Genomic DNA, 57,671 nt, shown 5'->3' with positions numbered 1-57,671 from the left:
TTGTTTGGTTGGCAACGGGGGGCTAGTGCGCCGCAAGCCACAAGTCCATTTTAGGTCGCGGCGCGGCCCACGCGCTATACCGGCTCAGGCGGCGGCGCAACGCTTCCGCGGACAACGACCTTCGACTGCACGAGAATGACGTTGCGGCTCTGCGCGGTAGCGGCGCCTGCGCCGGAGCCGGCTGCCGAGGAGCTGGCAGGAGCGGGAATGGGAGCAGGCGAGCCTTTCGCCGCCTTCTCTCGCCGCTCGATCAGCTCGTGCAGCAGCTGAGCCGCCTGCTGGCCGATAAACTGCTTGCCCGGCTCGAGCGTCGTCAGCGGCGGAACGATGAACCGGCACGCTTCGATATTGTCACAGCCGATGACCGAGACGCGCTCTGGTACGGCGACGCCGGCTTCCTTCAGCGCCCGGATCGCGCCGAAGGCGAGCAGGTCGGAGCCCGCGAACAGCGCGGTCGGCAGCTCGCCCCACTCAAGCAGCAGGCGGGCGGCCTCATAGCCGTCCTGCTCCTGCTGATGGCCGGCGTAGACGATCCAGTCGTCCTGCACGGGGATGCTTCGGCGCTCCATCGCCTGCCGCAAGCCGCTCTCGCGGTAGCGGTACACGGGCTCGGCATAGCGCGAGCCGATATACCCGATCTGCCGGTGCCCGCAGTCGAGCAGATGATCCGCCGCGGCGGCGCCGGCCGCGGTGTTGTCTTGCCGGACGCTGGCGGAGCTTTCGCCGAGCAGCGTCAGGTCGATGCCGACGCACGGAATTTCGCTGCGGTCCAGGCTCTTGATGGCGTCCGCAATATCGTTCGCGGCGAAAATCAGGCAGCCGTCGACTTTATAATGGCGGCACCGCGCCAAATAATCTTCGCCCTGCGGCTGAAACCGTTCGTTGCTAAACAGCAGCATGTCGTAGCCGAGCACGCCGATCGCCTGCTTGAACGCGTTCAGCACTTCCGTGTAGTACCGGTGAGAGAAGTCGTAATTGACGTGATGCCCGAAGATGACGCCGATCATATGCGTGCGCTTGGAAATTAACGAACGCGCGGAAAAACTAGGCTTGAATCCGGTTTCTTCCATGATCGCAAGCACTTTGCGCCGCGTTTCTTCGCCGATGTCGCCATAATTGTTAATGCACTTCGATACCGTGGAGACCGAGACGCCGGCCATGCGGGCGATATCTTTGATCGTCATCGTCATGCCATGTAACCCCATTTCCGTATCGCATCTGCGTGAGCAGTTCTTGTGACCCATTATGCGTCCATCCGGGCTGCAAGGTCAAGCCGGGGCGGCGGAAACGAGCGGCTGTGCATCGTTTGATAAAAGTGATGCCTTTTGCTAATGAAAGCATTTACAAACGAGGGGTACATGAATTATAATGGGTTTACTAAAACGTTTTCGTAAACTTTTCGCTGAACAAAAGGGGGCTTTTGTTTTGAAAAAACCGGCTATGATTTCCGTCTCGCTACTGATCGCTTGTTCCGCTTTATCCGGCTGCGCCACAACGGGCAAAGAGGGCGCAGCGCCGTCCGCCGACCCGGGCAAACCAAAGGAACCGGTCGAAATTTCGTTTTACTTGTATTCGATGTCGCAAAAGGATTTCACCAAGTATTACGAGGAGCCGCTCAAGGCTAAATTTCCGCATGTGACGGCCAAAGCGATCGTTCCGCAAAAAGGCCAGTTCATCAGCGAGCTCGTGACGGCGGGAACCGTACCCGACGTGATCATCGGCTCCAAAAAAACGATCGAAGACACGATGATGAAATTCGAATTAGCGGAAGACATCACGCCCCTCATTCAGAAGCACCGCTATGACTTGTCGAAGCTGAACCCGAGTCTCATTGACGCGATGAAGGTGAATGCCGGCGGGAAGACGATCGGCCTGCCGCTGGACGAAAGCCGGACGGTGCTGTACTACAACAAGGACTTGTTCGACAAGTTCGGCGTCGCTTACCCGAAGGACGGCATGACTTGGGACCAGGTATATGATATTGCGAAAACGATGACGCGCACCGTCGACGGCGTGCAGTATTACGGCTACAGCGACAGGTACCACGATTTGCTGCTGTACCAAAACCCGTACGGCTATTCCACGCTCAGCGCGCAGGAAGAGAAGGCGAGCATCAACAACGACCAGTGGAAAAAGCTGCTGGACAACATGCTGCGCTTCTACACCTTGCCGGGCATCACGCTTACGAAGCAGGCGGCGGCGAGCGAGGAGCTGAAAAACTTGTTCCCGAAAGGGCTGTCCGCGATGCAATTATTTCCGCAGGACACGTCGAACTGGCAATTCAACTTCGATATCGTCTCGATGCCGACCTATGCGGATGCGCCGGGCGTCGGTACGCCGGTCAGCGCCAGATACAATTTCATCACGAAGACGAGCGCGCACAAGGACGACGTCTTCGAGGTTATCGCCTATTTGACCAGCGAGGAACGGCAAATTCATGCCGCGAAGGACGGCATTATCCCCGCGCTGAAAATGAGCGATACGTGGATGAAAGTATTCAAAGAGAACGATCCGCTGCTTAAAGGGAAAAATATCGGCGCTTATTTCAAGTACCAGTACGGCAAAGAAATCCCGCCGAGAGCGGCCGGACTGCTGCAAAATTTACAGCAAAAAGGGATCGGCATTCTCGAAACGGAAGTGCGAAACGTGCTGGCCGGCGAGAAAGATCTGAATACGGCGCTTCGTGCGGCCGACGAGACGTTTAATAAAGAAATTGCAGCGGAAAAGGCGAAGCAAAAATAGTAAGCGTAAACCGGCAAAACATGATATCCATACATGCTTCAACCATCGTCCCGGCGCCGGCGCCGGGATTTTTACTATTTACCGGATCGGCATCCGGCGCTCGCTAACGTATTGACGGTATTGCGGCCGATGATGCATTATGGAACGATGGGGTCATATTGCCAGAGGAGGAATACGTATGAACCGGTTGGCTGTTATGGCCAGCATTGTGCTTGCCGTGCTCATTTCGTCGATGGACACCACGATCATGAACACCACGATGCCCTTGATTGCCGACGAGCTCGGCAACGTCAAGCTGTATGCCTGGAGCTTCGCTTCTTACATGATTTTATGCACGGTCGTCACGCCGATCAGCGGCAGAGCATCCGATTTGTTCGGCCGGAAAAAGGTGCTCGCCGTGGGCATCGTGATCTTCATGCTTGGCTCGGTACTGTGCGGTACGGCCAATACGATGGTGCAGCTTGTGCTGTACCGGGCGGTACAGGGACTTGGCGCAGGCGCGATGATCGCGTTCCCGGCCATTATCGCGGGCGATTTGTTTTCGATTGAAGCGCGTGGCAAAATCCAGGCGTTCTTCACTGCCATGTGGGGGCTGTCGGCGGTGCTGGCGCCGCTGCTCGGCAGCTTCTTCCTGGAGCAGCTGAACTGGCGCTGGATTTTTTACATCAACGTACCGATTTGCATCGCGTCGCTGCTGCTGCTCATTCCGTACAAGGACGTGTATCAGGCCAAACAAAGCCGCATCAATTATATGGGCTCGGCGCTGTTCGGCGTAGGGATCGCGCTGCTGCTGGCCAATACGGTCGTGAGCGGCGGGTATGTATACTGCACGGCGGCAGGCCTGCTCTGCCTCATCTTGTTTGTCCGCAACGAACGCCGGCATCCGTCGCCGATCGTGCCGATGGGGCTGCTGCAGAACGGCTCGATCGCCTGGATGATTTTGAACGCCTTTCTGACGTGCGCCGCCTTATTCGGCACGTCGAGCTATATCCCGTACTACCTGCAAAACCACGGCTATTCGCTGTATGTCAGCGGCTTTGCGCTGATCTGGATGTCGGTCGGGTGGATTTCAATGGGGATGTACGGCGGCAAGTGGATTCTCCGATACGGCTACCGCAGGCTGCTTGTGATCGGCAACGCGATTTTATCCGTTTCCGGTCTGCTGCTGCTGTTTTTGCCGGATACGGGGGGCTTCTGGTACGTGAGCCTCGTCATGACGCTGCAAGGCCTGGCTTACGGATTGCTCATTACCGTATCCGTCATCGGCGCCCAGCAGCTTGTGGCCGCCGATCAGAAAGGGATTTCCACCTCGCTGCAGGTGTTTGCGCGCAACATCGGAACGGCGGTCGGCGTGACGATTATGGGCGCACTGCTGACGGCGGCGCCGAATTTCATGACCGGCATGCACCGGCTGTTTTTGTACGGCTTTATCGTCAGTCTGGCTGCGCTCGCTTCGACCGCTTTTTTGTTCATGCAAGGAAGCCGAGTCAAGTCGGAAGCGAAAGCTTCGTAACATGGAAAAGGACGTTCTCTCGCTTTGGAGCGGAGGAACGTCCTTTTTATGTCTTTACGTGCCGTAAACGTCAAGCCGCAGAACATGGGCTTGCAGCGCATCAATCGTCGTTTTTCTTCTTCCCTTTGTTGAAGGGCCACAAGTCCTTCAAGCTCGGCTTGTGATTGCCGTTGCCGCCGCCAACCTTGTTGCGCTGCTGTTCGGCGGCTTGCCGCTGCGCTTGTTCCATGGCTTGGCGCACTTCTTCCGGTACCGGGAACGCCGATGGCGGCACATCCTTCAGCGAGCGGGTCATGACTTCCTTGAACAGCTGGGCCGGGACCGCACCGCCCGAGGTAGTGAGGTAATGCTTCCGGTCGGTCTTGTCGTAGCCGAGCCAGACGGCGGCGGTCAGCTCCGGCGTGAAGCCGACGAACCAGGCGTCCTTCGAGCCGCCCGAGCCGATCTCGGCGAACTCCGCCGTCGCCGGCAGCTGCGTCGTGCCGCTCTTCCCCGCCACGGGCCGGTCGCTTAGCGCCGCCACCCGGCCTGAGCCTGCAGCGACGACGTCCTGCAGCAGCGTCGTCAGCGTATAGGCGACTGTCGGCGTTGTCAGTTGCGCCGCCGCCGGTGCAGCTTCGACCAGCGTGTGGCCGTCCTTTGTCGTAATTTTCGTAATGGCGCGCGCCTGATGCAGCACGCCTTCGTTTGCGATGGCCCCGTAGGCTTGCGCCATCTGCAGAGGCGAGACGCCCTCGGACAATCCGCCGAGCGCGATCGTCAGGCTGCGGTCGGTCTTCGGGAGCGCGATGCCCGCCCGTCCAACGAAATCGATCCCCGTATCGATTCCGATTTCGTTCAGCAGCCAGACCGCCGGTATGTTCCAAGAGCTTTTGAGCGCCTCGCGCATCGAGACTTGCCCGCGCGTGCGGCCATCCCAGTCTTTGGGCCGGTAGCCGGCGATATCGAGGTCGCCGTCGTATAGCATCGAATCGGGCGTATAGCCGCGCTCCAAGGCAGGGCCGTACACGGCGAGCGGCTTGAACGACGAACCTGGCTGCCGCTTCAGCTCGGTCGCATGATTGAAGCCGCGGTATACTTGCTGGCCGCGTCCTCCGACGATGGCGCGGATGCCTCCGGCGCGGTGGTCGATGATCGCGATGCCGCTCTGGAGCAGCTGATCTGCCGGACTCTCGGGGAACAATGCGTCATTCGCATACACCTCTTCCGCCGCCTGCTGCACCTTTTCATCCATTGACGTATAGATGCGCAGGCCCATGGTAAGGATTTGCTGCTCTGTGAACCCGTACAGCTTTTCCGCTTCATCCATCACGTGATCGACGTAGCCAGGGTGCTTTCCTTTGAGCGATTCGCCGTTATTCGTCTTCAGCTCTATCGGGGTAGCGATCGCTTGCGCATAGGCGGCATCGCTTATAAAGCTTTGCTCCTTCATCAGCGACAGCACCAGATTGCGCCGCTCGAGCGCCTTATCGTGATTACGGTAGGGCGAGTACGCCGTCGGCGCTTTCGGAAGACCCGCGAGCATCGCCGCTTCGGGAAGCGTAAGCTTCTCTACCGGCTTGCCGAAATATTGCTGTGCCGCGCCTTCGACGCCCCATCGTCCTTCGCCGAAGTAGATGCTGTTGAGATACAGCTCCAATATTTCGTCTTTGGAATATGTGAAATTGATTTTGATCGCATAGCCGAGCTCCTTGAACTTGCGGCTCATCGTCTTATCCGAATCCAGAAACAAATTTTTGGCGAGCTGCTGCGTGATCGTACTGCCGCCTTCCTTGAGCGACCCCGTCTTCACGTCGCGTACGATCGCCCGGCCGATCGATAATAGATCGAATCCGGCATGGTCGTAAAAGCGGCGGTCTTCCACGGCGATCACCGCGTTGCGCAGGTCGAGCGGTATTTGGTCAAGCCGCACCGGCGTGATCTTCGAGGAGGACAGCTGCGACACCGGCTTGCCGCTCGCGTCCATAACGAGCGATGACTCCGGCAGCGGATGCTCCAGCTTGCTGATGTCGAGCGCCTGAACCCACTTTGCGCCGAGGCCGAGACCGGCGGCGCTGGCGATTATCAGCAGCACGACGACGCCCAGCAGCGGGCGCCGCCAGGAGCGCGCTTGTTTGCCACGCCCGCCAGGTCGCGGCGCGTCATCTGCGCCGGAAGCAGGCATACGCGCGTCCGAGCCGCCGCCCACGGCGGCTTCGTGCGCCGCCGTCCCCGTTGCGCGGCCCGCCGCGGCCCCGCGCGCCGTCGCGCCAGCACGGCGACCCGCCTGTGCCTGCTCCTGACGTGGAGCGCCCACCGCGGCTTCTTCGCGCATTGGCTTCTCCGCGGTGCCACCGATCGGCGTTACGAGGCCACCGCCCACGGCAGCCTCGTATGCCGCCGCTGTGTCCGCGATGCGTCCCTCCGGCGCCTCGCGCGATGCCGTCCCCGCCGTGGCCTCGCGTGCCGCCGCGTCTGCCCGGCAATCCGCCTGCGCCTGCTCCGGGGCGCCCGTGCCCGCGTGCCGCCCGCCGCTGCGCTCGCTTGCGCTGTGCGCCGGGTATGCCGTGGCCCCGGCTTTGCCCCAGGCAGCCCGGCTGGCCTGCATCGCTTGCTTCGCGGCATTCGCCTGGGCTGCGCCCGCTGGCCGCCCATCCTCGCTGCCCATCCGCGTCCAGCTCCCGCCTGCGTCATCAAGCCCGCTGCGTTTGCGCCATGGAGCGTCTGCTTCCCGCGTCCCGCTTGCAGACCGTGTACCGCGCTCCAGCGAGCCGTCACGCTCGTCTCCGGCATAGCCGCCACGCGCCGTTTCCGCGCCGTGCGCCCCGGACGGCTTCCCGCCGCCTGTTTGATGTCGCCGCAGTATCCAATCCAGAAACCGCGCTCCTGTCATTTCCATACGACCCCTCTCTGGCGAATCGCTTCTATATCAACGAATGCATGACGCCTGTTGCCTGTATCGTTATCGAAGAAATTCGTCTCTCGTTAACGTATTCGCGGGGCCGGGCGATTTTGTGCAGGTTGACACGCCAAAAACCGAAGCCGGAAAGCAAAAAGCCCGCGAACCGCTGCGACCGGCCGGGGCTTGACTCGTCAATTTTGACAATATTACTGGATCGGGTCGGGGACCAGGCCGTTTTTGCGCAGCTCGCTGTTCGTGGGCATACTGGCCATCACCTTTCCGAGCCTTTTCACTTCGGCTTCATTATTGGCCATCTTCCCGTTCATCACTTGGTCGATAGGCGGCGAAGGTTCCTTGTCCTGCCTGTTCTCAAGATATTGATGCACTTCGACCAGCAGTTCGGCGGCTGCGGCTTCGGCCGACTCCGGAACGGTCTGCTTGCCGCAAAATCCGGCTTCCGGCAAATGCACTTCCGTCTGGCCGTTCTCCATCGTTTGCGTAGGAATGCGGTACGGATATTGCTGGAGTGTCGAGGCGTCATGGAATGTCAGTTCATATAGCGTTCCTTCCTTGCATGGCATTTCTGAGAAGCCCAGCGCGGTTAAGGTGCTGTGTACATGAGCAAACGGCTTAGTGATCGTCGGCAGCGTTTTTCTTCGATTCATCGGTAACACTCCTTCGACTCCTTATTGCACCGAATGCCCAAGGCACCGGTGTACCATTTCATTACCCGCTGAGGACAAGCCTGAAACGCGCGGGCTTTATTTTTTGAATCATATCCGGCGCATGCTATAATGAAAGCGGAATAATTCAATTCAAGTGCGGAGTGGAAACGAATGAGAATTAACAAATATATAAGCGAAACGGGCATGTGCTCCCGTAGAGAAGTCGATAAATGGATTGAGGCCGGGCGCATTACGATTAACGGGAAACGAGCCGAGCTCGGCAGTCAAGTGGAGGAAGGCGACGAAGTACGGGTGGACGGGCGGCTCGTGGGCGAGCACAAGAGCCACGTGTATATTGCGCTGAACAAGCCGGTGGGCATCACCAGCACGACGGAGCGCCATGTGCGGGGCAATATCGTTGACTTTGTCGGGCACAAGGAACGCATCTTTCCGATCGGGCGCCTCGACAAAGATTCCGAAGGGCTTATCTTTCTGACGAACGACGGGGATATCGTCAACAAAATATTGCGTGCGGAGAACGGGCATGAGAAGGAATATATCGTTACGGTGGACAAGCCGGTGACGCCCGTGTTTCTGCAAGGAATGGCCGGCGGCGTCAAAATTCTCGGTACGATGACGAACCCGTGCAAAGTACATCAAATGGACGAGCGGGTGTTTCGCATTGTTCTGACGCAGGGTCTGAACCGGCAAATTCGCCGAATGTGCGCCGCCTTCGGGTATGAAGTGCGGCGGCTCAAGCGAGTGCGCATCATGAACGTGAAGCTGGCCGGGCTGCCGACGGGGAAGTGGCGCGACTTGACCCGGGAAGAGATGGCCGGCCTGCTGGCGCTGACGGGCCATGATCCGGACTCCCGTCCGGAAGCTAGCCGTTGAATTTATAGCCGACCCCTCGAACGGTTTGCACGTATCTCGGTTCGGCCGGATTCGTTTCGATTTTTTTGCGCAGATTGCTGATATGTACCAGCAGCGTCCTCGTATCTCCGTTGCTGTCCACGCCCCAGGTCATTTTGTACAGCTGCTCCAGCGGGAGCACCTTGCCTGGCGATTTGGCCAAATGCAGCAGCAGATCGAACTCTTTGGACGAGAGCGGGGCGATGACGCTGTCCACCTTCACGGTCCGGCTGATCAGATCGACCTCGAGGCCGGGAAAATACAGATGCTGCGAATCCTCCTTATGCTGTTCCATCAAATGACTGCGGCGCAAATGAGCCTTCACGCGGGCGACCAGCTGTCCCGGACTGAACGGCTTCGTAATATAATCGTCTCCGCCGATGCTGAATCCGAGGATAATGTCCATATCATCGCTTTTGCAGCTCAGAAACAGGATAGGCGTGCTGAATGATTTGCGAAGCTGGCGGCACACCTCGATGCCGTCCATACCGGGCAGCGAAATGTCCAGAATCACCAGGTCGGGACGGTGCTCCTTGGCCATTTCCAGCGCTTCGGCCCCGTTGTTGGAGCAGAGCACCTCGTACCCTTCTTTCTTCAAGTATAAGCTGATCAATTCAACAATTTCTGCTTCATCGTCGACAAGCAAAATTTTTTCTCCAGGCATCTCATACCCTCCATCAGGCTTTGCAGCAAGGCAGTCCGTTTTTTTCCGTATCCAAAGCAAGCGGTTTGCGGTAAGATTAATACGACGAAACATTTGACGTAATATGGAAAGAACGTGGTACCGATTTCCAAATTGTATCTCTATTATAAAGGTTTGACGACAGTTTTCGCCATAGTTTTATTAAGTCTCGCATTGTCCGGCTGCGGCGATCGGCAGGATTCGGGAGAAAGCCCGAACCTTCGCGCCGCGGGCGGGTTTATGCCGCTCGGGGGCTACCGTTTCGAGCAGCAGGGTATCCTTGCGCTGAAGGGGGAGTGGGACTTTTACTGGCAGCTGCTGCTGACGCCGCAGGAGCTGGCGGGAAGCGGCGCTCCGTCCCCCGGGAAGATTGTGCAGCCGGGGTCGTGGAACGGGCTGGACGGGAACGATCAGATCGGCGGCAGCGGCTACGGGACGTACCGTCTGCGGATCGAGCTGAACGACCCGACGCCGATTCTGTCGATCAAGGTTCCGTATATTCGCACCGCTTACCGGCTGTGGGTGAACGGCGAAGAGGTAACCTCCAGCGGCAAGGTCGGCGAAACCCCGCACAACGCGCTGGCGAAGTATACGCCCAAGGCTGTCAATTTCCATAACAACGGCCGATCCGTCGACATCGTCATTCAGGTATCGAATTACGATCACCGGCTAGGCGGCATATGGAACCCGCTGCTGATCGGAACCGCCGATCAGATCGACTGGCACATCCGTAAGGGCGCGGCGTTGGACACCATTATTGTCGGCAGCCTGTTTGCGATGGGCTTGCATTACATCGTCAACTTCATTCTGCGGCGCAAAGAAAGGGGCTCTCTGTACTTCGGAGGGTTCTGCTTGCTGACCGGCCTTCGCGCCGCTTTCGTCGGGGAGGGCATCGCGTATTACTTCATGCCCGGATTCGCGTGGCTTTCCGCACTGCGAATCGAGTACTTGTGCTTTTATCTCGCCGTGCCGGCCATTGCGCTGTTCGTTCATTCGCTCTATCCGCAGGAAACAAGCCGCCGCGTCATCCGCATGATCCAATGGGTTGCGCTGCTGTTCGCGGCTTCGCTGCTGCTGCCGCCGCCCTGGTTCACGTACGGCCCACCGGCTTATCAAGCGATGACGGTGCTGGTATGCGTCTATTTGATGGCGTGCCTCATTCAGGCGCTGCTGCATGGACGGGAAGGGGCTTTGTTTGCGGTGACGGGCGCAGGCATGTATGCGGTCACGATCGGAGTCGACATTTTATATTACAACCAGCTGCTCTCCTTGGGGGAAGTGTCGTCGTTCGGCCTGCTGTTCTGCGTATTCATGACGTCGTTTGTGATCAGCTCCAAATCGGCCAAAGCGTTCATGGCGGTCGAGACGCTGTCGCGCCAAATGCGCGAAATGAATATCGGTCTCGAGCAAAAAATTCGGGAGCGTACGGCGGAGCTGGAGCGGTTTAACAGCAGTCTCGAGCATATGAACGAGAATTTGGCCCGGATGGAAACGTCGCGCCGGCATTTGCTGAGCAATATTTCGCATGACCTCGGCACGCCGATGACGCTCATTCAAGGATATGTCGAAGCGCTGATTGACGGCGTCGTGTCGCAGCCCGAGCAGCAGCAAAAATATTTGAAGCTGATCTATGCGCGCATTACCGGCTTGAACCGGCTGATCAGCGACTTGTTCCAGCTGTCCAAGCTTGAGGCGCGCCAGCTCGAGTTCGACATCCAGCCGATCACGACGGGCGAGTTCATCCGGTATTTCCAGGAGCGGTACGAGCTGGAAGTCGTCGGCGCCGGGCTGCGCTTCGAATCGGAGACGTACGAGCTTCAGTCCAAGGCGGACGGGCAGGGCGTCGTCTACATCGACTTGAACCGGATCGACCAGGTGCTGACGAACATCATTTACAACGCGGTCAAGCATACGCCGCAGGGCGGGCTGATCCAGCTCGACATCATCCTGGACGGGAACTCGCTGGTCGTGCAGGTGAAGGACAACGGCTCGGGCATCGAGCCGGAAGATTTGCCCCACATCTTCGACCGCTTCTACAAAAAGGACAAGACGCGTAATACCGCGGGTGGCGGCAGCGGTCTTGGACTTGCGATCGCCAAGGAAATTATCGATTACCACGGCGGGCGCATCTGGGCGCAGAGCCGCGTCGGGCAGGGCGCGTGCCTCGCGTTTATGCTGCCGCTGTCGAGGCCCGATGCGTAAACCTATCGCCGGCGCTTATCGCTTGAACAGCGAGCTGCGGTAATCCGTCGGCGCGATGGCGTAGTGGCGCTTGAACTGCTTCGAGAAGTAGAGCGGGTCCTGGAAGCCGACGGAGGAAGCGATCTGCTCGACCGTCAGCTCGGGCCGTTCTCGCAGCAAATGGCGCGCTTTGTCGAGCCGCAGCCGGAGCAGGAAGGTGACGGGCGTCAGCCCGGTGTGCCGCTTGAACAGCGTGGATAAGTAAGCGCGATTGTAGCCGAGCGCCCCCGCCATCAGCTCGATGGTGATCGGCTCGGCATATTGCGCGGATAAGTAGTTCAGCGCTTGCTGCACGACCTGATCGCCACCGGACGTTTGCTCCGGCGCGCTTTTTTGCTGCGGCATCAGCGCATCGGCATACTCGGCCAGCAGCAGCTGGAGGCAGCCGTTGGCCCTCAGATTGGAGCCGGGACCACGCGATTGGAAGGCGCTCTGTACCTGGTGAAAGAGCACGGCGATATGGCGTTTTTTCCCCGTGTGCACGATCGGCTGCTCGGAGCTCAGCCCGACGTCCCGCAGCATGGTGGCGGCCTCCTCCCCCTCGAAGGCGATCCAGCGGTAGTGCCACGGGTCTTCCAGATCGGCCATGTAGTTGATCAGCTTGCCGGGCTCGATCAGGAAGCTGTCGCCGGCGCCGAGCTCGTACGTGCGGCCGTGGCAGGTGTAGACGCCTTTTCCGGATACGATATGGTGCAGCAAGTAATAGTCGACGATTTTCGGCCCGGGCCTGTGCCCGGGCTTTGTTTGGCTGTGGCCGGAGAACAGCACGCTCAGCCGCACGGAGGCGGTACCGGGCTTCGGGTTCGAGACGACGTAATAGCTTTCCGGGCGTTTGGGCGATGCAGGAGTGGACATAGCGCGCGGCTCCTTTGTTACAGGATTTCATTCGTTACACCGAGTATATCATGAACGGACGGATCGCAATAAACGGAAAATCTAACATTTTTCCATGCAGGAATTACATCGTTCCATAGTGAATATAGGAAACGCAAGATATACTTTACATCATGACATACATATTACGCGTTCATCGGCAATCGTAAGCCCAACAAACCAATCGACGAGGTGACCGAGGTTATGGCAGACATTCAAGCATTGCAGCAAACGTTCAAGGAGTATTACGGAGCATCCGGCGACCACCCGGTACACGTATTTCACGCGCCGGGCCGCGTCAATCTGATCGGCGAACATACGGATTACAACGGCGGCTATGTCTTTCCGGCGGCGTTGACGTTCGGCACGACGCTGCTCGCCCGCAAACGGGACGACGGCCAGGTGGGCTTTGCCTCCACGAACTTCCCGTTGCGCAAACATATTTCCATTCAAGAGATGACGTATCGTTCAGAAGACGAATGGATGAATTACCCGAAGGGCATAATCCGCGAGCTGCAAAACCGCAATCTGTCCGTAGGCGGCTACGATCTGCTCTACAGCGGAGCGATTCCGAACGGCTCGGGCTTGTCCTCCTCCGCATCAATTGAAGTGGTGACGGCGTTCGCGCTGCTGACGCTGGAAGGACATCCGGCGGATAAAGTGGATATCGCGCTGCTCGCACAAAAGACGGAGAACGAGTTCATCGGCGTCAAATGCGGCATCATGGATCAGTTCGCGGTGGCGATGGGCAAGAAGGACCATGCGATCCTGCTGATGTGCGACACGCTCGAATACAAGCATGTGCCGTTCCAAAGCGGCGCGTACCGGCTCGTGATCGGCAATACGAACAAGAAGCGCGGGCTCGTCGACTCCAAGTACAACGAAAGACGCGCGCAGTGCGAGCAGGCGGTGCAGGATCTGAAGGCGCGCTATCCGGAGCTGACGCTGCTCGGTCAGCTGTCGCTGGCGCAGTTCACCGAGTCGAAGCATCTGATCCAAGACGAGACGGTGCGCCGGCGCGCCCAGCACGTCGTGGAAGAGATCGACCGCGTGCTGCAGTCGATGAAGGTGTTGGAGCAGGGGGATTTGGCCGCATTCGGCCAGCTGATGATCGGCTCGCATGACTCGCTTCGCGATCTGTACGAAGTGACCGGCCTCGAACTGGACACGATGGTGGAAGCGGCGCTGGCCGTCCCCGGCGTGCTCGGCTCGCGCATGACCGGAGCGGGCTTCGGCGGCTGTACCGTATCCCTTGTGCACGAGGACAGCATCGAGCGGTTCAAGGATGAGGTCGGCCGCGTATACAAAGAGAAGACCGGACTGACGCCGGACTTTTACGTATGCGATATCGGCGACGGCGTGGCGGAGCTTGCTTAGACCGAAGGACGGACGTTCTGTACGATAAAGCCGCTGTCCACAGCGGCAAAACGATAATGAGACGGAAGGCGTGATGGATATGGCGATTTTGGTTACAGGCGGAGCGGGATATATCGGCTCGCATACGGTGGCGGAGCTGCTTGCCAAAGGGGAGCAGGTCGTTGTCGTCGACAATCTGCAGCAAGGACATCGCGATGCGCTGCTCGGCGGCAAGCTGTATGCCGGCGATCTGCGGGACGCCGATTTTCTCGATACGGTGTTCAGGGAAAACGAGATTGACGCCGTCATTCACTTTGCGGCGAACTCGCTCGTCGGCGAAAGCATGCAAAATCCGGGCAAATATTATCATAACAACGTATACGGCACGCTGTGCCTGCTTGAGAAGATGAATGCGTACGGCGTGAAGAAGATCGTATTCTCGTCGACGGCGGCGACGTACGGCGAGCCGGAGAACGTGCCGATTCAGGAAACCGACCGGACGCTCCCGACGAACGCCTACGGCGAAACGAAGCTGGCGATGGAAAAAATGATGCGCTGGTTCGACACGGCCCATGGCATCAAATACGTGTCGCTGCGCTACTTCAATGCGGCGGGTGCGCACGAAAGCGGGCGCATCGGCGAAGACCATTCGCCGGAGACGCATCTGGTGCCGCTCGTGCTGCAGGTCGCATTAGAGCAGCGTGCGCACATCTCGGTGTTCGGCGACGACTATGCGACGGCGGACGGCACATGCATCCGCGATTACATTCATGTCACCGATCTGGCCGACGCCCATATTCTGGCGGTAGAGAAGCTGCGCGCTGGCGGCGAGAGCGCCATCTATAACCTCGGCAGCGGCACCGGCTTCTCGGTGAAGCAGGTGATCGAGATCGCCCGTGCCGTGACTGGACATCCGATTCCGGCAGTGATCGAGGCGCGCCGCGCCGGCGACCCTGCGACGCTGATCGCTTCGTCGGAACGGGCGCGCGTCGAGCTGGGCTGGCGGCCGAAGCGCGACAGCATGGAGCAGATCATCGCTTCCGCCTGGAAGTGGCACCAGGCCCACCGGAACGGCTACGACAAGTAAAACGCTGGGAGGGAAAAGGCGATGAACGATACGAAGATAGCTGCATCGCGCCAGCAGCAAGCCGCCTACGGGATCGAACGTCTGCTGCAGTTCGGGCTGCGCCATAAGCTGCTGGAATCGCTTGATGCGTATGCGGCTCGCAACAGCTTGCTCGATCTTCTACGAATCGGCGAGCCGTATGAGGGCGAAATCCGCGATGTCGAGACGGAGAGTCCGGATCAACTGCTGGAGCCGCTGCTTGACTACGCCGCGGAAATCGGCGTGCTGGAGGACAACAACACGACGCTGCGCGACTTGCTTGACGCGCGGATGATGGGGTACTTGATGCCGCGGCCGTCGGAGGTCGTGCACCGGTTCTGGGCCGCCGCGCGCCGCGACGGAATTCGTCAGGCGACGGATGCGTTCTATCAACTGTGCATTGATTCCAACTACATCCGAATGGACCGGATTCGCACGAATATGTATTGGCTTGCGCCGACCGAATTCGGAGATCTTGAAATTACGGTCAATCTCTCCAAGCCGGAGAAAGATCCGCGCGAGATTGCCCTGCTCAAAAATGCGCCGCAGAGTCATTATCCGAAATGCCTGCTGTGCATCGATAATGTCGGGTATGCGGGACGGGTCAACCATCCGGCCAGGCAAAACCTGCGCGTCATACCGCTGGAATTGACCGGAGAGCCGTGGTATTTGCAATATTCACCTTATGTGTATTACAACGAGCACAGCATCATCTTCGACCGGGAGCATCGCCCGATGAAGACGTCGAAGCAGACGTTTGCGCGCCTGCTCGACTTCGTCGAACAAATTCCGCATTATTTCATCGGCTCCAACGCCGATTTGCCGATCGTCGGCGGCTCGATCTTGAATCACGACCATTTTCAGGGCGGCCGCCACACCTTCCCGATGGAGAAGGCGCCGGTGGAAGCAAGCTTCAGCCATCCGGATTATGCGGGCGTCAAGCTTGGAATCGTCCGTTGGCCGCTGTCGGTCATCCGCATTTCCAGCCATCACCGCGAATCGCTGCTGAAGCTGGCGGGCGTCATATTGGACGCGTGGAAGCAGTACAGCGACCCGGCGCATGACGTGCTCGCCTTCACGGAAACAGGGGGCGGCGCACCGACGCCGCACAATACGATTACGCCGATCGCCCGCAGCAACGCGGCCGGCGAGTTCGAGCTCGATCTGGTGCTGCGCAACAACCGAACGAGCGAGGAGCACCCGGACGGCATCTTCCATCCGCACCGCGAGCTGCATCATATCAAGAAGGAGAACATCGGCCTGATCGAAGTGATGGGTCTGGCTGTACTGCCGGGCCGGCTCAAGGACGAACTGGAACAAGCGGCGGAGCTGCTCACCGGTTCCTCGTCGCTTGATGAGTGCATCACGGAGCAGCCGGAGCATCCGCTGCATAAGCATGCGGCCTGGCTGCAAGAGCTGATCGGCCGGTATGGCACGGCGCTGTCCACGGAAGAAGCGGCGGAAGCGCTGCGGACCGAGGTGGGCCGCAAGTTCGCGGACGTGCTGCGCGATGCGGGCGTCTACAAATGCACCGAACGGGGCCGGGACGGGTTTCGCGCGTTTTTGGCACAGCTCGGGTTTCAATCATAAGTAACCAACGTTTGACCGGATCGTCGTCCGCCTGCTGGCGGACGATTTTTTTGTGTTCGTTTTGCAGCGGCGGACGAAGGAGGAGGGCGAGTTTACCTAACCCCAAATGGATATCTATCTGACATAGTCCGTTCGAATCAGCTAACTTTTATTTTTTTAGCAAGAATGGGCATGAAATCGTGTTTTTAAGCAAAAAGAATGTACCAAATGAACTATAAATCGTGTTATAATACGTTACACGGTAATAACACAGAGATAAAGGGGCGGAGATAGGATGTTTGATTGGCTGGGATTCAAAAAAGGGTTGCCCCTCTGGTGGTCGTTTCGGTTAAATCGAGGCTCCCAGGAAGATGTGGAGCTTATATTCGAAGGCATCGCCCATACGCGCATGGAATTGCTCCAGGACTGGACCAACGAATATTGGGGCCACTTGGATCGGCTGCTCGATCAGCTGCATTCCGCACGAACCGGCAGCGGGCTGTGGGATACGCCGGATTCTTCGCTGTGGGATCGGCTGTTTGCCAAAGCGATGGGCCGCGCCAACGATTTTACGGAGCTTTTTTTGTTAAATGGCGATGGAACGGTCGTTTTCAGTACATACGGCGGGCATTTGAACGCTCTGCATGATGAGACCAGTCCGATCTATCCCGGATTGCAGCATTCCAAGGGCGATAGCGCCGGCGGCAAGTGTCTGTTCGGCCCATATCCCGATCCGATGACGCTGAAGATCGGACCCCGCAGTTCTTCGTTTCACGACAAGATGACGCTGCTCTTCATCGTTCCGATCATCGAAGAGGGGAAATGGAACGGGGCGCTGTGCGGCAGGGTGCCGAACGACGTGCTGGGCGACCTCATTCAGCGGGAGTCGGGGCATGTGTACCCCGATTCGGGCGACAACTATATATTCATGGCGCGGCCGGGGCTGCAGCGGCATATTGTTCCCGGTACGGCGCTTTCCCGAAGCCGGTTCGAGGACCGCACGTTCACGCACGGCGAAAATTTGAAGGACGGCGTCACGACGGATTGGGGCGTCGTCACCGTCAAGGAGCATACGGAGCTTGAGCTCATGTTCACCGACCCGGCGACCGGTGAGCTGCATCCCGGCGTCGCGAACACGATCAGGAACGGCAGCAATCTGTTCGTCGCATTCCCCGGGTACTCGGATTACCGGCACATCCCGGTCATCGGCAAGGGTGTTACGTTCCAGCTGCCGCACTGCCCGGACGTATGGGGAATGATGTGCGAAGGCGATCTGGAGGAAGTGTACCGGATTCGCAGCATAGGCTGGAAGCTGTTTCGGGTCCAGTTGCCGCTGCTGCTCGCGTTTGGCGCGCTGACGGCCGCGCTTGCCTTTGGGGTCGTTTCCGCGGGCGTATCGCCGCTGTGGATTGCGCTGCTGCTCGGAGCGTTCCAGCTGCTCGGGGGCTTCGGCATCTCGGCCGTACTGCACAAGAAGGGTGTTGCGCCGGTCGTGAGCCGTCTGCAGCGGATCAACCGGTTTATTCGGATCAACGCAGAAGGCAAGGGCGATTTGACCCAGCGGCTCAAGCCGGATGATTTCGCTGCGGACGAGACCCGGGAGCTGGCCAAATGGATCAATAACATGATCGATTCGCTCGAAGGCATCATGCTTCAAGTGAAGCAGGCGGCGGGGGAGGTGCTGCTCAGCCAGCAGGTCCTGAACCAGTCGGCGGACACGACGGCCGGCTCCACCGAACGGGTGAGCGACCGGATTCATTCGATGATCGGCAGCATCCGCAGCCAGCTCAAGGATATCGACATCGCTAAGGACGTTGTCGGCGATATGCAGGGTACGCTGCGTGTATTGGAGGAGAAGGCGAAGCGGCAAATCTCAGTCGCCCATAGCGAGGTCGAGCGGATCGGCGAGAAAATGTCGCAAATCTCGTATAAGGTGGCCGAGACGAATCAGACGATCATGACGTTTATGGAGACGACGCAGCAAATTCGCAGCGTGCTGCAGGTAATTGACGAAATATCGGCGCAGACGAATTTGCTGGCGCTCAACGCTTCCATCGAAGCGGCGCGCGTCGGCGAGCACGGCCGGGGCTTCGCCGTAGTGGCCGGCGAAATCCGCAAGCTGGCCGATATGACCCGCAAATCGACGGAAGAAATCCACGGGACGGTTCAACTGATCGTCCGGAACGCGCAGAACGCGTTCGCCTCCATGGAGGAAGGGACGCAGGTCGTCGAGGAAGGAACGCAGCTGGTGGCGGCTGCTTCCGAGCTGCTGAGCGGGGCGAGCGGCGATGATTCGCTGAAGACGCAAATCGTCGAAGAGGTTGTGGAGCTGATGGAGAAAATTGCCGCCGTCAGCATGGATAACCGGAAAGTTTCTACCGAAGTCGAGCAACATGTACAGGAGCTGTTGAGCGATATCGGCGGCGTACGGCATACGTCGAACCACGTGGAAGCGATCACCGGATTTCTGCAGCAGCGGGTCAATCAATTCCGGTTGACTGAGGCGCGCCGCAGGTAGGAGAATACGGTTCAATGATATGCGGATGAACGGCAAATTCGACGCAACTGAATAACAGATTCGCATAGTGCGAATGAAGCGCAGGCCCCGGGTTCACGGGCCTGCGTTATTTTTTTCCACAAACTTGCCAATAACTGCGGGTTGTTCGGCAATTCGGTAACCCGGTACAATCGAATGGACGAAAGGAGTCGATTATCTATGAAAAAATGGACCATCGCGCTCTTATGCGCGTTCGCGCTGCTCTTTTCATTTGCTGCGCCTCCCGAACATGCCGGCGCCGCCGCGACTACACTCCGGCAGGGCAGTGCAAACGGCGATGTATGGGATGTGCAGTACCGGTTGAAAGTTATGGGTTATTACGAGCAGCCGCTCGATGGAGCATATGGGCCGAACACCGCGGCCGCGGTGCGCCGTTTTCAGAACAACTACGGGTTGACGGCGGATGGCATTGTCGGCGAGCGGACATGGGCCGTGCTCAAAAAATATACGCTGAGCAAGACGGAAATGGATATGATGGCTCGCGTCATCTATAGCGAAGCTCGCGGGGAATCTTATACGGGACAAGTCGCCGTAGGTGCGGTCGTGATGAACCGGATTCAATCGTCGCTGTTCCCGAATACGATCAAGGATGTCATTTTTCAGCCTGGCGCCTTCACGGCCGTTGATGACGGCCAATATTGGCTGACGCCGAATCGCACCGCTTATTTGGCCGCCTTTGATGCGGTTCGCGGCTGGGACCCGACGGGAAATGCGCTGTATTATTTTAACCCGGACACGGCGACCAGCGCCTGGATCTGGTCCCGTCCGCAGACGGTGCAGATCGGCAAGCATATATTCGCCAAATAATGGTCGTCGCTAGGATTCAGGCCAGTGCCATCAGGTACTGGTTTTTTTCTGTTGTCGTGCGCAGGGAACGTATCGTTTGCTTTTTCATTGACCGGATCCAATCGTATGGAGCTGCCGCTTAGGCGGCTCCTCTTTGATGGTTTTTGCATATGGAATCTCTATATGGAAATATTTCCCTCAGCTTTTGTAAGGTAAACAGAAAAGCTATAATGGGAGATATAATAACATTTGCACCTTTACAAGCTTCAGATCGATGAAGGAACATCTATACTGTCCTAACTAAAGGTGGACCCATTCCTAATGCTGCAAAAACATGTATTTGACCAGCCTGAAGCGTTTGCATATTTTTTTGAACATCATCCGGACGGCATATGCCTAGTCGATGCGGACGGTCATCTGGTGAATGTCAATGCTTCGGCATTGAAGATGCTGGGTTACACGCGTGAAGAGCTGTTGCAGTCGTCGCTGGATCTATTCTTGAATTGTCCGGGTGTAAATAGCCACAACACGGCGGGGCGCGGTCATGCCCGGTCCGAATTGGCCATACGTCATAAGCGCGGGTACTTGGTGTATGTGAGATGGTCAAGTATCCCGATGGTAAGCGACGGGAAAGAGATCGGAAGGTTCATCACTTTCGAGGATGTCACGCCACAGCGCGAACAACGCAGCGAATTATCGGATATTCAAGAAATGTTTACGTTCATTTCCGAGAAGTCGCAGAACATCATTTCATCGATTTCGCCGAATGGCGTATTTAATTACATTTCCCCCTCTGTAGAGGCCTTGCTGGGGTTTACGGCGGAAGAGGTGATCGGGCAGCCTGCATTCGGATTCAACCACCCTGACGACAATAAACGATTAGAGCAGCTTCGCAGTTCAGTGTGGGTCGGTCAAGATACGGTGCGTTTTACCGGCCGTGTTCGTCATAAGCATGGCGGGTATCGCTGGTTCGAGACGACCGTCGAATATATCCGCAACTCATCCGGCGAGATCATCCAAACCGTCGGCGTCGGCCGCGACATTACAGACCGCAAGGAAGCGGAGCAGACCATAGCGCACCTGGCCAATCATGACAGCTTAACGGATCTGCCGAACCGGCGGTGGTTTAACAGTCAGGTCGGACTGCTTTTAAAGGAATCTCCTGAGGCACTTCACGGCATGATGGTACTCGATTTGAATGAGTTCAAATACGTCAACGATACGTACGGGCATGACGTAGGGGATCTTCTTCTGATCGAGGTTGCCAAAAGACTGACGCACGCCGTGGGAGAGAAGGGATGGGTGGCGCGTTGGGGTGGAGACGAGTTCACGGTAATTCAAATGAATATTAAAAGCAGAAATGACGTGGACTCTCTGGTGACGCGGATCCAGGAGACGATCTCCGAACCGGTGGTGTGTGCAGGAAATACGCTGCGCATTACCGCAGCTGTAGGTGTCTCCATGGCGCCTGAGCAGGGGGACGCGGTTGAGGCGCTCATAAGACATGCCGACAAGGCGATGTATCTTGCTAAACAAACGCAGCATGAGGAATAAGGATGAATACGGCAGCAATGAATAGCGACAGTCGCAGGACGGTAGGTTCGAGTCCATGACTGTCGCTGGTTGCGTTCTTTCAACTGCCGGCGAACTCCTGTTGTAAAAACATGGCTGCGGCTGCTCGCACCGGCCTTATTTGCGGGCCTGGACGATCAGGAAATGCGGCTGCTTCATTAAGCGTTCATACCAGCGCGGCGCGGGGGACGATTCGGGCCAAGCGGCCACCGGCTGCGGCTCCACGATACGTTCAAGCGTGAATGGCTCCGTCGTAGCATTAATTACCTGCTGCAGCGGCCTGCGGTAGAACGTCACCTCTACGCGCCCGGCCTCTTTTTTATCCCACTGGTCGATCAGTACTTCCCGGACGTAGTAATCCGGCCGTTCGAAGAGCGTGAAGTCCATGAACGGGTGATGGACGGAGAAGAGCAGCTGCCCGCCGGGCTTCAGCACACGGTGGAACTCTCGGAACACGGGGGTCCACTCTTCGATATAGTGCAGGGTTAACGAGCTGACGATATGATGAAATGCCTCGTCCTCAAACGGAAGCGGCTCGCACAGATCATGCGCCTGTATATGTGCCTTGCCGCCGACTCTGCGTTTGGCCGCTTCCGCCATCTCGGGGCTCAAGTCGATTGCCGATACGGCAGCGCCGCGGTTTACGAACTGCTCCGTATACCAGCCGGCTGCGCACCCCGCATCCAGAATCGCCAATCCGCTCATATCATCCGGCAGCAGCTTCATCATCGCCGGCCGTTCATAATGGGCGTTAAAGGCGCTCTCCGTGTCCACGTGATACTCATAATCTTTGGCAAGCCTCGAATATGCCTCAAGCACTTTGTCTTTCACTCCGGCACCTCCATTTATTTTGGATTACAGCATTTGTGGAAAATGTATCCAGAACAGTTCTACCATACCATATCATTTCTTTGCCTGCGGGCGCCAGTGCTTTAACGAAAGCGAAGCAGGCGGTCCCGTCGAGCGATAATTCCCATCATTTCGGGCAAAGTAAGCGTAACCGCCGGCAAAGGAGGAAACTGCATGGGAAATATCATGAAAGCGGCAGTCGGCCTCATGCTGGCTTCCGTCATCTTTGCGATACCTGCCCGAACGGTTCGCGCGGAGACATCGGTGCTGACGTTCGCTGTCCTGAGCGATATTCACGTGCAAAGCTGGGACAAGCGGTCCATTCGCAAATTCGGCGCAGCGCTGGATGATGTGCGAAAAGCGGCCCCGCAAACGGAAGCGCTGGTGCTGAACGGCGATTTGGGCAACGGCGATCCGGATGACTACCAGATGCTGAACCGGATACTGGACCGCCATCCGCATCCTGCAGAGATGTATTATACGATTGGCAACCACGAATTTTACAAAGCATGGCACGACCGGTTCCGCCGCCCGGCGATGGAGACGTTCCCGAACGGAGAGTCGGAGCGGCAGTCCGTTTCCCGCTTCTTGCGGCAGAGCGGCGAAGCGAAAGTGTATTACAAGCGAGTCCTCAAAGGCTACACGTTTCTATTCCTTGGAACGGAACAGTACCGGCAGACCGATCCGGCGAATAAGGAAGACGCCTTCCTGTCGAAGGAGCAGCTGCAATGGCTGTCGGAGCAGCTTGAAGAGGCGGACAAGAGCGGCAAGCCGATCTTCGTCTTCCTCCATCAGCCGCTGCCGGGGACCGTATCGGGCAGCGATGTGCCGGGCAACGGCAAAGGCGTCGTGCAGGCGGAGGAACTTCGCGCGCGGTTGTCCGCCTATCCGCGGGTCATATTGTTCACTGGGCATACTCACTTCGAATGGTCGCTGCCGCAAACCGTCGTGCGCGACAAGTTCGCGATGGTCAACTGCTCTTCCGTCGGAGACCCCCGCCAAGGCACGGATGAGCCGTACCCGCCGGAACAAGGGAGAAGCGAAGGCGTTGTCGTGGAAGCTTACCCCGATCGTGTACTGATCAAGGGAAGAGCGTTCCATGACGGGCGGTGGCTGCAGGCGTATGCGCTGCCGTTCGACTAAGACGATACCTCCTCATCTCCTTGTGGCCAGGCCCGAGCGGGAGCAGCCATGTCCGGACAAAAGAAAAGCGGGAGCGGCGCTTTCTTACGCCTCTTCCGCTTCTCCCCGCATTTGCACCGGTTCAATCTCGATATGATCCGATTTCCGCCGGATGTCTTTGATTTCAATCCCTTTTTCGGCAAGCGATTCCCGAATGAAATTCTCGTCCAGCGGCGGGAAAATATAGGCCGGGTGCTGATCGGTCTCGAACAGCAGCTGATGGGCCGCCTCCAGCAGTTTCTCCATGGAGAACGGCTTGCGCAAATATTTTTCCATGTTTCGCTCGCGGTAATGATGCGGCGGCTCGAGCACGCTGGACACAATGACCGGGGTGCCGTGAAACTTCGGATGACGGTACAGCTCCGAGATAAAGTCCCATCCGCTCTTCGAGCCTTCCAGCAAAATGTCTACGATACACAGCTTCGGTCCATGGTCGCCGCCCTGGTCCAGCGCGAGCAAGCCTTCTTCCGCAGAACGTACATGAAGGACCGGGAGCTTCAGCTTCTCGATCGCTTCTTGGATAAGACCGGCGAGGTTGTCGTCGTCTTCGACGATCAAGACGCTGCCTGCGGCACTGTTCATTCGGTGACAGGCGAGCAGTACGGTGAAGGTCGTCCCTTCGCCCATTTGCGATTCGAATGTGATCGAACCGTGATGCGCTTCGACGATCTCCCGGACAATCGACAGACCGAGGCCGGTGCCGCCGATCTGCCTGCGGTCGGAATTGTCCACCCGGTAAAACTTGGAGAACATTTTATCCTTGGCGTCATCTGGTATGCCCAAGCCGAAGTCCTGTACGGTAAAACGAACGGTGTCGCCCTCTTGACGGAGCGACAGAATGACCCGATCGGCTTGCGGCGAATATTTGATCGCGTTGCTGAGCAAATTGTGGACGACCTGCTTCAACCGGTCCGCATCCGCACGAACCAGCGTATCCTGTTCAGGCAGCCGCAGCTCGATCCGGTGCTCTTGCTTGCCCTGCCATTGCTCTGCGACCTCGCGGATAAGTTCGCCCAGCTCGATCGGGGCGAAGTGGTACGCCTGCTTCCCGGATTCCATCCGCTGCAAATCGAGAAAATCGTTGATGAGCGTCGACAGACGCATGGCCTCGTTATAGATCGTCTGCATATATTTGGTACGTTTCTCCGGCGTCAGCTCCCGATGCAGCAATATTTCGATAAAGCCGAGCACGCTCGCCAGCGGCGTGCGCAGCTCATGGGAGACGATGCTGATGAACTCGTTCTTCATTTCGTCGATCTTTTCTTCCTCGGTGCGGTCCCGCAATACAAACAAATATCCTTGAATTTCTTGATTCCGCTTGTCGCCGACCGGCGTTGCGTACAATTCCAGGTGATTCGGTATGCTGCTGTCGCCGTTCACGGTCTGGAACCGTTCATTCAAACGGTTCGTCTTGCCCTGCAGCAGCTTGCGAATCGACGAATACAGGGCAGACAGCGACGGACTCGTGCCGAACGCATCCGAAAATATATCGTGGATCGAGTCGCCGATTCGGTGGTTCAGCTCGATCCGATGGTTGGCGATCAGCAGCTTTCCTTCTTTATCTGTCATCATCATGCCTTCATGGGTCGATTCCAAAATATTGCCGATCAAGTTATGCTGCTCTTCGATCAGTGCCTTCTCCTGAAGCAGCTGCGCGTTCAGCAGCTCCAAATGCGCAGCCTGCCGTTTGCGCTCTTCATTCGTTTGCTGCGCCAGGAAGGCGAGTCCGAACTGCTTGATCAATCCGCGGGAAAGGCGGCTGGTCTGCTCCTGGGTGGATGCCAGATAGCCGGTTAACAGCAGGAACCCCAAGGTATCTCCCTGGTCGTCGAATAAAGGGTAATACCGGTCTACCGCATAGGCGACGCCCAGATGAAACCCGCGCTCGGCTCCCGTTGCCTCCCGCATGCTCTCGATCGGCTGCTTTTCGGTAAAGACGCGCTGCGCGGGGCCGAACAGCTCGAACTGCCGGGCTTCGGATAACGGGGAAGGATAGCCCGTGCTGTACATGATTTCGTATGCCGGCACATCCGGCTCCGCATCTTTGCGCATGACGAGCATGGCGGCGTCCAGCTTGAGCGAATGCAGCAGCGCCGGCACCGAGCTGCCCAGGAACACGCTCAGATCGGTCGCTCCGGTCAGCTTCTCCTGATAGCTGTTGATCGTCTCCAGCTCCTGCTCCCGCTGCGACAGCATCTCCAGCGTCCGCTCCTGCTCCTCCTGCTGTGCGATGATTTCCTCGTTCTGCGCTTCAAGGCTCTCCGCCATCGTGCGGTATGTCTCTTCGCTGCGGCGTACCGCGGCTTCCGCCCGATAGGCGCGGTTGAATAGGACGACGCTGAACAGCGCGAGGACGACGGCCGTTACGCCGCCCAGCGCAATAATGGTGCGGGCCGTCCGTTCGGCGCCGCGGGCCGAATTGTAGGCGCTGCTGGCGATTTCCTCGATTTCCGCCTTCACTTTCTTATGAATTTGCCGGAAACGGTCCATCTCATTTTTCCCGGTTGTAATATGCTTGCTCGCCTCAAGCCGCTGCCCGCTGCGAATGAGGCTCAGCTGGCCGGCGTAATGCTCCTGCAGCCGCATGATCTGGGGAGTGGCTTCGCTCTCCATGACACTGCGCAGGCGCGGATACTTTTGCTGATAAACCACCAGCGTATCGAGATCCTGCTGCAGCTGCGATTTGCCGAGCTCGTACGGTTCGAGGAAGCTCTCGTCCCCGGCTACTTCGTATCCGCGAATGGCGGTTTCCATGTTGACCAGGTCGAATAACAGATCCTCGGCTACGGCGGAGAGCGGGATGACTTCATTCACGACGCGGGTCAGTTCGCGCTCGGTGTTGCGGGACGCCATAAAGCTCGAGATGCTGACGACCGCAAGCAGCGTAATGATCACGACGACATAAATATACGATAGCTTCGATCGGGAGATGTTCATGGGATCGGAACCTGCCTGTTCTTATAATGAATAGCGAGTCTATGCTTCGACTGCAATCGCCAGTATCGGACTGCAGATGTAACGTGAATAATTCGACAATGGCGGCCGAATTCCTTTCCATACGCTGCATTCCGATTGAAAATAGCGTTGCATCCGGGCAGCGGCTCGCTTACAATAGCAATAAACAATGATGTGAGAAAACCTTCCACAAACGAAGGGCTATAAGATTATTCATAGGGAGGGGGCATCAGTGATGCAAACGGGGGATGGGCTGGAACGGCTGTTACAGGAAGTGACCCCGTATTTTCAGCCGATATTGTCGCTGCAAACGCAGCAAATCGTAGCTTACGAGGCGCTCGGCCGGCGGATCGTGGACGGAAGCGTGCAAAGCCTGGGGCCTTTCTTCCATGACCCGGCCGTCAGCGACGAGGAGCATCTGGCGGTCGACCGCGTGCTGCGGGACATGGCGATGGCCCGGCTGATGGAGAGAGGAGAAGGCGCTCAGCTGTTCATCAACCTGAAGCCTTCATGGATATACCGCAAATACAAGGAGACGGGGGAGCTGCCGACGCTGCGGCTTATCGAGAAGAACGGACTCAATCCTTCGCGTATTGTCATCGAAATTACGGAAGAGGAGTTCACGGGGAGGCTGGATCAGCTGTCCGCGATCATCGATATATACCGCAGGCAAGGCTGCCGGATCGCGATCGACGACGTCGGCAGCGGCTACAGCAACTATGACCGGATCGCTTCCATTAAGCCGCATATTTTGAAGATCGACTTGAAGCTGCTGAAGCGCAGCGCCGTGGACAAAGGGTATAAAGCGGTGCTCGATTCGTTCTCGATTTTAGCCTCCCAGATGGGGGCATCACTGCTTGTCGAGGGCGTGGAAACGAAGCAGGATTTGTATCACGCGATGAGAGCGGGGGCGCGTTACGTGCAGGGCTTTTTGTTTTCCGAGGCGCGGGCGGAGTTTCAGGAAGCGGGCGCGTTCCGGCGCATGCTTATGGAAGAAATCGCGCGATATACGGAGAAGGAGCTGGCCCGTCATCGTGAACTGTTCTCGATTAAGAAACGTTTGGACGAGCTGGTGCGGGGGGATGCACTCATTTATCATGCGGCTGACGCCGATCTGCTGATCGAGGGATTGAAGGAGAACATTGCGGACAATGTTGTCCGCATGTACATTTGCCGGGAAGACGGATGTCAGGTTTCGTCCAACTATACCCGTTGGGAGAATGGCTTGTGGGATAAAGATGTGAGCTTTCAGGGAGCGAATTGGATATGGAGGCCGTACTTTATCCCGAACATGCTGCAAATGAAGTCGCATGGGCAAGGGATATTATCGCAAGTGTACACCGATCTGGACAGCGCGCATTCGATGCAGACGTTCGCCTGTCAGGTCGGGGAGCAGCATTACTTGTTTCTGGATTTGACCGTTTGACACGGAAAAGAGCGGCCCCGCCCGCAACCAAATGCGAGATGAAGCCGCTACCCGGGTGTATGAGTGTCCGCCGTGCCACGCCGCAACGGATGACGAAGGTCGACCCGTGAGGCTATCCCTCGACCCACTCGCTGCGCAAGGCGAACAGATCCTTCAAGTCCTCCGTCGACAGCTCGGTAATCCACTGCTCGCCGGTGCCGACGATTTGCTGGCTCAGTCCGAGCTTTTTGTCGATCATCTCGTCGATCCGCTCCTCCAGCGTGCCGAGTGTTACGAACTTGTGCACCTGCACATGCCGCGTCTGGCCGATCCGGAACGCGCGGTCCGTCGCCTGGTTCTCGACGGCAGGGTTCCACCAGCGGTCGAAGTGGAACACGTGATTCGCCGCCGTCAGGTTGAGACCGGTGCCGCCCGCTTTGAGCGACAGCAGGAAAATGCCCGAGTGCGCCTCGCCGCCCGCCGCTTCGTCCTGGAAGGTGTCGATCATCCGGTCGCGGTCCTGCTTCGACACGCCGCCGTGGAGAAACGGCGGCGTGACCCCTAGCTCTTCCTCGAATATGCGCTGAAGCAGACGGCCGGTTTCTACGAACTGGGTAAAGATCAGGCATTTGTCGCCTTCCTGGCGCAGCTCCTGCACCATCTCAAGCAGGCGCTCGACTTTATTGGACCGCTGCTGCCATGGCGCGTTTACGGCGTCTTTGCCGAGCAGCGACGGATGGTTGCATATTTGTTTCAACCGCGTCAGCGCCGTCAGGATGAGGCCGCGGCGTTCCATCGTCGACAGCTTGTCGAGCCGCTCGAACATGTCGCGAATGAAGTTTTCGTATAAGGTCGCTTGCTCGGCGGTTAGCGACACGTATGTTTTGTACTCGTTCTTGTCCGGAAGATCGAGCTGGATGGACGGGTCTTTCTTCACCCGCCGCAGCAGGAACGGGCGAATCAGCCGCTGCACCTTGGCGATCAGCTCCTGATCCTGGGTGCGCTCGATCACGCTGACATAACGATGGGAGAAATCCCGCAGCGAGCCGAGATACCCCGGATTGAGAAAATCGAAGATCGACCACAGCTCCGTCAGCCGGTTTTCGATCGGCGTACCGGTCAGCGCGATTCGGTGCTGTCCGGTGAGCTTGCGGATGGAAGCCGCTTGCTTCGTGTAGGCGTTTTTAATATTTTGCGCTTCGTCGAGACAGATCGCTTCCCACTCGATAGAGGAGAGTTCGCTCTCGTCCAGATGCGACAGCGTATAGGTTGTGAGCACAAGGTCGTAGCCGCTGCATGCCGCCGCGAAGCGGTCTCCTTTGGCCCGCGAAGGGCCGTAGTGCAGGTAGACGCGCAGATCCGGCGCAAAGCGCTGCAACTCCTTCTGCCAGTTGCCCAGCACGGAAGTCGGGCAGACGAGCAGGGAGGGGGGCGCTTCGCCTGAAGCGGCCTCGGTGCGGCCGGTCTCCTGCAGCCGCTGTTCGCGCAGCAGCAGCAAATACGTAATCATCTGAATTGTTTTCCCAAGACCCATGTCGTCGGCGAGACAGCCGCCAAAGCCGCAGTTGCGCAAAAACATGAGCCAGGAGATGCCCTCTACCTGATACGGGCGCAGCGTGCCCCGGAACGAATCGGGCGGCTCCATCATCGGCGGCCGCTGGGCATGATTGAGCTGATCGACGAGCTGCTGCAGCTGTTCGTTCAGTTCGACTTCCATTTGCAGCGAGCGGTGGAAGTCACGTTCCTCCTCGCCCTCCGAGGAGCCGAGCAGGTGCAGCTCCAGTACGTCGCGCATCGAGAGGCCCTGCTTCTTCTGCACCTGGTTCATGACCTGCTGCAGCTGCGCCAAGTGAACGGGGTCAAGCTGCACCCATTGGCCGCGAATTTGTACGAGCTTCCGGTTTTGCTCCAGCAGGTCGCGGAATTCGTCCTCGGTCAATTCGATGTCGCCAAGAGCGATCTTCCAATCGAACTGCATGAGCTGGTTCAGGCCGAACATGGACTGCGGCCCGCTGCCTACGGACGACTTGATCTTCGCCTTCAGGCGCGGACGCCACTTGCGGATGCGCTCCCACCAGGCGGGCAGAAATACGGAGTAGCCTGCCTCCATCAGGCGCAGGCTGCCCTTGGCGAGCAGGTCCCACGCCTCGCTCTCGCTCAGCTCGTTGCGCAGCCCGGTCTCGCCCTCGGCCAGCCACGGCAGCATGCGCCGCCATTTCTCGGCGTCGCGCGCCGCGCGCCCGAGATGCTCGCGCCACGCGTCCGGCAGCGCTTCACTGCCGGGCGCCGGCCCGTCATGCCAGGCGTCCGCCCCGTCCGCGGACCAGCCGCCGACGTCGGAGGGCAGCACCTCGTGCAGCGACTCCTTGTCGCCGCGGTCCTGCAGCACGACGCGCAAGGGCCAAGCGCCGCCCGGCTGCTGTGGCTCCTCGAGCTTCAGGCACGTGCGGAACGGCGTGCCGTCCGACTGCCAGCCGATCGAGACCAGCCAATCTTCCTCGTCCATCCACAGATCGGCGGCGTCCCGGCCCCGCTGCAGCAGCGGGAATGAGCGCTCGAGCTGCTCGAGGCTCTGGCGCATGACGCCGTCGGCGTGGGTCCACGCCGGGATCAGCGTATCGAGCCACTGCTGCGCGACCGGCGCAGCCGACCAAGCGGCCGCATGCTCCGGCAGCTGCAGCTTCCAGCCGAGCTCGCCCGCCTTCCACTTGGCGAAGTCCGGCATGAAGCGGCCCTGCGTCAGCGCTTCTTTCACGTGCGGCGCGAGCGCGATCAGCTCCCGCAGCTCGCGGCTGAAGTCCAGCCGCTGATGCTGTACGGCCGCCGGGGCGCACAAGTAATCGAGCGCATCGAGCGCCGGCAGCAGCAGCCCTTCGATGTTGAGCGATTCGACGATGTCGATGAATGTGCCGTAAAACGACGGCTCATGCCAAGCGAACAGCCAATCCCGCAAGTCGGATGCGTCGCAAATGCCGCCGTTCCCGCGGGCTCCCCACACAAAGAGGCCGCCCTGCGGCGCCCAGCGCACATTCACCTGGATCGTTACCGTATCCGTCATGGCACCCACTTTCCTCTCTTCAGCTCCTCCTGCAGCGCGCGAAGCCGCGAATGCTTCGTCGCCAGCCGGTAAATGTAGTCATCCCACGCCTTCTGGCGCTGAAGCTTCTTGTACAGCGATTCCAGCTTCTTGAGCATCCGTCCCGCCGCCGCATAAGCGGTACGGTTCTTCTCCGCGATCGTGCGCTCGACGGCCTGATGATACAGCGGCAGCACCAGCGTCGCGTCATGCTTCTCGACCGTGTGCAGATCGACGGAATATAAATTTTGAGGCGAAATATGGCTGGCAAGCTGCAAGTCGATCCACGCCCTGTACCGGCTGGTCTTCATCAGGTAGGAGGTATAGAACGAATAAGTCCGCGGCAGCAGCGCCACCATCACTTCGATCCATTCGCGGTCGTCGTCCTGCTGCTGCACCGCTTCCATCCAGTAGTGGCAAAACTGCCGCAGCTCTTCCTGCTGCGCCCGCTGTACAACGGGCAGCAGCCAGCGGAGCCAGGCCAGCATACGGTCCCAGGCTTCGCGCTCGTAGCAGTGGTGCAGGTACAAGAAGAAATCTTTGGCCTCCCGCTTCGTCAGCCGCTCCATCTGCGCTCGGGCTTCTTCATCGTCGCCCTCGATTACGGCAAAGTGCGCCGCTGCCATGACCAGCGCGTCTCTGCGCCGCGGCATCAAATCCGGCGTCTCCAGCAGCCGTCTGACCCGTTCGTGCTCCGCCTTCAGCCACTTCGGCTGATCCTGCATTTGCCACCATACGCTGCGGTATACGGTTGGCCAGGACAGCGGGGATTCTTTGCCGGACAGCGCCATGCTTTCGATCATCGCCAGCGTTTCTTTCCATTGCGCGGCGTAATCCCGGGTCAGCTTGCGGACGTCCAGCTCGGGAACGAGCCGCAGCAGCTCCTCCTGACATAGCCGCCCGACCGTTTTGCAGCCTGTTTCAATATAATAGGACAAATACGACGAGCGCATCTCCTGGTAAAACTGCTCGATTTTCCGCATGATGAACAGCAGCATTTGCAGCGCGTAGAGCGTGCGCAGCGCCGGCTCCCACTCGTTCCCGTACGGCGTAAGCTTCTCCTTGGCGGCCGAATGGAACAGCTCGATGGAGTGCTGCTGCGACAGGGAGAAGCCGTAAAACTGCTGCTCGAAAAACTTCTGCCACTGCCCCGGCATTTGCTCCGCGGTCGGCGGGTCCAGACGGTCCTGCCGTTTCTCGGCCGCCTTCGCGCCGGATTGTCGCTGCTGCCTGCTTTTGACCCGGATCGCCTGCTTTAGCTGCTGCAGCAGCAGTTCCGGCCTTGCGAAAGAAGCGTACAGCCAGAACACGAGCGCCGCCATATGCTCGCAGCTCGGTCCTTCCGAGCAGCTGCACTCGCTTTTGCCGTACTGATCCAGATCGAGAATCACCTCGAACGCTTTCGCGCCGCGAACGAGTGCGTGCACCTCTACGCCATGCTTCAACTCGGCCTCGGTCACGAGGCCTTTGTGCACGTACTCCCAGCCCCGTTCCAGCTGCGCCAATTCGAAATCATTGCGCAGATGACCGATCAGTTCTTTCATTCGGTTTTTCGGAATCTGCAGCTTCAACATCGCTTTGTTTTGTCCTCCGCACTTTTTGTCTATCCTTATAGTGTACCAGATTTTACATGCAAATGCGCGGGATTGTCAGGGAGAAAAAGATGTTTTTTGTTTCCATATCCGCAGTTGCGGGTGGTAGGGAATCCGAGTACAATGAGTCAAAAGGCTTTTCAGAGGCATGGCGCTGTGAATGAAAAGGCTTGAAATGAGCGACGGCACACCGGTGGACGGCACGCGAACAAAGTATAACGGCGGAAGGAAGGATTGGCATGGGCATTAAATTTGGGAGAGAGTATAGCGACATTATCGACGATTTTACGGAAGCGCTTCAAAGCGTGGAACGATGCCACGAGTTTCTCGAGATGTCGGCTGAGGAGTGGGGAGGGCTTGAAGCGGAGGAGCAGTGCGAATGCATCAAGACGCTTGCGGACGATTTGTTCTACGGCCTCGGCACGGAATCGCACATGAGCATTGGAGGCTGTACGGTCACGTACGATGCGAAGCGGCATTTAATCCGCATCGATCACAGCGATGCGCTGACGCGCGTGATTCATTTGGTGTAAGACGAGGATGACAACGATGGGCAACGACGGCGGCCGGATGACGCGGCTGGCGCAAGGCGAGGTCGATACCCTGCTTGCCGGTAAACAGGGCTGGACGCTGGAAGAGGGAAAGTGGATCGTGAAAAAGTATCGCTTCCCTTCGTTTGCGGCCAGTATCAATTTTGTAAATCAAGTGGCCGCTGTGGCGGAGGAGCTGAACCATCACCCGATGATCGCCATCGACTACCGGATGGTGACGCTGCGGCTCACTTCATGGAATGCGGGCGGATTAACCTTGCTCGATTTCGCCTGCGCCGAACGGTTCGACAGGGCGATGGAAGCCGGCAGCAGGGCGGGATAAGGGGACAGACGGCGCGCAATGCGGTGCGTCCCGGCGTTCAGAACCATTCCAGCGCGTATTCATACTTGCAGTACTGGAACCATCTTGGATAACACGGGGAGCGAGGCAAGGAATCGCTCCTGTTTGCCGTGCTTGTCCATTTCAATCGTAAAGCCGCCAATCCTAGCGTCCTGCGGCTTGCGTCTCCACACGTTTGCACCCGAACGTGCCCTTCGTATGCGCTTCTCCGGCTGGGCGGCTCATCGTTTCGCTGTTCGTCCTCTTCCGAGCGACGTACTGCGTTATTCCGTTTATCGTTCCGGCTTGTCCTTCCACACCATGCAGTGGAATGCAGCCATCCCGGTCGGGGTCATGCGCTCATACGTGTCCGTCATGGCGAAGCCGGCTTTCTCGTAGACGCGGATGGCTCGTTTGTTCCAGACGAGCACCTCCAGATCGATCTCGTGCTCCGGCTGAAGCCGGCGGGCTTCTTCGGCAATGGCGCGGACGAACGGTTCACCGCGTCCTGCTCCGCACAGCTCGGGCCGCATGCCGAGTCCGAGCCGCGTTACGCCGGCCAGGGGGAACAGCTGCGCGAAGCCGTACAGCTCGCCCGCCTCGTCGATCACGGCGCGATACTGCGTCTGACGAATGTAGGGGTCGGCGAACTCCTCGCCTCTTGACTGCATGCGGTCCCAGTCGTTCCAGTTGTACAGATCGTAGGGAGCCGGGTAGCGCCAGCCGCAGATGAGCGGGGCATGGGCCTCGGTCATCGGAATCAAGCGGTACTGCAGGTGCAGAGGATCTTCAGTCATGGCTGGGCGGCCTCCTAAATATAAGGTAATTTGCTGTAAAATGGTACGAATCGGTTCGTTATCGCTTCCGCTTCCGGGGTGATCGTTGTATACTTAACTATACCGCATTTCATCCCAACGAAGGAAGTGAGTGGCTTGAAGCATATCGTAAGTCAGGAATGGCTGTTCGAACACGGCACGGATGAACATATCGTGATCGTGGATTGCCGCTTTCAGTTAGGAAACCCATCGGCAGGGCCGGAGAGCTATGCCGTCGATCATATCCCCGGCGCTTATTATTTGGATCTGGAACAGGACTTGTCCGGACCGATTCAGCCGCACGGAGGCCGCCACCCGCTGCCGGATCTGCAGCAGCTCGCCGCCAAACTGGGCAGCGTAGGCATTCATGACGAATCGCTGGTCGTCGCCTATGACGATCAGGGCGGCTTGTATGCGTCGCGCCTGTGGTGGATGCTGAAGTTCCTCGGTCATGACAACATCTTCGTGATGAACGGAAGCTATACCCAGTGGAAGCAATCCGGCTATCCCGTCACGGATGAGCCGCCGGTGGAGCATCCGGCCGTCTTTACCCCGCGCGTGCGCAGCGAGATGCTTGTCAACGTCGAGCAGGTGAGGGAGCGCATCGGCCGGCAGGGCACCGTGCTGATCGACTCGCGGGAAGAGCGCCGCTACCTCGGGATCGAGGAGCCGATCGATAAGATCGCAGGCCATATTCCCGGGGCGAAGCAGCGGTTCTGGAAGGACAGCTTGACCGCGGAGGGGGCATGGAAGGGAGCAGAGGCGCAGCAGGAGCGGTTTGCGGACCTGAAGGACGCAAGCGAAGTCATCGTCTACTGCGGCTCCGGCGTTAGCGCCTGCCCGAACGTGGTCGCTTTGAGCGAGGCCGGGTTCGCTGACGTGAAGCTGTATTCCGGCAGCTGGAGCGATTGGATTTCGTATAGCGACAATCCGATTGCGACAGGGGAAGAGTAAGAGGCGAGGCACCGCGTGATGCGGATTAGGCGTACAGTGAGTTTGCTGCTGTAGGCCTTTTTTGCGCTTCCGGGAGAGTTTCGAGACGGGTACGGCGGCCGGAGGAACGGAGCCGTAAAGGGACGAATCGTTATACAGACAGCAAGGAATATGAGAATACAGCATCGAATAAGAAGAATATGCCGGTAATGCGAAGGCGATACGGTAGAGAGAACAAGGCTCGATTGCAAAGGAGCGGATACATTGCTCAAAAGGACGTTGATCGTCTGTTTGGTTGGTTTGATTTCCTTTATGTTGATTCCGCTGTCCACCCTCATGGATCACGATAAACAACGAAGCGATTTGCGCGTTCGGGACGGGGTGATGGACCTTTCCGCATGGAACGATGAAGAGAGCCGCATCATCAGGCTGGACGGCGAATGGGAATTTTACTGGAACCGGCTGCTGACCGCCGACGATTTCAGGCAAGCGGGCGCGAACGAACAGGCAGCTTTGATGAAGGTACCCTCCGGGTGGAACGGCAAGACGGTCCATGGGCAGCTTCTGCCCGCCCATGGTTACGCCACGTATCGGATGGTGCTGAAAAATGTGCCGGCAGCCGGGGTGTTCGCCTTGAAAAAGACGAATATCCGCTTTTCAAGCGCCGTTTATGCAAACGGCCAAAAGCTGTTCGAGGACGGCAAGCCTTCCGGGCAAGCGAGCAGCTACCGGGCGGGCAATGTGCCCCAAATCGGCTTTTTCTCTGCAGAGAAGGGCGATGTGGAAATAATCGTTCACGTGGCCAATTTCGACTACTCGAACGCGGGCATTCCGGCCTCGATCTATTTTGGCGAGCAAGCTGCGATGCTTGCGCTTCAGCAGAAGGCTAAGGCGCACGAGTTAAGCACCTTCGCCATTCTTGCCGCGCTTGCACTCATCTACGTCATCTGCTTCATGACGGCGGCGCTGTATGGAAAAAGGGACCATTCCTTGCTGCTATTTGCGGTGATTTGTTTGTTCTACGCGATGTTCAACGGTTTGACCGGGGAACGGGTGCTGCTTATGTATTTGCCTGCCATTTCGTTCGAAACGATGTTCAAGGTGAAGGACGTCTGTTCGATGGCTGGCTTGATCGCAGTGGCCATTCTTTTTTATCAACTGAGGAAAAGCATGATTTCTTTGGCGTTTGCCCGCTTCGTCGTCCTTGTGCTCAGCGGCTATACGGTGCTGATCGCGTGTCTTCCGATTCCCGTATACTTGACCGTCGAGCCGTTCGTTATTGCGGTATACGAGTCGATGACGATTTGGCTGCTGGTGAGAACGGCTGCGCTTTATATCAAGAGCGCCGAAGGCGACCGTTTGGAGCGCTTTCTGCTGTTCGCGGCCATTCTTTGCCTGACGTTGTACGCGGTGGACCTGATTTTATTTTCTTTCTCCCTGAAGGACAATGCATGGGTAGGCCAATTTTATATTATTTTGTTCAATATGATCGTGATGGTTCTGGTCGTGCTCCGGTTTTTTGAAGCGTACCGTACGGTAAACGAAATGAAAGACCGGCTTCTTCAGCTTGACAAAATCAAAGACGATTTTTTGTCCAACACTTCCCACGAGCTGAAAACGCCTTTAAGCGCTATCGTAACCATTACCGATACGTTGCTCAAAGGAGTGGAAGGGCCGGTTACTGCCAAGCAAGCGCAAAATTTGGCCATCGTGGCGGGAAGCGGGAGAAGGCTGAACGAGCTTGTCAATGAATTGCTCGACTATTCGAAAATGAAGCACGGCGACATTACGCTGTACAAAACCGGCACCGATTTGAGAGCGATTGTGGATTCGGTGATCGGCATCCATTCGTTTTTGCTCGGAGGCAAACCCATCGAGCTTGTGAACCGCGTTCCGGAGAACATGCCAGCGGTATATGCCGACGGCAACCGGCTTGTACAAATTTTGCACAATTTGCTCGGCAATGCGATCAAATTTACCGAGCGGGGCACGGTAGAAATCAGCGCGGATGTCGTTCGCGACAAGGTTGAGGTGCGGGTCAAGGATACGGGCATCGGAATAGCGGCGCATATGCGGGAGCGCATATTTCAGCCGTTCGAACAGGCGGATGCGTCGGAAACGCGCAACTACGGCGGAACAGGCCTCGGACTAAGCATTACGAAGAGGCTGGTGGAACTTCACGGCGGCGACATTCGCGTCGATTCCGTTCCGGGACAAGGCACGTTGTTTGCCTTCACGCTTCTGCTGGCGCCGGCATCGGCTATGGAAAACACCGCGGCGCGGTGGGAGGAACCGCCGGCTCGGGATATGCTTCCCGCTTATTCGGAGTATCCGATCTATATTCAGGGGGAGAAGAACGAGCGGGTGCTTGTGGTGGACGACGATTACGCTAATCTTCAGGCGATGATCAATCTGCTTCGTCTGGATGGATATTCGATCGTTGTTGTCAACCGCGGACAGTTGGCGCTTGAGGAGCTGGCCAAATGGCCGGGCATGTTTCTTGTCGTTCTCGACGTTATGATGCCCGACATGTCCGGTTACGAAGTGCTGAGCAAGGTGAGAGAGCGGTTTTCGCTGTTTGAACTGCCGGTGCTGATGCTGACGGCCAAGAACAGATCCGCCGATGCCAAATGGGCGATGGACAACGGAGCCAACGATTTTGTCGGGAAACCGTTCGAGGGGGAGGAGCTGATGGCGCGCGTGCGCAGCCTGACCCGATTGAAGGCTTCCGTGAAAACCGCCAAGGATGCGGAAATTGCTTTTTTACGCTCGCAGATCAAGCCTCATTTTCTATATAACGCCCTCAATTCGATTGCCACGCTGTGCGCCGACGATCCTCACAGTGCGGAGGAATTGACATTGCAGCTTTCGCAATATTTGCGGGGCAGCTTTGATTTCAAGCAGTTGGATTCGTTGACGACAGTAGACAAGGAAGTGGAACTGGTGGAGGCGTATGTCAACATCGAGAAGGCGCGTTTCGGCGCCAGACTGCAAGTGGAATACGATGTGGACGCTTGTCCGGATCGTCGGATCCCGCCGCTTGTTGTGCAGCCGCTGGTAGAGAACGCCATACGCCATGGTCTGATGTCTAAAGCATCGGGAGGGAAAGTCACCATAACCGTGAAGAAGCGGGCGAATGCCGCGATCCGCTTCACCGTAGAGGACAACGGATGCGGGATGAGCGACCGCAAGCTGAAGGAGGTGCTGCTGCCGGATGCGGAAAGGAAAGGTGTCGGGCTATGGAACATAAGCCAGCGCATCAAGCTGCTGTACGGCGGGAGCATACATATCGAGAGCGCGGAAGGCATCGGGACGAAGGTGAGCTTCGATATTCCGGGGCAGCCAGACAAGCGGGGAGGTTGAAGCATGCTGCGAGCGATTATCGTGGATGACGAAGAGTTGTCTGTCAAACGTTTGAAAAGACTGCTGTCCGAAAGCAAGGATATCGAAACATGCCACACGTTTATGAACCCGTTGGAAGCTTACGAATATGCCAAGTCGAGTCCGGTAGATGTAGCGTTTCTCGATATTTCCATGCCGGAGCTTGACGGGATGGCGCTCTCGGGCCTGCTGCTCGACCTCGACAATGCCATGGATATCGTTTTTGTAACCGGTCATGACGAGTATGCGCTCCAGGCGTTCGATGCAAGCGCGCTCGATTATTTGTTGAAGCCCGTAACCGCCGAGCGGCTGGACAAGACGCTCGCCAAAATTCGCAAAAACCGTGGATACACCGCTGCCGAGCCGGCTTTGTCGGTTTTTCTATTCAACGGCTTGAGGCTGTGCCGGAGCCGGAAGGGGCAAGAGACGATCAGGCTGAGAAGTCCGAAAACCGAAGAACTGTTCGCTTTTCTCATGTTCCGGCGAGCCATCAGCCGGGAGGAAATCGTCGATACGCTGTGGAGCGACCTGGAAACGGACAAAGCGCTGAAAAATTTAAACTCGACTTTATACTATATCCGCAAGGCGATCGGCTCGGGGCAGACGGGCGATTGTATCGAGGCGGGCAGGCACGAAATCCGCATTGCGGAGAGCAGTCTTTATTGCGATTTGTACGAATTCGAGCGGCTGCTGAAGCAAATCAGATCGGCTCCCGAGCCAAGCGCTGATCTGTTCAAACGAGCGGAAGTGCTGTATACCGGCGAGTTTCTGAAAGGGAAGTCGTACGAGTGGGCCAGCGAGCAAACGCGCCGTCTCGAGCAAGATTACATCGAGCTGCTGGAAGCCGCTGCGAGATTTCACATCGGGATCCATCAGCCGCAGCAATCGCTTCGGTACTTTTGCGAAATTTTGAAATTGGATGCGATCCGAGAGGATATTAGCCATGAGGTCATCCGTTTGTATACAGAGCTGGGGAGAAAGCACGAGGCGTTTCAGCAATATCGGTTACTGGAGCAATCGCTGCAGCAAGAGCTCGGAACGAGGCCCGACCCTCGGGTTGAAGATTTTATTATGAAATTGATGCGTTAGGGCAAGCGATGCAAGAGCCTGCGAAATCACCAATTGATTTCGCGGGCTTTTCTTTTTTGGTGAGGGGGAATCCCGTTTCTCCAAGAATCGCTTGTTGATTCTCTGTTTATTGTGACTTTGTATAATAGGCTTGATTGCTGTCGAAAGAATGGGAATTATGGCGTATGCCGTCAAAGCTATTATTCATTGTAGGAGGACATCGGTTATGAATCGAAGAAAACTTTATTATTTTATGAGGAAATGGCATGCGATTGGCCTGGTTCTGCTTATGGCATGCGTGTGGTTGCTCCCCGTTCCGGCGCATGCAGCCGAAACATGGACGGTATATGGCAAGACAGGGCCGGTGGGAAGCGCGGATTTGGGCAAGTTCAATTCTCCGATGGGGTTGGCGGTAGACGGCAGCGGAAATTTGTATGTGGCCGATTCCAGCAACTATCGCGTTCAGAAGCTGGATGCGGCTAACGATTCATGGGGCAGTGTAGGAAAAGGCTCAGGGACTACTGCAGGACAAATGTACGGTCCTGCCGACGTGACGCTTGACAGCAGCGGGAATATATACGTGGCGGAGATCAGCAACAACCGCGTTCAGAAGCTGGACATCACGACCAATACATGGAAGGCGTGGGGTGGCACGGCTGCCGGCAGCGTGGCGGGCATGTTTAAACAGCCAAGCGGGATCGCTGTAGACGGCAGCGGGAACGTGTATGTGGCCGATACCGGCAATAACCGTATTCAGAAGCTCCCGGCGGGCAGCGATACATGGACCACAGTGAGCGTGAGCGGAGTGACCTGGAGCGCCCCGAGCGGTGTAGCGACAGACGGCAGCGGCAACGTATATGTGTCCGATACCGGCAACAATCGGCTGCTCAAGTTGTCGGCGGCCGGCGCCGTCTTGAATACTTGGGGAAAAAGCGGCAATGCGGCGGGAACGGCTTTGGGCGAGTTCAAAAGTCCGAATAAGGTGACCGTAAACAGCGCCGGCAATGTGTATGTGTCCGATACCGGCAATGGGCGCGTTCAGAAGCTGAGCGGGAGCACCTGGACCGCCATAGGCAAGAACGGCCCGGCTGCGGGAACCGGCTTGAACGAATTCAGCAGTCCTGTGGGAGTGGCGGTAGACGGTAGCGGCAATGTGTATGTGGCCGAAATGTCGAACCATGTCGTGCTGAAGTTGACCGGCGCGGCGCCGGTCGTGTTCGGGGGAGTGGAAGGGCCGGTCAGCGGCAACGCCTTGGGCGAGTTCAATACGCCTAACGGCATAGCGGTAGACAGCAGCGGTAATGTGTATGTGGCCGACGGGAACAACTTCCGGATTCAGAAGCTGCCGGCTGGCGACAGCACTTGGACCTCATTTGGCGTCGGCACCTGGGGAACCGGCAACGGCCAGTTTAAATTTGCTGCCGCTGTGGCGGTAGATAAGAGCGGGAATATGTATGTAGCGGATGCAAGCAATCATCGTGTTCAGAAGCTGTCGCCGACAGGCGCTTACGTAACCGCATGGGGCAACGGAACTGTTGTGGGAACAGGCCCGGGCCAGTTTAGCAACCCGAACGGCGTGGCGGTGGACAAGGATGGCAATGTGTATGTGGCCGATACGGATAACAACCGCATTCAGAGGCTGGCAGCGGCTGGTGGCTCATGGACTTCATACGGCAAGAGCGGCAACAGTACGGGAAGCGCTCTCGGCGAATTCAATAAACCGAAGGGGCTAGCCGTTGACGGCGACGGAAACGTATACGTAGCCGACTCGGAAAACAATCGCATCCAGAAGCTGACGGTATCCACGGGGGGATGGAGCGAGTGGAAAAAGACCGGCAGCGGCCCCGGAGTCTTCCTTAAGCCCAACGGCGTGGCGGTAGACGGCAGCGGCAACGTATACGTGGCCGACCTTGCCTATAATCGCATCCAGAAGCTGACGTTGGCTACAAATACGTGGAAAGTATGGAGCGACACGACACAAGCGGGAACCGACCCGGGTCGGTTTAACAATCCGACGGGAATAGCAGTAGACAGCAGTGGTGCGATTTATGTAACCGATAAAAATAACAACCGCATTCAGAAGCTGGTTATTACGATTGCCGCGCCGAACGCTCCGACCGGCGTAACGGCGGCAGCCGGAGACAGCCAGGCGACCGTCAGCTTTACGCCGCCGACAGACGACGGGGGAAGCGCAATAACAGGCTATACCGTGACGGCGAGTCCGGGCGGGAAGACCGCAACCGGGACATCGAGCCCGGTTACGGTGACAGGTTTGACCAATTTGACGGCGTATACGTTCACCGTTGTCGCTACGAATGAGAAGGGTGATTCGCCGCCTTCCGCGCCATCGGCGAGCATAACGCCGGCCACCGTGCCGGACGCTCCGACCGGCGCTGCGGCGACGGCCGGAAACAGTCAGGCGACCGTCAGCTTTACGCCGCCGGCAAACGATGGGGGAAGCCCGATAACGGGCTATACGGTTACTTCGAATCCGGGCGGAAAGATCGGCAGCGGAACAACGAGTCCGATCATGGTACCCGGCTTGACGAACGGCACGGCGTATACGTTTACGGTTGTCGCCAAGAATGCGATAGGCAGCTCGACGTCTTCCGCGCCGACGGCAAGCGTAACGCCGGTTGGGCCGCCCGGCGCCCCGATCTCGGTGAGCGCAGCGCCCCTGAGCGGCGCCGCGTTCGTCAGCTTTACGCCGCCGGCAAACGATGGAGGGAGTGCAGTAACAGGCTATACGGCGACCTCCATTCCAGGCGGCTTTACCGGCAGCGGGACGACAAGCCCGATCATGGTGTTCGGATTGACGAACGGCACGGCATATACGTTTACGGTTGTCGCGACGAATGAGAAGGGCGATTCGCCGCCGTCCGTGGCGTCGGGGAGCGTGACGCCGGCAGCTACGCCGGGCGCGCCTACAGGGGTAACGGCGACATCGGCGGTCAGCGGTCAGGCGACGGTCAGCTTTACGCCGCCGGCAAGCGATGGAGGAAGCGCGATAACGGGCTACACGGTGACGGCCAGTCCAGGAGGCATGACGGAAACCGGTACGGCGAGTCCGATCACAGTGTTCGGTTTGACGAACGGTACGGCGTATACATTTACGGTTGTGGCGACGAACGGAACGGGAAATTCGCTGCCGTCCGCACCATCGGATAGCGTCACGCCGGCTGGCGAACCGCACGCTCCGACTGCAGTGGCGGCAACGCCGGGGAACGGTCAGGCGTTCGTCAGCTTCACACCGCCGGTGAGTAACGGAGGAAGCGAGATAACAGGCTACACGGTAACGGCAAGTCCGGGGGGCATGACGGGAACCGGTACGGCGAGTCCGATTGCGGTTATGGGTTTGACGAACGGCACGGCATATACGTTCACGGTCGTGGCGACGAACGCGAAAGGGAATTCGCTGCCATCCGCCGCGTCGCTGAGTGTCACGCCGGCCGCCGCACCGGATGCGCCCACAGGAGTAACGGCGACATCGGCGGTCAGCGGCCAGGCGACCGTCAGCTTTGCGCCGCCGGTGAGTAACGGAGGAAGCGAGATAACGGGCTATACGGTGACGGCAAGTCCGGGAGGCATGACGGGGACTGGGGCGGCGAGTCCGATCACGGTGTTCGGTTTGACGAACGGCACGGCGTATACATTTACGGTTGTGGCGACGAACGGAACGGGAAATTCGCTGCCGTCCGCACCATCGGATAGCGTCACGCCGGTTGGTGTGCCGAACGCTCCGACCGGCGCGGCGGCGACGCCGGGGAACGGCCAGGCTATCGTCAGCTTTGCTCCGCCGGTGAGTAACGGGGGAAGCGCGATAACGGGCTATATAGTCACCTCGAATCCGGGCGGCTTTACAGGCACCGGAACCGCCAGTCCGATAACCGTCTCCGGCTTGATGAACGGTACAGCGTACACGTTCACGGTTGTGGCGACGAATGCGAAGGGAAATTCGGTGCCATCCGAGCCGACAGCGAGTGTTACGCCGACGGCTCCGCCAGCCGAAGCTCCGGTGCTGCAATCGGCCGCGGGCGGCGATGGGCAAGCAACGCTGGCGTGGAGCGCGGTAGCCGGTTCGACCGGATACAAAGTATTCCAAAGCGTGACGGCCGGAACGTATGGAACCGAAGTGGCGACTGTCGGCGAGGCGGTGTACAGTTACAAGGCGACAGGGCTGACGAACGGTGTGACATACTATTTTGCGGTGAAGGCGACGAATCCGGGAGGAGAGAGCGCCGCTTCCAATCAAGTGGGCGTGACGCCGCAAGTTTTGTCACCAGGAGCGCCGGTATTGCAGTCGGCTTTAGCCGGCAACGGGCAAGTTACGCTGGCATGGAGCGCGGTGACTGGCTCGACCGGGTATAAAGTGTTCCAAAGCGTGACGACCGGAACGTACGGAACCGAGATCGCGACCGTTGGCGGTGCTGTGTACGGCTACAAGGCGACCGGCTTGGCGAACGGAACGACGTACTATTTTGCGGTGAAGGCGACGAACCCGGGAGGCGACAGTGCCGCTTCCAACTTCATTAGCGCTATGCCGGTGAACGTGCCGGGAGCACCGACGGACGTTGTCGCGACGGCTGAGAACGGTGCGGCGACCGTGTCTTTTACCGCTCCCGAGGATCACGGGGGGAGCCCCATAACCGGATACGAGGTTACATCCTTGCCGGGAGACATCGTGGCAAGGGGGACGGACAGTCCGATACGGGTGCAGGGGTTACTGAACGAAACCAGCTACACGTTTATCGTCAAGGCGATGAATCAGGTCGGCGGCAGCGAGCCTTCCATCGCTTCCAACGCAGTTATACCAAAGGATCCAAACAGCGACAGCACCTCCCCAGGTACGTCAGCACCGACAACAGGAACCGCTACAGAGACACCAGGCACGGGGGTTGATGTTCTTATTAACGGCAAAGCAGAGAGCGCCGGCACGGCGACAACGGCTACGGTGAACGACCGGACGGTAACGACGGTAGCAATCGATCCTCATAAGCTGGAGGAGAAGCTTGCGGCGGAAGGACAGCACGCTGTCGTCACCATTCCGGTCATGACGGAAGCGGATGTCGTGATCGGCGAATTGAACGGCCAGATGGTCAAAAATATGGAGCAGAAGCAGGCGATCGTGGAGATTGTAACCGAGAAAGCCACCTATACGCTGCCTGCCCAGCAAATCAACATCCATTCGATATCGGAGCAGCTCGGACAAACCGTGGCGCTTCAAGATATTAAAGTGCGCATTGAAATTGCCGCGCCGTCAGCTGACATGGCGAAGGTTGTGGAAAGCTCGGCGGCCAGAGGGGAATTCGCCATCGTCGCTCCGCCGATCAACTTTACGGTGACAGCGATATATGGCGACACGACGATTGAAGTGTCCCGATTCGACGCGTATGTAGAAAGAAGGATCGCGATTCCGAGCGGGACGGATCCGGCGAACATAACGACGGCCGTAGTCGTGGAACCGGATGGAGCGGTTCGCCACGTGCCGACCCAAATCGTCGTCGCAGGCGGCATCTATTATGCAGTGGTGAACAGCTTGACGAACAGCGTCTACTCCGTCGTATGGCATCCGCAGCAGTTCAAGGATGTTGCCGGGCATTGGGCGAAGGACGCGGTGAACGACATGGGATCGCGCATGATTGTAAGCGGCGTCGGCAACGGCATGTTCAACCCGGACCATGAAATCACCCGTGCGGAATTCGCGGCGATTATGGTCAACGGTCTCGGACTGAGGCTGGAGAAAGGAACGTCGACGTTCTCCGACGTGAATGCGCCGGACTGGTACGCGGACGTTATCCAAACCGCCTACTCGGGCAAGCTGATCAGCGGATTTGAGGACGGCACCTTCCGTCCGACGGATTCCATTACGCGGGAGCAGGCGATGGCGATTATGGCGAACGCCATGAAGCTTACCGGTCTGAAAGCGAAGCTGCCATCCGTACAAGCGGGCGTATCGCTCGGCTCGTTCACAGATGAGAACAGCGTTGCGGAGTGGGCGAAGAGCGGAATAGCCGACTGCCTGCAGGCGGGCATCGTCTCGGGCCGGGATGGCGCGCATCTCGACCCGAAAGCGTACGTGACAAGGGCAGAAGTTGCTGTCATGATACAGAAACTGCTGCAATATTCGGAACTTATTTAAAAGCGTGGTGAAAAAGGCGTCCGCTGTGCGAACGGATCATTCCGCTTAGTTTTTCATCGGACTTTTAAAGCTTGTGCAGACTGCTCCTTAACTGCTTATAAAGCGGGTTGAGGGGCAGCTTTGTTGTGCACGGCAGCAGTTTGCTGATGTTGCGAGCGGAGCCACCATTTTCGCTCAAGGAATCTATTTTTTGAATCGACTGTAAGCGGAAAAATTATAAATAATCTCATTACGAAAATGGGAGGAATGAGGTTTGGCGGGCGGGGGATATAAACTCTAGCACTGCAAGGTTCGACGAATGCCGAAAGTCTATTAATTATACGTTTGCTTCGCATATGGTAGACTCCAATGAACAATTATTCAAGAATTTCACCGGAGTGCATAACTATGATTTGAAAACGCATACATTATTCCGCATACACAATTTACAAAAATATACATTAATGTTACTATTAAACTATCTCTACTGATTCTCTGGCCAGAAATCATAGAAATAATTTTATGAGAGGAGCAATTTCTACTATGAAATTCCCCAAAAAAATATATGTCACATTAGTTGTACTATCCTTATTGCTTGTGTCTTCTAATTCGGCTTTCGCTTATACATACTTAGGTGGAAAACATTCGTCCACTAACCTGACCGGGGTTATCAAGTCAGGTCTCAATTACCCGTATAGTACTTTATTTTTTAACGCTGTTCAGGATTGGGATAATGCTGGATCGGAATTAAACGTTGGTGTGTCTTATGGAGGAGGGGGGAATATTTATATTGGTGGAGATAGCTTTGGAAATGTTGGTTGGAATGCTCAATGCACTAATTATCGTGAATTCATTTGGTGGGGAGATTACACAAGTTCCGTAATCGATGTCAACTACTCTAGCATGGACGGAAGATCCGATGAGTATAATAAATCAACGATTTCACACGAATTAGGACACGCGTTTGGACTTGATCATACTAATGATCCAGCTACAATAATGTATACCTACGGAAATCCTAGTCGAACTGTCACGACCCCACAAGCAGATGATATAAATGGAGTTAACAATTTATACTAATATCCTGAAAGGATGGGTTCGATATGATAAATTCTGTTCGTAGAATCACATTTCCACGACTAGTTTTAATAGCCCTGATACTCGCGGCCATCATTATTTACACTTTTAATATACCAATCTATACGGTCGAATCACATGGTGAAATCTCGGACCAATATAATTCTATTCAAGAATTAAATGATAGTGCCGATTTGGTTGTACTGGCAGAGGTAGGAAGCACAAAAGGGTTCAAATACAAGGAGGTTCCCTTTACACTTTCGTTAATGAGTATAAGCAAAGTTATTAAGGGAGAAAAGAAGCAAAACGATACTATACAAGTTCTTGAAACGGGCGGAATTATTAATAATGTTGAATATACTTTTGAGGAAACAAAAGCTTTGAAAAAGCAAGACAAAGCAGTACTATACCTAAAAAAATATGTCGGACCGATTGTTAGCGGCGATGCATACGTTGTGCTCGGTGTTTTTCAAGGCAAATTCAAAGTTTCCGAAACAGGCGAAGTTATTGGGAGTAGTAAACATTTATCAGACAACTTGAAAAAAATCAAGACATTAAAAGATTTAAATCTATAGCATTAGAAAATAGCCTCCATCTTTTATTGGAGGCTATTTTTGATTGAGTCTACGGAGTGTGTCTTGTGGACAAACAAATCGGGACAGCAGTCGTAGGAGAAGTAATATATGCTGTCAAGCCGCGGCAAAAAGACCTTCGCCCATATGAGCGAAGGTCTTTCCTATAACAATTCTTGCACATTACTCTGACACGGTGCCGAGCTTTTGCTTCGCGGGCTTTGAATACATTTTGTTCAGCACGATCGTTTGCACAATAATGAAAATTCCTCCGACCGACCAGTACAGCGGCAGCGCGGCTGGCATGGCGAAGGCTAAGGCGCCCATCATCATCGGAGACAGCAGTCCAAGAAGCGCCATCGGATTGTTTTGGCCTGGCTGCTGCTGATGTTGTGCTGCGATGGATTGCGACACGCGAAATTGTACATAATAGACAGCGGCTGCAATGAACGGCAATATTTTGTCCGGCTGACCGAGGCTAAACCAGAGAAAGTCGTGCGCCGCAATTTCCGGTGTACGCTGTATGGCATAGTAGAACGCAAGCGTAATCGGCAGCTGCAACAGCATAGGCAGGCAGCCGATGTTGAGCGGATTGACTTGATGCTTCTGATACAACTGCATCATTTCCGTTTGCCTTTGCTGCTGTTTCTCCGTACTTTTCTCGTTCTTGTACTTTTCCTCAAGCGCCTTGATTTCAGGCTGAAGCAGTGCCATTTTCTCTCTCATGCTTGTCTGCTTTTTGGTGGAATTCATCATCAGCGGCATAATGGCGAGTCGGATGATGAGGGTCATCAGCACGATCGATAGCCCGTAGTTTCCGTCAAACGTATTCGCTACAAAGGTAATCAGCAGCGAGAAGGGATAGATCAAATAGTGGTTAAATACACCCGGCGATTGGGCATTAATCGGATTATGCGGATCTGATGCCGCGCATCCGCCCAGGATTAGCAGCATCAGGATTAAAGTTAGCAAAGCGAATAAGCGTCTTTTGGTGTTCATATAAATCCTCCCTGTTTGTTGTTATACAACCTACAAGGGGGGAGTAGTCTGTGTCATCGTTAGGTGCTTCCTTGCGCCTTATGGTACGAGAAATCCATCGGTGCAGGTACTTGGGCAGGATCAGTCTGCTCGGTACGATCGATATGGCGCTCGTATCGGCATCGCTATAGTTCCAGTAAGGTTCCTTTGCAGAAAGGAGCATGAAAGGAAGGAACGCCAAGGACATGACAAGTCCGATGGAAAAGATAAACTGGGCCAAATCGATATAAAGTTCCAACCGATTCACCTCCCTATGCGAAGAGATATGAAAGATTATATCATGGCACATTACCGATTCCTAGTGGAACGCATGTCCAAGAACCGCAGGCCGCTAGATTGATAGGTTTACGTAACGGACAATGTGCGGTTTCCCCACCATGGTGCCCCAAATATAAAGGCTGCTTTGAAACGGAGTGCGAGCACCGCTTACAAAACAGCCCAGTCACCTATTGGCAGCGTTCTTCAGTTGATATCCCTAATTTTTTATAGTTCAGAGTCAAGACTGTACACATATGCAGCGACTTCTTCATCTTGTACACAACCGCAGAAACAAGAAGAAGGCTTCTTCGCCTGAGTTTATGGTTCGGGGGCAAAAATCATAATGCATTTCCTCAGTGGCTACATAACGTTCCGGCTATGGAAGACGCTCCCTCATGAGTAAATTAAAATTTGAATGGACTGGCACATTACCAGCTTCGGATCCCTATGGAGCCTGGCGCATGGCGAATGATATCGCCGAACAATCCAATCCGCTTTCGTGTAAATGCGAAGCGGAGGATAAAGCTGAAAGAACAAATGCAGCCCGCCTCAGAGAGCGGACTGCATTTATTTGCTTTACGCCACATGTTTAGACGGAATCCCAAGCGATTTTGTGCTCTCACAAAATGAAATGGTCAACAATCATACACCCTGCGCCAATCGCCGCTCCGTTATATGTCGATTGCGGCTTGCTGAACGTAACATGGCATTTGGGGTAATGCAGGAGACGCTGTCTGGCGGTCTGGACTACGGTATCGTAAAGGAATGGGTGAGACGCCATAAAGCCGCCGATAATGACGGTGTCGATATGATTCATGAAGACCAGGTTAGAGATGCCGATGCCGTAATAGGAAGCGGCCTTCTCTACAACATCGCGGCATAAACGATCGCCTTGCTCCACGGCGTGCAGGATCTCTTCCATGTGCACACGCTCGATAGGGTCGGCCATGTCTGTGACGAGCGACGCTTCTCCTTGCTTGATTCGCTTTACGACTTCGCTTCGGATGGCAGGGATGGATGCATAAGTCTCCAGGCAGCCGAATGCCCCGCATTGGCATTGCGGACCGTGAATGTCTATGACGGTATGTCCGAAAGAATCCTCCATATAGCCGTTATTGCGAAGCAGCTGGCCGTTCGCAATCATCCCGCAGCGAAGGCTGAAGCCGGACACCGTGTATGCAAGACTATCGGTGTCTTTCCAGTAGTTTTTCCGGTACTCGCCGAGCGCGGCCAGAACCGAGCCGTTATTCAATTTGACCATGGTGTTAAAACGATGCTGGAGCTGCTCAGCGATCCGGACATGAGCCCAATCGTCGGTCAAGTAAAGATTGGACTGGATAATACCGGCCTTCGTATCGAGGGAACCGGCAGCGGCAATTCCGATGCCAAGCAGCTCGCTGGAGGCAATGCGTTCAGTCAAGATCCACTCAATCTCGGAAACAATAAACTGCAACGTCATTGCAGCCGTACAATTCGCATCCATCTTCAGGACACGCTCATGAAGCACATCCAGATTCAGATTGAGCAGGACGACTCTTGTATAGCCTTGAGCAATGGCGACTCCGATCACGTAGCGATAATTGGAATGGATCGTATAAAGGAAAGGCTTTCTCCCACCGCTTGATTCCCCGACGCCGTTCTCGCAAATAAGCTGAGCTTCCAGCAGTTCTTCCACAAGCCGGACGCAAGACGGATACTTATATTTTGTCATGTCTACAAGTTCCGCCATGCTGACGATGTGGTGTTTGCGAATGAGGCCGTATACAAGCTTTAAGCTTTTCATCTTCGAAGAAAGTGTTCTCCCAACAAAGTCTTCGAGCACAGTTGTCACCCCGCATCCAATTGGATAATAGTGGCGGATCAGCCGAATCGTTCTCAACTCTATCATCTTATCATATTTCATTTTTTTTCTGGAAGGCCGCTTGGTTATCCGGATATTCGCGGGTTAAGCCTGCGGAATTACCGGTTCTGGCTATAATTGAATCCGTTTCGCGTGAGGTGGCGAATCGTTTATTTCCATTGGTCTATAGTGAATGTAGGTCTTAAGGATTATATCATGAAACCAAATGACTATAATCTTTTTATAAAAAATATAAAAAGTTATTGAAAGACGGCATAATTTCTCATATGATGAAGCTATATTGTCGACTTTAGTCGAATATAGGGGTGGATATATGGAGAGTGAGGCGGTAAGTGGTCAAGTTGGGAAATGCGTAAGGCGTAACAAACGAAAGCGTTGAAGGGGAGAAGCAAATGAAATATGGAAAAACGACAGCTTTACTATGCATCCTACTAACCTGGATAAGCTTGTCGTCAGGGTTATTCATGACGAATGTGGCGAAAGCGGACCCGTCGCCGCCATTTGCCGGAGGGAGCGGAACGTCTTCCGATCCGTATATCATCATGACAGCGGAACAGTTGAACAGCATAAGGGACGCTGTAGACAAGTCGTTCAAGCTCGGCGCGGACATCGATTTGACCGCGTTCCTCTCGGCTTCCGGGGCCGGCTACAATAGCGGCAAGGGCTGGATGCCCATCGGGAGCAATCCCGCCTTTACAGGGACGCTGGACGGGAACGGGCATACGATAACCGGACTGTTCATCTCCCGGCCGGGCGGCAATAATCAGGGGCTATTCGGCATCGTAGGCGCTGGCGGACAGCTCCTGAATATTGCATTGAAGAATGTCGATGTTACCGGCGGCTATATTGCCGGAGGGCTGGTTGCCTCGAATAAGGGGACAGTGGAGAACAGCTATGTGACGGGAAGCGTTGCCGGCAAATCGGACCCGATGGGTATGGGCATGCCCTCGATTATACAGAGCACCGGGGGCCTCGCTGGGGAAAATTCCGGAGCAATCATCCACAGCTATTCGAGGGGAACGGTAAAAGGCGACAATATGGTCGGCGGTTTGGTTGGCGAGAACAGAGGGACGGTCAGCAGCAGCGCTTCCACCGCCGCGGTAGATGGCCGGGATCGAACAGGCGGGCTTGTCGGACAAAATAACGGCCACAAATCGCCAGGCTTCATCGGATTGGTTCAAAACAGCTATGCGACAGGTTCCGTGACGTCCGCTTACGCATCCCAATATTCGTCCATCGGGGGGCTCATCGGTATATGCTTTGACGGAGCCGAAGTCATAAACAGCTATGCAGCGGTTACGATCAACGTGCCTTCCGCGGCCAGAACCGGAGGATTGATCGGGTACATTGCGGATCATACGCACAGCAGTCCCGGAGATGCGTCGATGTATCCCAATACGACGATCGTGACTAGCAGCTACTGGGATACGGAGAAATCGGGGATCGGGACGAGCATTGAGGGCACCGGGAAAACGACGGCGCAAATGAATACGCAGGGCACGTTCGCGGGATGGGATTTTACGAACCTCTGGCAAATGGCCGGTGGCAAAAATGACGGTTATCCTTACATATTCGAATTCCCTCCGGACAAAACGGCGGCGAGCGGCCTCACAGTCACGTCCAGCGACGCTGCGGGCGCCGGCAATGACGGGAAGACGATACTTGCGGTAACGCCAAGTGTTGCTGCAGGCAATAAGCTGCAGTACAAAAACTTTGGCAGCGCGACCGTGACTGTGCCGTTCGAAGGCGACCCGTTGACAGACTATACGGACCTGCCGAGCGGAGGAGTCGTGACCGCGGTGAACGGCGATCATATCGGCGTCGCGGAAGTAGACGGCTCGAATGTCGTCATCAAGTTTGGTCATACGACGGCGGTCGTCGCCAATGAACCGAAAACCTATACCATAGAAACGGTCAGCGACCAGACGCTCACGGGAATGACGATCGGGTATAGCGCAGGCTCCCAGGAAACGAAGTCGATCACTGTCACACGCACGGGCACGGGCGATCTGCTGCATCTGTCCGTGTCGCTAAGCGGAACCCATGCAGGCCGGTTTGCCATCTCTCAACCGACGGCAACGACGCTGGATGCCGCGACCACATCGACGGTCTTTACGGTAAGCGCGAAAGACGGATTGGCGGCAGGGACTTATACTGCCACCGTTACGATAGCGGCCGACAGCATGACGAGCGCGACGTTTCAAGTAACGCAGCAAGTGCTGCAGTTGAAAGGCGATGCGAACGGAGACGGAGCGGTGACTCCGGCGGACGCACTGATCATCAACAAGTATTTGAAAGGACTCGTTACGTTGACGGAAGAGCAGAAGCTGATTCTGGACATGAATGACGACGGCAAGATCGATGCCGTGGATGCGAAGATGATTCTCGATGTATATACGAGCAAGGGGGCCTGAGCGAATGGGGAATAGCAGATCAACAAGGACAGAACGCTTGGCCCGACAGTTTCTTTGTATCCTGATGGTGCTGTGTATGATCGCGTCCTTCGCTCCGGCAAGTCAGGCCCGGCCGGCGAATATCATTGAAGCGGGGAGCGTAACGGGCGTGGTGGGGGACACGGTCGATGTTCCGGTCTATGTTACTCCGGCAGACGGGGTATGGAAATACGATATCACGGTTGCATACGATCCTGACGTGCTTGAATATGCGGGCATATCGGATGAGGCGTCATCTGCCAGCTTTGCTCCGGTCACGACGCTGGCGGGGCAAATCCAAGTGAAGGCTTCCGAGTTTGGACTATTATCTTATATTATAGAAAAACAAAAGATATTTACCGTTCGTTTGAAAGTTAAATCGTTGAATGGAAGTTCGGCAGCCGTACCTGTGAACTTGTCCGGTACGGTGACAGAAGACACCGCTCCTGTAACAGCAGCAGCTATCCCGGGCCAAGTAACGATACAACATGCCGCAGTCGTGCAAATCGGCAGTGTAAGCGGACAGGCCGGGACGACAGTAGAGGTGCCGGTAACGGTCGTCAATGCAACGTACGGTATCGCATCCTACGGCATGCAGGTCGACTTTGACAAGCAGGCGCTGGAGGTCGTCTCCATTCAGGAGGCGGCGGGCGGCGGGTTGTTTTCTTCCAACTTCAACAATACGCAAGGCTGGTTAAGAACGGCATGGGCTGATATCGAAACGGGCAACCGCGCGCTGGGCTCGGGTCAGAGGCTCTTTACCGTGACGTTCAAAATTAAAAATTCGGCAGCTTCGGGTGACACGGCGCTTACTGTAAACGGACAAGATATCCGGCATGTGACCTTCACCGATTCGTCGGGGGCGGAGATGAAGAAAACCATAACGGAAGGCAAAGTGACGGTATCGTCTGCGACCTTTACGATTGCAGCGATTGCCAATCAGACGGCAGCCCCGCTTCTTCAGGGGTACGCAGCCGGTACGCAAGAAACCCAAACAATTCAAGTAACGAATACCGGCACAGGCCAATTGACCCATCTGGCCGTCGTACTTGGCGGTGCTCATGCCGATGCCTTCGAAGCGACACAGCCAATCGCGACAACGCTGAATAGCGGAGCATCTCCGACAACGTTCACCGTGAAAGCGAAGGACGGCCTGACCGCAGGCACGTATACAGCGACTATCACCATCTCCGCGGATGACATGAACGATGTGACATTGACGGTAACACAAGTCGTTCATTTGCCGAATGCCCCGGCCAACCCGCTCAATCTTGCGGCTGCCGCAGGAGATCGGTACGTACAATTGACTTGGGACACGGTTACAGGCGCGACATATTACAACCTGTACATGTCGACCGTTTCCGGGAAGTTCGATTCTGCTGCGGCCGCAACGGTAACGGATGCCGCCTATCGTGTTCAACAGCTGATGAACGGAACGACGTACTATTTCGTTGTGAAAGCTGGAAACACGGGCGGTCTAAGCGCGGCATCGAACGAAGCCGGCGCGACTCCGGCCACAGTGCCGTCAGCGCCAGCCAGCGTTACCGCGACAGCCGGCAGCAATCAAGCGACAGTAAGCTTTACCGCGCCAACCCGTGATGGAGGCAGCGCAATTACGGGCTATGAGGTAACGTCTTCTCCAGACGGCGTTGTGCAGAGGGGGACGTCAAGTCCGATCATCGTCACCGGCCTAACGGGCGGAACAAGCTACACGTTTACGGTGAAAGCCGTTAACCGTATAGGAAGCAGCATGGCATCACCGGCTTCCAACGCGGTGACTCCGGTAGCTCAGGACAATGAAGAACCGTCCCAGCCGTCTGGCACAACCGGAGGGACACCTTCCCAGCCAGCTGTAGAGGAGCCGGAGAAGGCAGGCGTCGATATTTGGGTTAACGGCAAGGCGGAGCGAGCGGGGACCGCAACGACAACGACGGTGAATGACCGAACGGTTACAGCGGTAGCAGTCGATCCGTCCAAGCTCGATGCGAAGCTGGCGGCGGAAGGCGAGCATGCGGTCGTCACGATTCAAGTCAACGGAGGATCGGATACGATCATTGGCGAGTTGAACGGCCAGATGGTCCAGAACATGGAGGCAAAGCAAGCGATTCTGGAACTGAAGACAGATCACGCGATCTATACCCTTCCTGCGCAGCAAATCAATATGGGCTCGATCTCCGAGCAGATCGGCAAGTCGGTAGCGCTCCAAGATATTAAAATATATATCGAGGTGGCCAAGCCGGCAGCGGATACGGTGAAAATCGTTGAGAATTCGGCATCTAGCGGACAATTTACTATCGTAGCTCCGCCGATCGATTTTAAGGTGACGGCCACATATGGTGACCAGATCGTTGACATCTCGAAGTTCAACACCTATGTTGAACGAGCCATTGCTATTCCGGAAGGCGCGGACCCTAGTAAAATCACGACAGGTGTTGTGATCGATCCGGACGGGACGGTTCGTCACGTGCCTACCCAAATCCAGGTGATCGACGGCAAGTACTACGCCTTGATCAACAGTTTAACCAACAGCACGTACTCGGTCGTGTGGCACCCGGTCACGTTCAGCGATGCGGCCAATCATTGGGCGCAGGGCGCGATCCATGACATGGGATCAAGAATGGTTATCCAGGGCACGGGAGCCGGTATGTTTAGTCCCGATCAAGACATTACCCGTGCTGAATTCGCCGCGATTCTCGTTCGCGGACTTGGACTCAAGCCGGAGCGGGCGACAACGCCTTTCACGGACGTGAGCGAGTCGGATTGGTATAGCAGCGCGGTGAACACCGCATTTGCGTATCGGTTAATTACCGGCTTCGAAGACGGCTCGTTCCGCCCGAATGACAAGATTACTCGCGAGCAGGCGATGGTTATTCTTTCCCAGGCGATCGCGATCACCGAATTGAAACAAAAACTGAGCTCCAAGCCGGGAGCTGCGCTTGAATCGTTTATGGATGCTGATGCGGTTTCGAGCTGGGCGGCGAGCGGTATTGCGGATTGTCTGGAGCTTGGCATCGTTTCGGGCAGATCGTCTGTAGAGCTGGCACCCCAAGCTTTCATGACGCGAGCAGAGGTGGCCCATATCATTCAAAGACTTTTGCAGCAATCCGGACTGATTTGATCGGTCATCCAATCGGGATCGCGACATATTTATGAAAAAGGCAGTAAAGAGCTCATAAGATGGAGTTCTTTACTGCCTTTCTACTATTATATAAGCAAAGTGTGGATATTTGGCTGGACTGCTCGATTTGAGGTACGCGGCACTCTAATCCGCCATCCGAACCGAATTGTGACAAATGTTACATTGGTGCCGTCACGAATTGTGATATGCTCAAGGCATGTTTTTCCAGCCGGGGATTATTCTTAGAAACAGGGAGGCTGCTCGGCTGTGCGTACGGTGGCTTTACCAAGCTATGGGGATTAAAGAAATCATCGGAGGTCGAATCTTATGGCGGCAAAAACAAGAGTAGTCATGATCGGAGCGGGAGCGGTCGGATCGACGACAGCTTATACGCTGCTGTTGCGCAATCGGATGGATGAGCTTGTGCTGATCGACGTCAATCATAAGAAAGCCGAGGGCGATGCGCTCGATATGAATCACGGCATGCCGTTTCTGGGCGGGGCCAAAGTGTGGGCAGGCACGTACGAAGATTGCCGCGATGCGGACATTATTATCATTACGGCGGGAGCCGCGCAGCGGGAAGGCGAATCCCGCGTCGATCTGCTCAGGCGCAACGTCGCCATCTTCGACAGCATTATCGAGGAAGTCATGAAATTCAACGATCACGGCATTTTGCTGATCGCTACGAATCCCGTGGACATCATGAGTTATTTTTCCTGGAAAAAGCTGCAATGGCCCGTCCACCGGGTCATCGGCTCGGGCACGCTGCTCGACAGCGCGCGGTTCCGCTATTTGATCGGCGATAAATTGAACATCGATCCGCGCAGCGTACACGCCCATATTATCGGCGAGCACGGCGACTCCGAGCTTCCGCTGTGGAGCTTGGCCAACGTGGCCGGTTCCGAGGTGCAGCTAAGCGAAGCCGAGCGCGAGGAAGTGTTCGTCAACACACGGGATGCCGCATACCAGATCATTAGTGCCAAGGGTGCCACCTACTATGCAATCGCACTGGCGCTGGACCGAATCTGCACCGCCATTCTGCGCGACGAGGGTGCGGTGCTGAACGTCTCGACGCTGCTGCACGATTACCATGGCGTATCCGATGTGTTCCTCGGCGTGCCGTGCGTTGTGGATCGGTCCGGGGTGCGCAAGGTCATCGACATTCCGATTACCGCCGAGGAGAAGGAATTACTTCATCGTTCGGCTGACAAGCTGAAAGGTCTAATCGCGTCCATCGCTTCGGATTGATCATTGATCATACGGTCGCGGGAATAAGAAGAAACAATACCCCGCCTGCGGTTTAACAACTTTGGGCGGGTTTTGCTTTGCCTGCGGCTATTCTGATGTATACACGCCTACGGTTTCTCGCGTTGGAAGGTTGCCTTGTGCTCTGAATCGAACGTTATTGCCGGTGGTCGCCGTCAAGCCCATTGCTCCTTGTGCATCCTTCCTGATCTGGGGAGTTGTGGTATAATTACATGCTCGGATATAACCATAACTCAACTTTCGCAGCTTGAAATTGGCAAATAAGCCTTGATGTAGCTAGGCAAACCGGCAGTCCAATTCTGGAGTTGACGATGAATTAGCATTGAGATTCGCTTTCCTGCCTTCGCGGCA

The 57,671-nt window shown here is 56.4% G+C and carries 37 protein-coding genes; 24 read left to right on the top strand and 13 right to left on the bottom strand.

Annotated elements, in window-relative coordinates:
- Nucleotides 1-74: 74 nt before the first annotated feature.
- On the bottom strand, nt 75-1,190 hold the full coding sequence (locus KXG62_RS24235) for a LacI family DNA-binding transcriptional regulator (protein WP_218094600.1): 1,116 nt from the start codon (nt 1,188-1,190) through the stop codon (nt 75-77).
- Between the two features lie 235 nt (nt 1,191-1,425).
- On the opposite strand from KXG62_RS24235, the gene KXG62_RS24230 reads away from it, so the two are divergent.
- Nucleotides 1,426-2,742 carry an ABC transporter substrate-binding protein gene (locus KXG62_RS24230; RefSeq protein WP_218094599.1) on the top strand — a complete coding sequence of 439 codons (1,317 nt, stop codon included), beginning with the start codon at nt 1,426-1,428 and terminating at the stop codon, nt 2,740-2,742.
- Nucleotides 2,743-2,920: 178 nt separating this feature from the next.
- Nucleotides 2,921-4,255 (top strand): MFS transporter, encoded by a 1,335-nt coding sequence (locus tag KXG62_RS24225; protein ID WP_218094598.1) that lies wholly within the window; start codon nt 2,921-2,923, stop codon nt 4,253-4,255.
- A gap of 100 nt (nt 4,256-4,355) precedes the next feature.
- Here KXG62_RS24225 and KXG62_RS24220 read toward each other — a convergent pair whose 3' ends face one another.
- Both KXG62_RS24220 and KXG62_RS24215 read right to left on the bottom strand, forming a co-directional pair.
- The gene (locus KXG62_RS24220) at nt 4,356-7,133 is read right to left on the bottom strand and encodes a transglycosylase domain-containing protein (RefSeq protein ID WP_246627614.1); all 2,778 of its coding nucleotides are present in this window, start codon (nt 7,131-7,133) and stop codon (nt 4,356-4,358) included.
- A 209-nt stretch (nt 7,134-7,342) separates the two neighbouring features.
- Nucleotides 7,343-7,801 carry a hypothetical protein gene (locus tag KXG62_RS24215; RefSeq protein WP_218094597.1) on the bottom strand — a complete coding sequence of 153 codons (459 nt, stop codon included), beginning with the start codon at nt 7,799-7,801 and terminating at the stop codon, nt 7,343-7,345.
- A gap of 171 nt (nt 7,802-7,972) precedes the next feature.
- Between KXG62_RS24215 and rluF the strand changes: the two genes are divergently transcribed.
- Nucleotides 7,973-8,695, top strand: coding sequence for a 23S rRNA pseudouridine(2604) synthase RluF (gene rluF, locus KXG62_RS24210; RefSeq protein WP_218094596.1), 723 nt, complete (start codon nt 7,973-7,975; stop codon nt 8,693-8,695).
- Here rluF and KXG62_RS24205 read toward each other — a convergent pair.
- On the bottom strand, nt 8,685-9,377 hold the full coding sequence (locus KXG62_RS24205) for a response regulator transcription factor (RefSeq protein ID WP_218094595.1): 693 nt from the start codon (nt 9,375-9,377) through the stop codon (nt 8,685-8,687). The genes rluF and KXG62_RS24205 overlap by 11 nt on opposite strands.
- A 114-nt stretch (nt 9,378-9,491) precedes the next feature.
- On the opposite strand from KXG62_RS24205, the gene KXG62_RS24200 reads away from it, so the two are divergent.
- Nucleotides 9,492-11,597, top strand: a complete 2,106-nt coding sequence (locus tag KXG62_RS24200) for a sensor histidine kinase (RefSeq protein ID WP_218094594.1) — start codon at nt 9,492-9,494, stop codon at nt 11,595-11,597.
- 15 nt (nt 11,598-11,612) lie between these two features.
- Here KXG62_RS24200 and KXG62_RS24195 read toward each other — a convergent pair whose 3' ends face one another.
- Nucleotides 11,613-12,491 (bottom strand): AraC family transcriptional regulator, encoded by an 879-nt coding sequence (locus KXG62_RS24195; protein WP_218094593.1) that lies wholly within the window; start codon nt 12,489-12,491, stop codon nt 11,613-11,615.
- Nucleotides 12,492-12,713: 222 nt separating this feature from the next.
- On the opposite strand from KXG62_RS24195, the gene KXG62_RS24190 reads away from it, so the two are divergent.
- The 6 genes from KXG62_RS24190 (at nt 12,714) to KXG62_RS24165 (ending at nt 21,436) form a co-directional block, all read left to right on the top strand.
- Nucleotides 12,714-13,886 (top strand): galactokinase, encoded by a 1,173-nt coding sequence (locus tag KXG62_RS24190; protein ID WP_218094592.1) that lies wholly within the window; start codon nt 12,714-12,716, stop codon nt 13,884-13,886.
- Between the two features lie 79 nt (nt 13,887-13,965).
- Nucleotides 13,966-14,952: a UDP-glucose 4-epimerase GalE gene (galE, locus tag KXG62_RS24185; RefSeq protein WP_218094591.1), complete on the top strand. Its 987-nt coding sequence runs from the start codon at nt 13,966-13,968 to the stop codon at nt 14,950-14,952.
- A gap of 21 nt (nt 14,953-14,973) precedes the next feature.
- Nucleotides 14,974-16,560, top strand: a complete 1,587-nt coding sequence (locus KXG62_RS24180) for a UDP-glucose--hexose-1-phosphate uridylyltransferase (RefSeq protein WP_218094590.1) — start codon at nt 14,974-14,976, stop codon at nt 16,558-16,560.
- A 274-nt stretch (nt 16,561-16,834) separates the two neighbouring features.
- The gene (locus tag KXG62_RS24175) at nt 16,835-19,057 is read left to right on the top strand and encodes a methyl-accepting chemotaxis protein (protein ID WP_218094589.1); all 2,223 of its coding nucleotides are present in this window, start codon (nt 16,835-16,837) and stop codon (nt 19,055-19,057) included.
- 198 nt (nt 19,058-19,255) lie between these two features.
- The gene (gene sleB, locus KXG62_RS24170) at nt 19,256-19,903 is read left to right on the top strand and encodes a spore cortex-lytic enzyme (RefSeq protein ID WP_218094588.1); all 648 of its coding nucleotides are present in this window, start codon (nt 19,256-19,258) and stop codon (nt 19,901-19,903) included.
- Between the two features lie 300 nt (nt 19,904-20,203).
- Nucleotides 20,204-21,436: a diguanylate cyclase domain-containing protein gene (locus KXG62_RS24165; protein ID WP_218094587.1), complete on the top strand. Its 1,233-nt coding sequence runs from the start codon at nt 20,204-20,206 to the stop codon at nt 21,434-21,436.
- A gap of 135 nt (nt 21,437-21,571) precedes the next feature.
- On the opposite strand, the gene KXG62_RS24160 is transcribed toward KXG62_RS24165, so the two are convergent.
- Complete coding sequence (locus KXG62_RS24160; RefSeq protein ID WP_218094586.1) at nt 21,572-22,285, bottom strand: class I SAM-dependent methyltransferase; 714 nt, start codon at nt 22,283-22,285, stop codon at nt 21,572-21,574.
- A gap of 192 nt (nt 22,286-22,477) precedes the next feature.
- Between KXG62_RS24160 and KXG62_RS24155 the strand changes: the two genes are divergently transcribed.
- Nucleotides 22,478-23,446, top strand: coding sequence for a metallophosphoesterase family protein (locus KXG62_RS24155; RefSeq protein WP_218094585.1), 969 nt, complete (start codon nt 22,478-22,480; stop codon nt 23,444-23,446).
- An 84-nt stretch (nt 23,447-23,530) separates the two neighbouring features.
- Here KXG62_RS24155 and KXG62_RS24150 read toward each other — a convergent pair whose 3' ends face one another.
- Complete coding sequence (locus KXG62_RS24150) at nt 23,531-26,422, bottom strand: ATP-binding protein (protein WP_218094584.1); 2,892 nt, start codon at nt 26,420-26,422, stop codon at nt 23,531-23,533.
- A 253-nt stretch (nt 26,423-26,675) separates the two neighbouring features.
- Between KXG62_RS24150 and KXG62_RS24145 the strand changes: the two genes are divergently transcribed.
- Nucleotides 26,676-27,866: an EAL domain-containing protein gene (locus tag KXG62_RS24145; protein ID WP_218094583.1), complete on the top strand. Its 1,191-nt coding sequence runs from the start codon at nt 26,676-26,678 to the stop codon at nt 27,864-27,866.
- A 112-nt stretch (nt 27,867-27,978) separates the two neighbouring features.
- On the opposite strand, the gene KXG62_RS24140 is transcribed toward KXG62_RS24145, so the two are convergent.
- Together KXG62_RS24140 and KXG62_RS24135 are read right to left on the bottom strand one after the other, a co-directional pair.
- Nucleotides 27,979-30,903, bottom strand: coding sequence for a DEAD/DEAH box helicase (locus tag KXG62_RS24140; protein WP_246627613.1), 2,925 nt, complete (start codon nt 30,901-30,903; stop codon nt 27,979-27,981).
- Entirely contained in the window at nt 30,900-32,495 is a 1,596-nt protein-coding gene (locus KXG62_RS24135; RefSeq protein ID WP_218094581.1) for a hypothetical protein, read from the bottom strand. Before KXG62_RS24135 ends, KXG62_RS24140 begins: the two co-directional genes overlap by 4 nt.
- Nucleotides 32,496-32,752: 257 nt before the next feature.
- On the opposite strand from KXG62_RS24135, the gene KXG62_RS24130 reads away from it, so the two are divergent.
- Both KXG62_RS24130 and KXG62_RS24125 read left to right on the top strand, forming a co-directional pair.
- Nucleotides 32,753-33,046, top strand: coding sequence for a hypothetical protein (locus KXG62_RS24130; RefSeq protein ID WP_218094580.1), 294 nt, complete (start codon nt 32,753-32,755; stop codon nt 33,044-33,046).
- A gap of 16 nt (nt 33,047-33,062) precedes the next feature.
- Nucleotides 33,063-33,386, top strand: a complete 324-nt coding sequence (locus KXG62_RS24125) for a 4a-hydroxytetrahydrobiopterin dehydratase (RefSeq protein WP_425517374.1) — start codon at nt 33,063-33,065, stop codon at nt 33,384-33,386.
- A 290-nt stretch (nt 33,387-33,676) separates the two neighbouring features.
- Here KXG62_RS24125 and KXG62_RS24120 read toward each other — a convergent pair whose 3' ends face one another.
- Nucleotides 33,677-34,180 (bottom strand): GNAT family N-acetyltransferase, encoded by a 504-nt coding sequence (locus tag KXG62_RS24120; RefSeq protein WP_218094579.1) that lies wholly within the window; start codon nt 34,178-34,180, stop codon nt 33,677-33,679.
- 135 nt (nt 34,181-34,315) lie between these two features.
- On the opposite strand from KXG62_RS24120, the gene KXG62_RS24115 reads away from it, so the two are divergent.
- From KXG62_RS24115 to KXG62_RS24090, 6 genes are all read left to right on the top strand, one after another.
- Nucleotides 34,316-35,152, top strand: a complete 837-nt coding sequence (locus tag KXG62_RS24115) for a sulfurtransferase (protein WP_218094578.1) — start codon at nt 34,316-34,318, stop codon at nt 35,150-35,152.
- 243 nt (nt 35,153-35,395) lie between these two features.
- Nucleotides 35,396-38,494, top strand: coding sequence for an ATP-binding protein (locus KXG62_RS24110; RefSeq protein ID WP_218094577.1), 3,099 nt, complete (start codon nt 35,396-35,398; stop codon nt 38,492-38,494).
- A 3-nt stretch (nt 38,495-38,497) separates the two neighbouring features.
- Nucleotides 38,498-39,601: a response regulator gene (locus KXG62_RS24105; RefSeq protein ID WP_218094576.1), complete on the top strand. Its 1,104-nt coding sequence runs from the start codon at nt 38,498-38,500 to the stop codon at nt 39,599-39,601.
- Nucleotides 39,602-39,806: 205 nt separating this feature from the next.
- Nucleotides 39,807-45,719, top strand: coding sequence for a fibronectin type III domain-containing protein (locus KXG62_RS24100; protein ID WP_218094575.1), 5,913 nt, complete (start codon nt 39,807-39,809; stop codon nt 45,717-45,719).
- Between the two features lie 522 nt (nt 45,720-46,241).
- The gene (locus KXG62_RS24095) at nt 46,242-46,778 is read left to right on the top strand and encodes a matrixin family metalloprotease (RefSeq protein ID WP_218094574.1); all 537 of its coding nucleotides are present in this window, start codon (nt 46,242-46,244) and stop codon (nt 46,776-46,778) included.
- Between the two features lie 23 nt (nt 46,779-46,801).
- On the top strand, nt 46,802-47,350 hold the full coding sequence (locus KXG62_RS24090) for a hypothetical protein (RefSeq protein WP_218094573.1): 549 nt from the start codon (nt 46,802-46,804) through the stop codon (nt 47,348-47,350).
- 180 nt (nt 47,351-47,530) lie between these two features.
- On the opposite strand, the gene yidC is transcribed toward KXG62_RS24090, so the two are convergent.
- Both yidC and KXG62_RS24080 read right to left on the bottom strand, forming a co-directional pair.
- Nucleotides 47,531-48,346 carry a membrane protein insertase YidC gene (yidC, locus tag KXG62_RS24085; RefSeq protein WP_218094572.1) on the bottom strand — a complete coding sequence of 272 codons (816 nt, stop codon included), beginning with the start codon at nt 48,344-48,346 and terminating at the stop codon, nt 47,531-47,533.
- Nucleotides 48,258-48,623: a hypothetical protein gene (locus KXG62_RS24080; RefSeq protein WP_218094571.1), complete on the bottom strand. Its 366-nt coding sequence runs from the start codon at nt 48,621-48,623 to the stop codon at nt 48,258-48,260. Before KXG62_RS24080 ends, yidC begins: the two co-directional genes overlap by 89 nt.
- A 415-nt stretch (nt 48,624-49,038) precedes the next feature.
- On the opposite strand from KXG62_RS24080, the gene KXG62_RS24075 reads away from it, so the two are divergent.
- Nucleotides 49,039-49,236: a hypothetical protein gene (locus KXG62_RS24075; protein ID WP_218094570.1), complete on the top strand. Its 198-nt coding sequence runs from the start codon at nt 49,039-49,041 to the stop codon at nt 49,234-49,236.
- 26 nt (nt 49,237-49,262) lie between these two features.
- Here the strand turns inward: KXG62_RS24075 and KXG62_RS24070 are convergent, their stop codons facing one another.
- Complete coding sequence (locus tag KXG62_RS24070; RefSeq protein WP_218094569.1) at nt 49,263-50,354, bottom strand: ROK family protein; 1,092 nt, start codon at nt 50,352-50,354, stop codon at nt 49,263-49,265.
- A gap of 542 nt (nt 50,355-50,896) precedes the next feature.
- Between KXG62_RS24070 and KXG62_RS24065 the strand changes: the two genes are divergently transcribed.
- The 3 genes from KXG62_RS24065 (at nt 50,897) to KXG62_RS24055 (ending at nt 57,302) form a co-directional block, all read left to right on the top strand.
- Nucleotides 50,897-52,918 carry a dockerin type I repeat-containing protein gene (locus tag KXG62_RS24065; protein WP_218094568.1) on the top strand — a complete coding sequence of 674 codons (2,022 nt, stop codon included), beginning with the start codon at nt 50,897-50,899 and terminating at the stop codon, nt 52,916-52,918.
- A gap of 4 nt (nt 52,919-52,922) precedes the next feature.
- Entirely contained in the window at nt 52,923-56,054 is a 3,132-nt protein-coding gene (locus tag KXG62_RS24060; RefSeq protein WP_246627612.1) for an S-layer homology domain-containing protein, read from the top strand.
- 327 nt (nt 56,055-56,381) lie between these two features.
- On the top strand, nt 56,382-57,302 hold the full coding sequence (locus tag KXG62_RS24055; protein ID WP_218094566.1) for an L-lactate dehydrogenase: 921 nt from the start codon (nt 56,382-56,384) through the stop codon (nt 57,300-57,302).
- Nucleotides 57,303-57,671: the final 369 nt, after the last annotated feature.

Origin of the sequence: Paenibacillus solanacearum, assembly GCF_910593845.1 — a bacterium.
In the GTDB taxonomy this organism is placed as follows: domain Bacteria; phylum Bacillota; class Bacilli; order Paenibacillales; family NBRC-103111; genus Paenibacillus_G; species Paenibacillus_G solanacearum.
This window is presented reverse-complemented; position numbering and strand designations above follow the sequence as displayed.

What these genes read in the sequence shown, in the direction of transcription:
- KXG62_RS24130 (WP_218094580.1), top strand. Translation starts at nt 32,753, where the DNA reads ATGGGCATTAAATTTGGGAGAGAGTATAGCGACATTATCGACGATTTT.
- galE (WP_218094591.1), top strand. Translation starts at nt 13,966, where the DNA reads ATGGCGATTTTGGTTACAGGCGGAGCGGGATATATCGGCTCGCATACG.
- KXG62_RS24060 (WP_246627612.1), top strand. Translation starts at nt 52,923, where the DNA reads ATGGGGAATAGCAGATCAACAAGGACAGAACGCTTGGCCCGACAGTTT.
- KXG62_RS24190 (WP_218094592.1), top strand. Translation starts at nt 12,714, where the DNA reads ATGGCAGACATTCAAGCATTGCAGCAAACGTTCAAGGAGTATTACGGA.
- KXG62_RS24105 (WP_218094576.1), top strand. Translation starts at nt 38,498, where the DNA reads ATGCTGCGAGCGATTATCGTGGATGACGAAGAGTTGTCTGTCAAACGT.
- KXG62_RS24125 (WP_425517374.1), top strand. Translation starts at nt 33,063, where the DNA reads ATGGGCAACGACGGCGGCCGGATGACGCGGCTGGCGCAAGGCGAGGTC.
- KXG62_RS24175 (WP_218094589.1), top strand. Translation starts at nt 16,835, where the DNA reads ATGTTTGATTGGCTGGGATTCAAAAAAGGGTTGCCCCTCTGGTGGTCG.
- KXG62_RS24220 (WP_246627614.1), bottom strand. Translation starts at nt 7,133, where the DNA reads ATGGAAATGACAGGAGCGCGGTTTCTGGATTGGATACTGCGGCGACAT.
- KXG62_RS24155 (WP_218094585.1), top strand. Translation starts at nt 22,478, where the DNA reads ATGGGAAATATCATGAAAGCGGCAGTCGGCCTCATGCTGGCTTCCGTC.
- yidC (WP_218094572.1), bottom strand. Translation starts at nt 48,346, where the DNA reads ATGAACACCAAAAGACGCTTATTCGCTTTGCTAACTTTAATCCTGATG.
- KXG62_RS24215 (WP_218094597.1), bottom strand. Translation starts at nt 7,801, where the DNA reads ATGAATCGAAGAAAAACGCTGCCGACGATCACTAAGCCGTTTGCTCAT.
- KXG62_RS24165 (WP_218094587.1), top strand. Translation starts at nt 20,204, where the DNA reads ATGCTGCAAAAACATGTATTTGACCAGCCTGAAGCGTTTGCATATTTT.
- KXG62_RS24120 (WP_218094579.1), bottom strand. Translation starts at nt 34,180, where the DNA reads ATGACTGAAGATCCTCTGCACCTGCAGTACCGCTTGATTCCGATGACC.
- KXG62_RS24075 (WP_218094570.1), top strand. Translation starts at nt 49,039, where the DNA reads ATGAGTAAATTAAAATTTGAATGGACTGGCACATTACCAGCTTCGGAT.
- KXG62_RS24180 (WP_218094590.1), top strand. Translation starts at nt 14,974, where the DNA reads ATGAACGATACGAAGATAGCTGCATCGCGCCAGCAGCAAGCCGCCTAC.
- KXG62_RS24235 (WP_218094600.1), bottom strand. Translation starts at nt 1,190, where the DNA reads ATGACGATGACGATCAAAGATATCGCCCGCATGGCCGGCGTCTCGGTC.
- KXG62_RS24135 (WP_218094581.1), bottom strand. Translation starts at nt 32,495, where the DNA reads ATGTTGAAGCTGCAGATTCCGAAAAACCGAATGAAAGAACTGATCGGT.
- KXG62_RS24055 (WP_218094566.1), top strand. Translation starts at nt 56,382, where the DNA reads ATGGCGGCAAAAACAAGAGTAGTCATGATCGGAGCGGGAGCGGTCGGA.
- KXG62_RS24140 (WP_246627613.1), bottom strand. Translation starts at nt 30,903, where the DNA reads ATGACGGATACGGTAACGATCCAGGTGAATGTGCGCTGGGCGCCGCAG.
- sleB (WP_218094588.1), top strand. Translation starts at nt 19,256, where the DNA reads ATGAAAAAATGGACCATCGCGCTCTTATGCGCGTTCGCGCTGCTCTTT.
- KXG62_RS24070 (WP_218094569.1), bottom strand. Translation starts at nt 50,354, where the DNA reads ATGACAAAATATAAGTATCCGTCTTGCGTCCGGCTTGTGGAAGAACTG.
- KXG62_RS24225 (WP_218094598.1), top strand. Translation starts at nt 2,921, where the DNA reads ATGAACCGGTTGGCTGTTATGGCCAGCATTGTGCTTGCCGTGCTCATT.
- KXG62_RS24100 (WP_218094575.1), top strand. Translation starts at nt 39,807, where the DNA reads ATGAATCGAAGAAAACTTTATTATTTTATGAGGAAATGGCATGCGATT.
- KXG62_RS24145 (WP_218094583.1), top strand. Translation starts at nt 26,676, where the DNA reads ATGCAAACGGGGGATGGGCTGGAACGGCTGTTACAGGAAGTGACCCCG.
- KXG62_RS24205 (WP_218094595.1), bottom strand. Translation starts at nt 9,377, where the DNA reads ATGCCTGGAGAAAAAATTTTGCTTGTCGACGATGAAGCAGAAATTGTT.
- KXG62_RS24095 (WP_218094574.1), top strand. Translation starts at nt 46,242, where the DNA reads ATGAAATTCCCCAAAAAAATATATGTCACATTAGTTGTACTATCCTTA.
- KXG62_RS24195 (WP_218094593.1), bottom strand. Translation starts at nt 12,491, where the DNA reads ATGTCCACTCCTGCATCGCCCAAACGCCCGGAAAGCTATTACGTCGTC.
- KXG62_RS24090 (WP_218094573.1), top strand. Translation starts at nt 46,802, where the DNA reads ATGATAAATTCTGTTCGTAGAATCACATTTCCACGACTAGTTTTAATA.
- KXG62_RS24150 (WP_218094584.1), bottom strand. Translation starts at nt 26,422, where the DNA reads ATGAACATCTCCCGATCGAAGCTATCGTATATTTATGTCGTCGTGATC.
- KXG62_RS24065 (WP_218094568.1), top strand. Translation starts at nt 50,897, where the DNA reads ATGAAATATGGAAAAACGACAGCTTTACTATGCATCCTACTAACCTGG.
- rluF (WP_218094596.1), top strand. Translation starts at nt 7,973, where the DNA reads ATGAGAATTAACAAATATATAAGCGAAACGGGCATGTGCTCCCGTAGA.